The following is a 48,215-nucleotide window of genomic DNA, read 5'->3' as shown; positions in this document are numbered from 1 at the left end:
ATTTCTGGTTCAACAGACAACACCCTCAAAGTCTGGGATTTAACAACTCGAAAGGAAGAGTTTACTCTCACTGGTCAGAGCTATTCGGTAAATGCAGTCGCCGTCACCCCCCATGGCAAGCGGGCGATTTCTGGTTCATCGGACAACACCCTCAAAGTCTGGGATTTAACAACTCGAAAGGAAGAGTTTACTCTCACTGGTCACAGCTATTCGGTAAATGCAGTTGCGGTCACGGAGGATGGCAAATGGGCGATTTCTGGTTCATCGGACAACACCCTCAAAGTCTGGGATTTAACAACTCGAAAGGAACTGTTTTTTCTCTATGGTCACAGAAACTCGGTAAAAGCAGTCGCCGTCACGGAGGATGGCAAGCGGGCGATTTCTGGTTCAAGAGACAACACTATCAAAGTCTGGGATTTGTGGAGTGGAAATGTCATTGCCAATTTCACGGCTGAAAGCCCGATCGCCTGTTGCGCCATTGCACCCGATGGAGTCACAATTGTCGCAGGCGACGAATCCGGCCGCGTATATTTCCTGCGACTAGAAGGGATGGAGGCACTAACATGAATTCCTCACCTCTCTCCCCTCCCATCTCTACCGCCACTTACCCACCAGAATTTCAGCAACTCCTGCGAGAAAAAACCGAGAATTTTGCAGGGCGCAAATTTGTTTTTTCTGCCATTTCCGACTTTCTGAACTCCCACAGCCGCGGTTATTTCACAATTGTCGGCACTCCCGGCTGCGGCAAAAGTTCCATCCTAGCCCAATATGTCACCGCCCATCCTCGCAGTATCTATTACAACGCTGGAGTTGAGGGCAAAAATCGAGCTGAAGATTTTCTCGCTTCTGTCTGCACTCAACTGATTGACAAATACCTTGCCGCCAATGGGGAAACATCCGAAATCCTCAATCTCAAATCTCAACTTCAAAATCTCGAATCCCATGATGGGAGTTGGTTTCTGTCTTTGTTGCTTCAGCAAATTAGCGATAAATTAAACGATCGCCAAAAGTTGATAATAGTCATTGATTCTGTAGACGCGATCGCCCGCACCAGCCAGCCTCCGAGCTCAAATCTGTTTTATCTGCCGAGATATTTGGGCGATCGTACTTATTTTATCCTCGCCCGCCGCCCGTTTTTGAGAGAGAAATCCGGTTTGTTAATTGAAACCCCCTCTCAAACTCTCGATTTAAGAGATTATCCCGCCCAAAATCGCGAAGATGCCCTTAACTACATTCAGCAATACCTATCAACCGCACCCGATTTAACTCAACCCGAATTCTGCCAACAACTCGCCACAGTCAGCGAAAACAATTTCATGTATCTGAGTCAGACGTTACCTGCCATTAACGAGAACTCACACCCTGATGCTAATCTGGGGGAGTCCTCACTTGTCTCTGAACTTCCTCCCGGTTTAGCAGCGTATTATCAAAACCACTGGCTGCGGATGAGAGGTGAGGGTTTATCGGAAGTTGACTTGTCTGTGCTGAATGTTTTGGTAAAATCCGCAACAGGTTTGTCTGTAAGTGCGATATCCAATATAATTGATCAGGATGAATACGATGTTGAAAAAGCGTTAGACAATTGGATCGAGTTCTTAAATAAACAAGAAATTGCAGGAGAAATTTGCTATAGTTTGTATCATAATAGTTTCCGTGAATGGTTAGGCAAACAATCTATTTTAGAATCATAATGAGGACACGGCAGTGTCCAGTGGAGTCAACTTAACGTTACACCGATAGTCCGACAGGGGTTGAAACCCCTGCCTCAAAGCTGAAGTCCTCTTAAAGAGGACTAATGAATTATTCAGTCCTCTTTGAGAGGACTTTCGCTATTAGACAGGGAATTCATTCCCTGGCGGGCTGGCGGGTAGGCGGGAGGACTAGCGGACGAAAAGCTTAAGTTGACACGCCTTGGGCATTGCCGTGTCCTGAATGTCGGTAATATCAATTCCGATGCCACCGAGTTTTATATTATATCAAAAACAATACAACAATGAAACGAGCAGTATTTCTTGACAGAGATGGCGTTCTCAATATCGAAGCCGGCTACATTCACAAAGTAGAAGATTTGCATTTAATCCCCGGAGTCGCCCAAGCTGTACGCCGTTTAAATGACAAAAAAATATTTTGCTGTTTGGTTTCCAATCAATCCGGCCCGGCGAGGGGTTATTATCCAGTTAGCCACGTAGAAGCTTTGCACAAACGCCTTTGTCAGCTATTAGAAAATGAAGCAGGAGCAAAGTTAGATTCTCTTTATTACTGTCCTTATTTAAGCGCAGCCGAAGGCGGAACCAACCCAGAATTCACGCGGTATACAACGTGGCGAAAACCAAATACAGGGATGTTGGTAGCGGCGGCTTGGGAACAGGATTTAGATTTGCGAAATAGTTTTATGGTGGGGGACAAAGCCACTGATGTTGATATGGCTCACAATGCCGGCTGTACTGGTATTTTGGTGCAGACTGGTTACGGAGAAAGCGTGTTGAGTGGGGAGTATCAGCACCATACTAAACCGGATTTTATTGCAGCCAATTTAGCGGCGGCGGTGGAGTGGATTTTGCAAGACTTTGATTAGTGTTTGTAGTGGCATTTAAGTTGTTTCTCGTTGAGTCTTACAGGAAAGGGCAACGTAAGGAAGCGCGACTGTGAAGGTTGTACCCACGCCCATTTTGCTTTCGCAGGCGATCGCCCCTCCTTGCAATTCCACAGCTTTTTTAACAATTGTTAATCCCAAACCGTTACCTTTAATCTTTGTAGTATTCTTGCATCGGTAAAACATTTCAAATATTTTCCCTACTTCCGTTTCTGGGATGCCGATACCTTCGTCTCGGATACGTATAATTAGTAAGGGAGAGTTAATATTTGTAAATTGGGAATTGGGAAACAAACACTGAGGAGACAAGCAGAAAATAGGTTCTTTGTCTCCTTCGCTTGCTGGACGGCATTCCAATTCCAAGGTGACTTGCCCGCCGTTGGGAGAATATTTGATGGCGTTGACGATTAAGTTAGAAATAATGCCGTGCAGCAATTGTTGATCTAATATTGCACTGGTAACATCTGAGGGGATTAATGTTAGTTTGTGCTTGGCTTCATTTCCTAACTGCAATTGAGCGAGCAAGTCTTGACAAAATTCGACTAAATTTATCGGTAATGGATTGCATTTGAGTTGGCCTGCTTCTGCCCTGCCCATGAACAGCATATCGTCGATTAGCTGGTTCATCTTTTGGGTAGCTGAGTGCACCAATCGCAGGGTTCTAACTTGGGATTCGTCCCTGCTGCGAGTGCGATCGAGATCCAGGAGTTCCGCAGAAATTAAAATCGCGTTGAGCGGGTTCCGCAATTCGTGAGCGGCCATTGAAATATACTGGTTTTGGCGGTGCGATTTTTCTTCCATCGACTCTCTGGCTGCTTCTGCGGCTTTGAGAGATTCTCGCATCTTGGTTTCGATTTCGTGTCTGTGCAGGGCAATCTCGATCGCCACTCGCAAATCATTTTGTTGAAATGGTTTGATAATATAACCGAATGGGTCTGTAAGTTTCGCTCTTTGGAGCGTTTGATCGTCGGCATAAGCTGTTAAAAATACTGTCGGCACATTCCTATTAGTTCTGATTTTCTCGGCTGCTGTTACCCCGTCCATGTCACCTTTAAGCACGATATCCATCAACACTAAATCGGGCGGGTTTTCTATCGCTTTTTGAATTGCTTCTTCTCCTGAAGAAACTGTAGCTGTTACTGCATATCCCAGTTTTTTTAATCGACCTGCTATGTCTTGGGCTACAATAACTTCGTCTTCTACAACCAAAATTTGTATAGGGTTCATTTTTCGTTAAATACGCTGCCGATAATTTAACTCTTGGAAAATTAGAGTGTAGCAGGTTCCACGCTGACTGTCAATGGCAATACTTGCCTCTAATTGGTAAGCCAACATTTTCACTAATCGCAATCCTAATGTTTCAGTATTTTCCACGTCAAAATCCGCTGGAAATCCGCAACCGTTATCTTGAATAGTTAAATGAAATTGGTGGTAATTTGTTTCATGTAAATTAATACCTATTTCACCACCTAAACTTGAAACAAAGGCATATTTTAAAGAGTTAGAAACCAGTTCGTTAATAATTAAGCCGCACGGAATTGCTGTTTCTATGTTTAAATAAATGGGATCAATTTTGAGATTAAATTGGATTGAAGTATTGCCGCAACCAAAAGATTGATACAAATTAGCAACCAAGTTTTCGACATAGGGGGACAGGGCGATCTGATCGAGATTTTCGGATTGATAAAGTTGCTCGTGAATCAGAGCCATCGAATGGATGCGGGTCTGGCTTTCTTCAAATAAAGTTAGCGTCGCTTCGTCTTCAATATATTGAGCTTGAAGTTGCAGCAGGCTGGAAATTACCTGCATATTATTTTTGACTCGGTGGTGAATTTCTTTGAGCAATACTTCTTTTTCGCGGAGTGTTGCTTGGATGCGGGCCTCGGTAAATTTGCGATCGCTGATATCTTCCGCAATACCCGCGATCCGGTAAATGTTGCCCGATTCGTCGTAAATGGGAAAAGCTCGATCGCACAGCCAGCGAATTGTGCCGTCTGGCAGAAAAATCCGATATTCGGTATTGGTGGACTCGCCCTGCAACACTCGCCCCATTGCCTCTTCCAACAGGTGTTTATCTTCTGGATGCACCCACTCCATCATTTTTAAGGGATCAGCATACAATTCTTCGCGACTGCGCCCCCAGATTTGTTCGTAAGCTGGACTCAGATACAATAAATCGGTGAATTCAGCAGACATTAGCCAGACAGAATCTTGGATATTTTCTGCTAACTGGCGGAAGCGTTCTTCATTTTCACGGATGGTTTGTTCTGCCTGTTTGCGTGCGGTAATATCTACTGCAATGCCCACGATGCGGTAAACTTTACCAGATTGATTTCTAATCGGAAAAGCCCGATCGCGAATCCAGCGCATTTTGCCGTCCGGCCTGACAATTCGATATTCTATCTCGTCTTCCGACTCAATTTTTCTAGTTAAATTAGCAATAACGCGCTCACGATCTTCTGGATGGAGGGAATCTGCAAAAAAGCGCCCGTAAGCATACAAATCAGCGCAGCTTCTGCCCCAAATCTTTTCGTAACCCGGACTGATATAAATAATTTCCTGGGGTTGAACGTTTACCATCCAAAACACGCTTTCAATGTTTTCGGCTAGCTGTCGGAACCTTTCTTCGCTTTCTTTCAGCGCTGCTTCTGTTTTTTTGCGATCGCTAATATCTTCGGTCACTACTACATTGTAAATTGCCCCGCTCAGCGGTTCTTTGATTAGCGATACTGTAATATTTACCCAAACTACAGTGCCGTCTTTGTGCAGCAAGCGTTTTTCCATTTTAAAACTGTCAATTTCCCCGGCAAATAATTTCTTGTTTTGTTCTAAATCTGCATCTATATCTTCTGGGTAAGTAACGTCCATCCAAGTTCGCGACAGCAGTTCGCTCGCACTATATCCCACTATCTCGCAGAATTTTTGATTGACTCGCAAATAGCGGCCTGTTTGGTCAGGGTGGGTAATGCCGACTGCCGCTTGTTCGACGGTTGCCCGAAAGCGTTCTTCGCTATCTCTGAGGGTTGCTTCTGCTTTTTTGCGATCGCTAATATCGCGCTGCACGCCAAAATACCCGATGATTCTGCCGTGGGAATCGTAAATGCAAATATAGTCGCCTTCTACCCAAAATGGAACCCCGTCAAACTTGCGATTTTCATTTTCGATGTGAATTCTGCCAGCATCAAAAAATTGCTTGATTATCTCTCTGATACCAGTCAAGTTGTGCGAAAATAAAGAGTAAAGCGTCCGACCAATAAACTCTTCCCTAGTACCTCCGTATTGAGCTATCAAAGCATCATTTGCCTTCGTTACCCGCCCGTTAGCAAATATGTAATCTAAGACTTTTTCTTTGTCAACTGTATCATCCCAGTGCACTGGTTCGTCCAGCATCATAAAGAAAAAACCATCTAAAGATTGAGAGAAAAACAATTCTAGCTGTTCCTGGCTTTCCCGCAGAGCTTTTTCGGCGCGCCAGCGAGAGAGAATTTCTTCCTGCAATTTATCGTTGGCTGTTTTTAAGTCTTCAGTGCGCTTTTGATATTTAATTTCTAGCTGATTTTTGATTTCTTCCAGCGCTATTTCTGCCTGTTTTTTTTCGGTAATATCTTGAGTAACGAGCATTCCTGCAAAAATTTCTTCCCGGTCATTTTCGACGGGAGCAACTGTTATTAAATAAACGCGATTTCCGTATTTATATTCAAAAGTATTCTCTTTTCCCGCCAAAGCCGCGCGATATTTAGTCTCAAAAAGTTGCCAATCTTCAGGTGGGGATACTTCCCACAAGGTTTTGCCTTCCAACAGTTCTTTAGACAAACCAACTGCTGCCAAACCTTGACCGTCAACCAGAGTATAGCGCAAATCGCGATCGAACAACAACACCGAGCCATTTGGATAATGTTTGAGGAGAATTCGGTACATTTCCTGGCTTTTTTCCAGAGATGCGATTAACCGAAGGCGATCGTCCTCAGTGACATCAAATTCAGTTACGGAACCCGAAAAGCCAGCATTCTCGACTGCTTTGAGTTGTGCTTCTAATTTCTGGCACAATTCTCTCTGCTGCTGCAAATCCTCTTCTAGTTGCCGAATTTTTGCTTTTTGCTCTGCTACTAATGCTTCGCAGGTTTCCAGAGGTCCATCGATCTTGGTAGGATCAATACACATAAGCGCTCTTTGTTTGGCAGTTGCGGACTTGAGCTTTTTCAAGCCAATACTAACAAAGCTCAAGCCTGCACTGCCAACTTAATTAGTCAATCTTTCTAGACTTGGGCCGAAAGCCTTCTACCTTTATTTAGGAACTCCCGCCGTCAAGACTTCATGGCTGTCAAATGTCACCAAAACATCATCTTCAATTCTCACGCCAATACCGCGCCATTTTTCAGGAACCTCCGGCTGTCCTTCAACGGGTTTAATATAAGGAGAAATATAAATCCCCGGTTCCACAGTCAGCACTTGTCCTGCTTGCAAAACTTGCGGATTTTCGCCGTACTGATAAACGCCGACATCGTGCACGTCTAATCCCAGCCAATGACCAGTCCGGTGCATATAAAATGGCTTGTATTTCTCTTCTTTAATTATCTCTTCAATGTCCCCCACCAAAAGTTTTAAATCCATTAAACCTTCCACCAAAACGCGCACCGCTGTTTCGTGAATTTTGCTGTAAGGATTTCCCGGATATACTTGACTAATTGCCTGCAATTGTGCTTGCAAAACTAAGTCATAAATTATCTGTTGTTCAGTTGTAAATTTACCGCTAACGGCAAAGGTGCGAGTAATATCGGCGTTGTAGTAGCCGCAAGCACAACCGGCATCAATTAGCAACAAATCGTTTTCCTGCATTTGGCGGTTGTTTTCGATGTAGTGGAGGACGCAGGAATTGTAACCGGATGCAACAATTGAAGGGTAAGCGGGAGTGCAGCCATTTAAGCCAAAAGTATGTTCTATTTCAGCTTGAATTTCATATTCGTATCTGCCCGGTTTGGCGAATTCTTGGGCGCGGTTGTGCGCTGCAACTGAGATATTAGCCGCTTTTCGCATTAATGCTAATTCTGTTTCACTTTTCACCAGCCGCATCGGGTGTAAAATGATGTTGGAATCTTCGATTGCTGTCGGGCCAGTGCCGCGTTTTGGGTAGGTTGCCATCAAGCGCTGCCAGTGATTGAGGACTGTTTGGTCGAAACTACGATCGCGCCCGAAGTGATAGTATATGCGATCGGCTTTTTCTAAATATTTAGGCAATTTTTCGGCAAGTTCATTAATCGGGAAAGCTTCATCCGCGCCGTACAATTCCTTAGCGCCTTCTACTCCGGCGCGATAACCGTGCCAAGTTTCTTTTTCCAAGTCTTTTGGCTGCACAAACAAAACAAATTTGTGTTCTTCATGGTGCGGCGCGAGCACTGCTACCGCCGCAGCTTCGTTGAAACCGGTTAAGTAGAAAAAATCGCTATCTTGTCGGTATGCGTATTCTACATCGTTGTGCATGACGGCTGCGGGCGCGCTGCGAAATATCGCCGTCCCGCTGCCAATTTTGGCCATTAACTGTTCGCGTCTTTGCCGGTATTCGGTGGGGTTGGTCATTCGATTTTAGATTTTAGATTTTAGATTTTAGATTGAGTGTAATATTAACACTCGGCGGTTTCAAGCGCTGCTGGTCAGACTTGCACCCGCAAGCCCAGGGTTGAAGATATAGGCGATCAGTTTTTTTTCTGGGTATACTTATTTATTCTATTGTTCTGCGATCGCCAATTTACAAGTATAGTCAACCAGCCGAGACAAAGATGAGTTGCGATCGACTAAAGTCCATCTCGGATCGAAATTCGACCAATTTTCCCCATCTTCGCTAACTCTGACAGTTCTAAACTGTCGCTGCTGGCAGTTAACTTCCATTTGCGCCAACAATTTCTGGTTACTAAACTGTTGAGTTCCTAAAATAGTTCTGACTGGATAAGAAGGAGCACCGGGAATATCGGATTTACTTAATTCAACGCTGCTGGGGTCGATGCAAATATCTACAAAACATCTTAATTTTTCGGCGCGGGCGCTCAAAGTATTGACACAAACAAAAATAAAAGCTGCTATAAAAAAAAATGACAAATTCTTAGTATGTAGGGCAAATGTAGTATTCATCTCCGTTAATTGGTGTTTAGGGGCGGTTTAATATTATTGACAGTTTAATAAAAAAGTAGGGACGTGGCAATAGTGCCACGTCCCTACTTTTTAAAGACACGGCAATGCCGTGTCCGTAATCTTTAAACAAGTCTTAAAGCTGAGGAACGTATTGTTCTTTTTCAGGAACAAAAGTGTATTCAGAAACGATTAGGCGCAACTCTTCGCCATCGATGGTTTCTTTTTCGATCAACAAATCGACTAAGCGATCGATTACGGTGCGATTTTCGCGAATAATTCGGCGGGCGTCGTCGTAGCAGTGATCGACAATCGATCGAACTTGTCCGTCAATCCGAGAGGCTATTTCTTCGGAATATTCCGATCGCGCTGTGTAGTCGCGGCCGAGGAAAATTTCGCTTTGCTGAGCTTCCAGGGCGATCGGGCCCAAGGTAGACATCCCGTAGCGAGTCACCATTTGCCGCGCCATACCGCTTACTTGCTGCAAGTCGTTGCCGGCACCGGTGGTTACTTCGGCATCGCCGAAAACTACTTCTTCGGCTGCGCGGCCACCCAAAGCACCGCTAATCCGGGCTAAAATTTGCGATCGAGAAATCAAACCTTGGTCTTCGCTGGGCATGAACCAAGTCAAGCCGCGGGCCTGTCCGCGAGGAACTAAGGTAACTTTTTGAACTGGATCGTGGGCTTGAATGATTGTACCGACGATCGCGTGGCCGATTTCGTGGTAAGCAATCAAGCGCTTGCTCTTGCTGTCCACCAAAGGAGTGCCTTCCATACCTGCTACCACGCGATCGACTGCATCGTCAACTTCGAGCATCGTAATCGCTTCTTTGCGGCGACGGGCAGTTAAAATAGCAGCTTCGTTGAGCAAGTTAGCCAAATCTGCGCCCGTAAAACCAGGAGTGCGGCGGGCGATGGCGTCCAAAGAAATCTCCGCAGACAGCTTTTTGTTGCGCGCGTGAACTTCCAAAATTTCCAAGCGGCCTTTGATATCCGGCGTATCTACACTAACTTGGCGGTCAAAACGCCCCGGACGCAGCAGCGCTGAGTCGAGCACGTCGGGGCGGTTCGTGGCAGCAATGATGATAATGCCAGTATTGCCCTCAAAACCGTCCATTTCCGTCAGCAACTGGTTCAGGGTTTGTTCCCGTTCGTCGTTACCGCCGCCGATACCGGCGCCACGCTGGCGGCCGACTGCATCGATTTCATCGATAAAGATGATGCAAGGAGCATTTTCTTTAGCTTTCTTGAACAAGTCCCGAACGCGGGAAGCGCCGACACCGACGAACATTTCCACAAATTCTGAACCGGAGATGCTGAAGAAAGGCACGCCGGCTTCGCCTGCGATCGCTTTTGCCAGCAAGGTTTTACCGGTTCCGGGAGGGCCCACTAGCAGCACGCCTTTAGGAATCTTCGCCCCGACTGCGGTGAAGCGTTCGGGTTTTTTGAGGAATGTTACTACTTCTTGTAGTTCTTCTTTGGCTTCCTCAACGCCTGCTACGTCGTCGAACAGTACGCCTGTTTTAGCTTCCATTTGAAAGCGAGCTTTGGATTTGCCAAAGTTCATCGCTTGGCCCGGACCCCCTGGCACGTTGCCACCGCGGCGGAAGAGGAAAAACAGCCCTCCTACTAACAAGAGGGGAAATACTAGATTGCCTAAAAGTCCCCAGACAGCGCCGTCGTTGCGTAGTGGGTGAGTGTCGAAGCTGATTTTGGAGTCTCTGAGTCTAGAAACCAGTTCCGGGGCATTTGAGGGCAAGTCTACCCGCCACCGCTGCTCGTGATTGTCCAGTTCCGGATCGACTGCTAGGACAATAGCCGTCCGACCTCCGTCGTAAAGGTCAACGCTGGTCACTCGACCGGCGTTTAAGTAATCTAAGAATCGACCGTAGCTCAGGCGGGTGCTGGCGGTGTTCTTGCTCATTTCAGCGGGGGATGGGGCAAAGGCCCCCTGCCACAAGAAAAAGCCGATGACTAAGGCGGGTAAAGTCCAAAGTAGTATAGTTCGCCAAGAAATTTTCATAAATGCGGATGCCTTGAATTGGGGACAGATCGGGTAAGATCGCGGTGTCGGAGAAGTGCGACAAAAGTTTACACTCAGAATCTTAACTAAATTTAACTTAACAATGCACTCTCAGGCAACAGAGCTTCCAGGACGATCGCTCCAGAAAAAGTTAGGTTAGTTAGGGTAAGGGCGATCGTCCCGAATATAATGTTTGGTGCTGATTTCGATACCGATCTAGGTAGAGTTAGAAGAATCGCCGCAAAACCCACTGTCTTTAAGCGTGGCAGTGTCAAGGGATAAGGCATGATAATGGTGAGGCTCAGTGAGGTAACACATTTCAATGACAACTAGACAGCTTGTTCCTAATTCGGCTATGCTGACCCAGCAGACTAAAGTCGCTTCTAACAAATCGATTATTAGCGCTGATTTGGGTCGGACGGCAACTAAAGCTTGCGTGAGTCGCAACCCGAGTAGCGTTGTTTTCATCCCTGCCAACGTGGCTACTATGCCCGTGGAAAAGGTGCGGGGTGGCAGCTTTGAGTCCAAAGCAACAGACCCTCTGTTGGATATGTGGCTGGAGTACCAGGGCAAGGGCTACGCGATCGGTCAATTGGCGGCAGATTTTGGCGCTAATCTCGGTGGCGCTGACCAGTCGAAAGTAGTAGATGCTTTGGTTAAGGTCTTTTCCTGTGCTGGATATTTCCAGATGAAGGGCGAAATAGCAGTTGTGCTGGGTTTGCCGTTTTATTCGCAGGATCAGTTTGAGAAGGAAAAGGAAGAGATTATCAGCCAACTGCGCTCTCCCCACGTTGTGGTGTACCGGGGCGAGCGTGTTGATATTAACATCAGTCACGTTTGGGTGATGCCGGAAGGGTTCGGCAGCCTGATTTGGTGTGAGGCTCAAGATAACAAGGAGTTTACGCCGGAGTTGCCGGAACTTTCGGTGGCTGTTGTTGATATCGGACACCAAACTACCGATTTGTTAATGGTCGATCGTTTCCGGTTCGCCCGGGCAGCTTCTAAGAGCGATTCCTTCGCAATGAACAAGTTCTACGAACAAGTTGCCTCAAAGATTCCGGGAGCAGACCCTCAATCTCTGTCTTTACTGGAAGCGGTGAATAAACCCGAGGGCCAGCGTTTTTACCGTCCCAGAGGAGCGACTAAGCCGACTAATTTAGATCCGATTATTAAGGATTTGCGAGAGGCTTTCGCTAACGAACTGTCCGAACGTTTGGTGCAGTGGCTGCCGGAACGTGTGACGGATGTGGTTCTGACTGGCGGGGGCGGCGAGTTTTTCTGGGAGGTGTTGCAACCTTTGCTTAAAGACGCCAATCTTAAGGCTCACTTGGCTCAGCCTTCCCGGAAAGCTAATGCTTTGGGACAGTTTATTTATGCTGAGGCTCAGCTAGCCACGATAAAGTAACGCATTAAGGCTTGAACCCTATGGCACTGTGGGCAAAAAATAAGGCGAATTTCTCGGTGGCGTTTACGGAAGATGCTGCGGATCAAACTTTGCTGGCCGCTATTGAAAAAGAGTTGGCTTTCACGAAGTATCAGACTTTCAGCAATCTCTGCAAGCAAGCTTTGTGGCAGTTTTTGTCTGTATCTGAGTCTGCTAGCTCTACACAGAACTTTCAGCGGTTGGAACAGCGTATTGCTGAACTTGTGGTAAAATTTGCTGAGTTTGAGCACAATGTTTCGGCAGAGGAATTAAGCCGTTTGGAGGGACTGGAACATCAACTGAGTCAACTCAGCGCGCAGTTGGATCAGTTGCAGGGGAGTGTTAACAGTAAGTTTGCTCAAGTTTCTTTTGCCCCAGTTTCAAAAGTAGTAGAGCCTGGCCCAATTGAGTCTGATTCTGTGGCGGATGATCATGTAGTGTCTGATGCTGAAGTTGCTCCTCCTCGGAATTCCGATCCTTTGTTGGAGCGTTTAAGTTCTTTGTTACCCCAAGATTTCTAAAATGAGGTAGACCCAGGCTAAAAAGCCTTGAGATGTGATATTAGTGGCCTGCTGTTGGCAGCCGGTACTGAATACAGAAACAAAGCGATCGCTCTTTTGAAAAAAAAGGGCGATCGCTTTGTTATTGCCGATTTTAGATTTTAGATTTACTCATTTTTGTCTATACCATTCCCATTATTCGATTAATCCTAATTTTTGTAATCGCGAACGAATGGCACTAGGCTGTCGCTGAAATCTCTGAGCTAATTCGTCAATTTGTTGACCGCTAGCATATTCTTTCTTCAAATTTTCGTCTTCATCCTGACTCCACTTGACATAAGCTCTGGGATATTTCTGGCGAATTTTCTCATTCTGGGTTTTAGGTCGATAGGCATTCTTTTGAGCGCCATTCAAAGCAGAACCAAACTGTGGGTTAATTTCCCCGCTGCGACTAGCTACCGCCTCCTGCACGCGGTTGGGAATCACAGCAATTTCTTCAGATAGCTGAGCCAAAGCATTGTCTACTTTTTGCTGAAGTTCTGTTAGCTGCCGCTGCTGCAAACTGCCCCACTGTGGCAGTTCGTTGATAAATTGCTGCAAGTCCAGAATTATTGTTGTCAAAGTTTCGACTTGTTGCAACTCCGGTCGCTGTTTGAATTGGCGGCTGGTGAGTTCGATCTCGCTTTGAATCATTTTAATAGTTTTTTCTAAAATTATTAGTCGCTGGCGTAGGTTCTCAATTGCTGAAATGAGAGAGTGTACGTTTTCTCCAGGCCCAACATTGAGATTTTCGCGAGATGTTTGAGCAACAGCTTCGTCTAAAGCATTTACAGCAAGTTGCAATTGCTCGATCGCGCGATCAGTAGTAGCTGCTTGTTGATTTACGCGATCGAACGTGGCCGCCGTACTTGCTTTAACTTGCCTGTGCAGCTTCTGCCGGTTCACAAAATTCAACACCAAGGAAATCACTACAGGCACTTGAGCATAAACGCTCTGCCCCCAAACCAAACTAGCAGCCAATCCCACAGCAGAGGCAGCAATAAAAATTACTTCAGCAGTTTCTAACCAATTGCTCGACTGGGGATTTTGGATTTTGGTGGGTGAATTGGATGATGACATAGGCTAATACCATTTTAGATTTTAGTTTTTAGATTTTAGATTTGGAATGACTGATGAAGCTCGGAGTTTGGAGCACGGGCCTATAGTTGCATTATTTTTTTCAACTGGTACAAGTATGCGGATAAAAATAAAGTAAGCGCGAGTGCAGATATCCGGTAGGGAATCGCACGTAGACCCCGAATTTAGCAGTGGTTAAAAACAGATTAAGTTTTATATTCACAGCCATCTAATTAAATATATTAAATCTGCAAAATTAGTCGAGCTAAAGTGAAATAAATCAAGACCCCAAGGACATCAACTGCGGTGGTAATAAAAGGAGCAGACATTAAAGCGGGGTCTAAACCCAAAGAACGAAATAGAAACGGCAGAGCTGAACCGGCAATAGAAGCTAAAATTGCGATCGCAAACAAACTCACTCCCACCGCGAGTGCCACTGCTAAACTCCCTTGCAGAGTGTAAGCCCAGCCCGTCGCTACAGTCCCCAATATACCTCCTAGCAGCGCTCCCGCCATCCCCTCGCGAACAATTACTTGCAACGGGCCCATTGCTGTAATTTCGTCAGTGTTCAAACCGCGAATTACAACAGTTGAGGACTGAGCTCCGACATTGCCTCCAGTGCCAGTCAGCAGGGGAATAAAGGCTGCTAGGGCGACTACTTGGTGCAAAATATCTTCTTGAGCTCTAATAATTGCGCCGGTGACAGTATTAGTTAAAAGCAGAACAAACAGCCACACGACCCTTTTCCGGGCAACGGTGATTAAATCGGTCTGAAAATAATTGTCGCCGCCGGACTGGACGCCGCCCAAGGTATAAATATCTTTGGCTGCTTCTTGTTCTAAAATGTCGATCGCGTCGTCAACTGTAATGATGCCAACCAGACGCTGTTCGCGGTCTACAACGGGCACAGCTAAAAAATCGTAACGCTGGATCAGCCTAGCTACTTCTTCTTGATCCGTACCAGTTTGAACAGAAACTACCTCGCGGGTCATAATTTCGCCGACAGTTTTGTCGAGGGGGGAAGTGACTAAATCCCGCAAAGATAAAATACCTGTCAAGCTGCGTCCGGCGTCGGTGACGTAAAGAGAATAAATTGTTTCGGTAGTTTTAGCCAAAGAGCGAATTCGGTCTAAAGCTTGGGCGACGGTAAAGCTTTCTTTGAGAGAAATATATTCGGGGGTCATGATCCGGCCGGCGGTACTGGCTTCGTAACCCAAAAGTTGGGCCGTTGCTTCTCGTTCCGTCGGGCTCAATTCACCCAACAGGCGACGGACTAATATTGCCGGCAGTTCGTCAAAGAGTTTAGCTCGATCGTCCGGCGACATTTTGTCTACAATGTCAATGACTTCTTGGCGTTTGAATTTTTCGCAGAGGGACTGCTGAACGCTGGAGTCGAGATATTCGTAAACTGCGATTGCTTCGTCTTTGGAAAGCAAGCGGAAAGCTATTACTTGCATAGTTTCTGGCAGGCCTTCGATAGCTTCAGCTATGTCTGCTTCCTGTACCGGGTGCAAAATCGCTTTTGCTCCTTTAAAGTCTCCTTCTTCCAACAAGGCCCTTAACTGCGATCGAACTAATTCCCGCAGTTCCTTTCGCGCGTAGGTGGGTAGAGAAGACGATTGATAATTTGTTTCTGTCACTGATGACTCTCCTAAACCTGGGCTGCGCGCCTTCCTGAATCCAGTTTAGAGCCTATTGACGCCACTGGTTGCAGTTATACGATTTATACGACCGGGGTTAGCAACCCAGTTTCTTCGTGGAGGCTTCACCCCCCAAACCCAGATATATCCTCGAAACCTGTTTTTTTGGTTTGGTATGATGTTTTTTATATTGATCGACTTAAACCAACAATTGATATTTCTCTTCTGCCAAACGGTAAAGTGGCCGCCACACTAAACGGTTAGTCACTACAACCAACAGCGACATCACAGAAGTAGCAGCCAAAAGCAAGGGAAAATTTCCAGATGCCGTCGCCTGAGAAATCGTCTCACCCAAACCGCTTGTGGTAATTATTTCACCTTTAAACTGCACGTATTCACTGACAATACTGGCATTCCAAGCTCCGCCAACCGCCGTAATAATTCCTGTGATTAAATAAGGAAAAATTCCGGGTAGGATTAAAGTTTTCCAGCGCTGAACCAGGGAAAGTTTGTAAACTTGCGCGGCTTCAAACAACTCGGAAGGTATCGATTGAGCCCCGGCAATAACATTAAACAGCAAATACCACATTGTACCCAACATCATCAGCGCTACTGAACCAATTTGCAAGCCTCCTCCAGCGTGAATTAAAGCTAGTAGCAACACTGGGAATAAAGCAGTTGCCGGTACAGAAGCTGCTATTTGTACTAATGGCTGCAAAATTTGAGCTAAACGGGGATTTCGACCGATCGCAACTCCGACCGGCACTGTCCACAACAGCGATAAAAATAGCGCGCAAATGACGCGCAAAGCTGTGAAAAATGCACCTGTCATGACTTTTTGCCAGTCAGACAAATTCAGCAACCGCAGCAGCAGCACCGCTTCCCAAGTTCCCCAAAGCACAATGACGGCAAACCCGCTGACAAATATCCAATTTATCCAATTTCCGATGCGGTTTCGTTGGCGAGGATTTGCTGGTAAATTAACAGGTGCAAAAGCTCTTGCCAAACCACGATCAAAACTGTCGCTGATCGGCGAAATACGCGACTTCAAAACCCGCAGCGTCGCCGATCGCCTGAAAAAATCTAACACATTTGACTGCGGTACATTGGTAGCTTCCACCGCTTGATATTTAAACTTTTCTACCCAAGCAATCAAAGGCTGCCAGATGAAAAAGTCTATGGCTATAATCACCCCAATTAAGACTGCTAACCCCCAGCCGATTGCCCCAAAATTGCCTTCATTGGCTGCCTTGCCCAAATAGGAACCGAGTCCGGGCAAATTAAAGTTTTTATCCCCCAAGGTAAAAGATTCGATCGCAATCAAAAAGAACCAGCCGCCCGCCACTGACATGACGCTATTCCACACCAGTCCGATCGCACCAGCAGGCAATTCTAACGTCCAGAACTGCTGCCAAGCATTCAGTCGATAAACTTGAGCAGCTTCCTTAAGTTCTCGCGGAATCCCGGACAGCGACTGATAGAAACTAAAGGTCATATTCCAAGTCATCCCCGTAAATATTAAGATAATCGATGCGATTTCTACACCGATTCTTTGACCTGGAAATAAGGTAACTAGCGCTAAAACAACTCCCGGCAAAAAAGATAAAACTGGAATCGACTGCAAAATGTCTAACAACGGAATTAAAATTTTTGCGACTAGGGGAAAGCGGTAAGCAGAATAAGCATAAACTAGGGTAAACAGCAGCGATAAAAAATAGGCTGCTACCATGCGTAAGAGACTCTGGGCTGTATATGCGGGCAAGACATTTAGGGTAGTCTCAATTTTGAAATTTGGGTTGTAGTCACTGCTGAATTGAGAAGCTGTTTGGACAATTACCAAAATTAGAGAGAAGATGGCTAGAATCAGCAAACCGTCTTGCCAAGTCCAAGCTGACCTTTCTAAAGTTTTATTGGCGGGTGTTAGAGGTCTTGTCATAATAATTAGTTATTGCGAATGGGGAATCGGGCATCGGGCATCGGTTATTGGTTATTAGTTATTGATGATTAGTTATTAGTTATTAGTTATTAGTTATTGATTATTGGTTATTAGAGGCAGAGCGTCCGGGTTGGTATGCCCCTGCAGAGCCTGGGAACAAGACTAAGATACCAACAAATAACAATAAAAACCAACAAATAACAAATAATAAATAACAAATAACTACTCATTTTTTGCTTCTGATTCTAAGAAGATTTCGCCCCCTGGCTCATCGTAACTGTATAACTCTGCATAGCGACCCCAGTCAATAGCAGTTTGCAATTGCCGCATTGCTTCTTGGGGGCTAAAGTGGGCTTCGAGAATATCCAAAATCAACTCTTCAGAAATGCGGTGATTGCGCTTGGCCTGAAGCATTCGAGAAATTTGCTTTACGAGCCGAATATTGCTGAGAATTTGGGTGCGAACAATTTGTTTGCGCTGGTCAATTCCGCCGGCAATGAACTGAATGCCAACTGGAGTTAAAATGAGGTCGCCTTCTTGGATTACCAAAAAATCCATTAATTTTGCTCCTTCCACGATCGGCAAAATGTCGTCAACCTCTAACATTAATTCTTGACCGAGGCGGTAGAGGTCTTTCTCCTTGCGGTCTTCCAAGAGTTCCAACAGGCCTGCGATCGCACCAATTCGCACCTGCGGCAGAGATTGGTATTTAGCGCTTTGAGCGGGTTGAGGTTGAGACACAGCAGCGGCACTTTCTGCAGGTGGAGTTACTGTTTCGTCGCTCAAGTCGGGATTGGTGAGAATTTTGTAAACTTGGTCTACAAGACCTTGGAATTCCCCAGTTTTGCGATCGCGGTAGTGGGGCAAAGTCACTGTCAATTCGGCGCGAATTCGCCCCGGATTGCGGCCCAAGACTACAACTCGATCGGCTAAAATTACCGCTTCCTCAATTCCGTGAGTTACGATTAACACCGCTTTAGTAGGAATCTTCTTTTCCAGCCACAAATCTAATAACTCAAACCGCAAGTTTTCTGCCGTCAGCACATCTAAAGCTGAAAACGGTTCATCCATGCAAAGCAATTCGGGTTCCACCGCCAAAGCTCTAGCAAATCCCACCCGCTGTCGCATCCCGCCGGAAAGTTCTTTCGGATAAGCATTTTCAAATCCGTCTAAACCTATAATGTCAATCATCCGCAAGGCTTTTTGTCGCCGCGGTTCGGGCAATTCTCCTTTAGCTTTTAAGCCTAATTCTACATTTTCTAGTACCGTCAGCCAGGGATAAAGGGCAAAGTTTTGAAATACAATTGCCACTCCAGGATTTAAGCCGACTAAAGGACGATTGTGGTAGAGAACTTGACCGTCTGTGGGCGGAATAAGTCCGGCAATCATCCGCATTAATGTTGATTTTCCCGAACCGGAAGGACCGAGCAAAGCTACTATTTCGCCCGATCGCAAATCTAAATTAATTGGCTCTAAAATAGAGATTTTTTGACCGTTGGGCTGCGAGTAAGCTTTGCTAACGCCTTCTAAGGTAATAAGGCACTCTGTTGGTGTTTTAACTACCACAACTAAACCTCCTCGCTTGTTGTTTAACTTTACTCTGTAGTCATTAGTCTGTAGTCATTAGTCTGTAGTCGTTAATGAAAAAGTCTGGGAAACTCACAACTGATAAAAGATAATTGATATCAGTTTTGTCAAATAATACAACTGTAGGCCCGTGCTCCAAACCAAGATGCAGTCACTCATTCCCAATCGAAAATCCAAAATGGTATGGCTGCCGAGTATTCGGTCAATTTTCTGTGACAGACGATCGCTTTTTCACCAGCAACAAGACTGGAAAAGCAGCGAGTTGGAGCGCAACTGAAAATATAACCAGCCAAGTAATTGAGCGATCGTAAAAAATTATCATCGCCCAACTGCCCAGAAATCACGATCAGCCATAGCCTGTGTTAAATATCCCATAGGCCGAACCTCTTTTGTCTGCAGACACGAGTCGAGCTACGGCTGCTTTCAAAATCGATTCCTGGACTCCCATACCTATACCCCATAAAGTCATTCCTAGCAATCCCCCCTGCCCATTTCTGAACAATACCAAGGGGGCAAACAGTGAAGAAAAAATCACTGCAAACATCATCGCCCAAATGCCGAGGCGATCGAACTTGCCTTTCAAAAATCAGGGCTGCGAGCGCCTCACTCCCCATCAGCCAAGGGTAAAATATAGAAATCTGGCTATCAAATGTGATCGCGCTTCTGTGGAAGTCAGTCGATTGGAGATTTGAGACTTCGGTGTGAGCGCGAGCGTCGAAGGATTTGAGATTTTAGATTTACTCCACAGATGAATCTGGGAGCTGGAAAAAGAGTCTAAAATTTTTATCTCTCCACCACAGGAGCCGGGGCTTATATCCGTTTTTGCGTCTCGTCAAAGGCAATTAAGGGAAAATCCCATAGCCAGCCCCAATCAACCCTAAAGTATCTAAAGAAACCCTAAACAGCCCCGGCAGCCCTTTTTTGATTTCTAAGGCTCCTGCTTCAAAATCGCGCGGATTAAGATAAATTTGCTGAAGAACCAACAGAACTATACCAATCCTCGCATCATTTGTCAATTTCTTACTCCCCCCCGCGGGTTCGGGGAGAGTTGGGGTGGGGTGGGGTAAAAAATTTACGACTCCTGCAAGGATTTCTATATCAGCCCCAAAAAAGCTGGCACAGCCAAAACCGCAAAGCCGACTCGATTACCAAATTGCTTTGCCCTGCGATCGGCTATCATGAATAACGACGCTGGCGATCGCTATTGGATACCGTGCAGTTGCTCGGCGTCCGACTCGATCAACCGCGAAATGTTAACTACGTAAATCCTTTCTTCTTCAGCGTCACGGGTTATACATATAAAGAAGTTTTGGGCAAGAATAGGTTTGAAAATTTATTACCTTGCTCTAGTCAAAAATTAATTAAAACTGTCAATATTACCGGGAGCATCTCAATGAAAGCAGCCCAGCTAGAAATAGGAGTTTTGAGGCAAGAGTCAGAAGGATGGAGCCAGAAGAAGGGTTTTTACAAATATGAACTCCTCCCATATCACCTACCAGCAGTGATAGTGAATCCCCTCGATCCAGCTAGGCTTCCTGTTCAAACTGCCAATGTGTAGGGCTGGGATTTAGACTCTCAGATCAAATCAAGGAACAGGGAACAGGAAAAGCATTTTATGTAGGAATGGGTTTCACAAGCTGCATCTGAATAGTGTAGAATTATAACACACCAGAGCGGACATTACAAGGTGTGTATTGTGGGATAAAAATTTTCTGCGATCTTAATTTTATTACGGAATGTTTAAACTTGTATCTTTTCCTTAACCCTTTTATATTCTTTACCAAATCTTTATTCTTTTTCTCTTGAGTGTTGCTATGGTTGCTTCAAGCGAGTTTACAGCACTTTGTAACAAGAGTGAAATACCCTTTAGTTAAAAAAGAGGTCTTTATGACACACTGTCCCTGCTGCTCGAATCAAATGCTGCGTCACGTTCACGAGCATCAACTCTACTGGTTTTGTCGCCAATGTTGGCAAACAATTCCTATTTACAATCGGAACAGATGTGGCTCATCGCCCTCTATAAATCTAGTTAAAGGGCCAGGGGTTAAGGAACAAAATTCTTTACCGATGGAATTTAACAGCTCAACTTAGGGGGTATAAAGTTTAGAGATTGCCTTATCGCTAACTGGTTTTCAGGCTCAAGACTTACTTTTATTGCATCATTAAATTACCCAAGCATAGCCCAACAAATTGCCGACTGCTCTATTCATCTATCGCTTAATTTATGGTGATACCTCGACGCAACGTAATTATAAGTTTACGCCAAACACCACTTAAACGATTGCTACCTCTTTTGTTTGGTGTGGTGGCGTCTCTTGCTGTTTTATTTACGTGGCAACAGCTAACCATTAACGGACAAATTCACATCGAGCAGTTAATTCAGCAGGAAGCCAATGCGATTCAGTCACAACTGACCGAAGGATTATCCATTCGGGTGCTGACACTTCGGCAAATGGCGAATCGCTGGGAAGCCAATGGCGGTACACCAAAGGCTCTTTGGGAAGCCGATGCTGAGGCTTATGTAAAGGATTTCTACGGTTATCAGGCGATCGCATTAGTCGATCCATCATTTAAAGTGCGATGGGTTGTGCCACTGGCCGGGAATGAGGCAGCGCCAAACCTCGATTTTACTCGGGAACTCCGTCGCAAAATTACTTTGCAAGTAGCTCGTGATTTGCGTCAACCTATCTTAAGTCGCAATATTTCACTTGTTCAAGGAGAGCAAGGATTTATAGCAAGTTTTCCTTTATTTGTAGGGGAACGATTTGATGGGTTTATTGTCGGATTTTTTCAGTTTAAAACTCTATTTGACAGTATTTTAAAAGTGCCACCCGGGTACCATGTGGCTATCTATGCTGGCACAGATTTGATATACGGTCAAGAGATTTTTTCTCAATACTCAGAGCTGAAAACATTTGTAGAGAAAGCGTATGGTGTAGACTGGCGCATAGATGTTTCTCCAACTTTAGATTTAGTAGAAAGTGTCAAGTTTTATTGGCAGAGAGTGGTATTAATTGGTGGTTTAGTTTTAGTTTTGCTGCTTATGTGGGTCGTGTATCTCGCACAAGTTAGTTATGGCAAAGTCGATAGATTCAAAAAAGCCAATCGCCAGTTGCAATGGGAAATTCACCAGCGACAACAGGCAGAAATTGCGATCGCCCGACTAGCTGCGATCGTTGAATCTTCGGAAGATGCCATTATCAGCAAAGATTTAGAGGGTGTAGTTACAAGTTGGAATATAGGAGCAGAAACAATTTTTGGCTATACAGCGGCCGAAATAGTAGGGCAATCAGGGAGAAAACTGATTCCCACAGACTATCGAGATGAGGAAAACGAAATCCTCACCAAAATCCAGCGAGGAGAACGCATCGAACAGTACGATACAAAGAGGCTGAGGAAAGATGGAACATTAATCGATGTCTCGATGAGTGTCTCCCCCATTAAAGACCAAGCAGGGAATATAATTGGAGCCTCAAAGATTTCCCGGAATATTGCTGACCGCAAACAAGCAGAAGCAGCACTACGTGAAAGTGAAGAACGCTGGGAACTGTCTGTACGCGGAAATAATGACGGCATTTGGGATTGGAATGTTCAAACCAATGAGGTCTTCTTTTCTAGTCGCTGGAAGGAAATGCTGGGCTATGAAGACCATGAAATCCAAAACATTCGAGACGAATGGGCTAATCTGGTACATCCCGATGATTTGGGATGGGTTATGCAAGCCATTCAAGACCATTTTGCCAAGAAAACTCCTTTTTATATCACAGAACATCGCGTTCGCTGCAAAGATGGTTCCTACAAATGGATTTTGGATCGCGGTCAGGCACTTTGGGATGATGCAGGTAACGTAATTCGGATGGCTGGCTCTCACACCGACATTACGGAGCGCAAGCAAGCTGAAGTTGCTTTACAGGTCAGCGAAGCCAGATATCGGCAATTGATCGATAACTTAAATGCGGGTTTTGTGATTCATGCGACAGATACCAGCATCCAATTATGTAATGAAACGGCCTGTGAATTACTAGGGCTTTCCATGGATCAAATGCTGGGAAAAACTGCGATATCTCCGGCTTGGCATTTTGTGCGCGAAGATGGCAGCGTTATGCCCCTAGAGGAATATCCGGTGAATCAGGTTTTATCCAGTGGAAGTTCCCTCAAAAATTATATTTTAGGAATTAAAAAAGAAATTGATAGTTGTGTTTGGGTATTAGTTAATGCCTACCCGGAGCTCGATCCAAACGGTAAAATCACACAAGTTGTAGTTACGTTTATTGATATTAGTAAACGCAAAAAAGTAGAGCAGGACATCCAAAACACTCGCAATTTCTTACAAGCACTGCTAGATAATTTACCTGTGGCGGTTTTTGTTAAGGATGCACAGCCTAAACAATTTGGCGTATTTCAGTTTTGGAATAAAACTAGCGAACGGTTATTTGGCATCTCAACCGAACAAGCGATCGGCAAAAGCTGTTATGATTTTTTCCCAATAGAACAGGCTATCTTTTTCGACAAAAAGGATAGAGAAGCCTTTGAGAAAGGTAAAACTGAGGATATTCTCGAAGAAGTTATTGACAGTCATAGTCTGGGTCAACGTTGGCTGCATACAATGAAGATTCCCATTTATGACGAGCAGCATCAGCCCCAGTACCTACTTTGTTTTTCAGAAGATATCACCGATCGCAAACACGCAGAAGCAGAGCTTAGAGAAATGAGTGAGGTGATGAAAAATGCGCTGTCCGGTATTTCCAAAATAGACACTCAAGGGCGTTACCTCTATGTCAATAAAGCATATTCTGACGTGACAGGCTATCAGCCAGAAGAAATGATCGGGATGTCCTGGGAAAAAACCGTAGATCCCGATGAGTTGAAAAAACTGGTTGCAGCCTATGGGCTGATGGTGCAAGAGGGCAGAGTTGAAGTTGAAACCAGAGGGGTTCGTAAAGATAGTTCGGTTTTTTATAAGCAATTGGTGATGATTTCAATTTACGACGAACAGCACCAATTTATGGGGCATTACTGCTTCATGAAAGATATTAGCGATCGCAAAAAAGCCGAACTTGCACTAGAACAGGAACTCCTGCGGAGTAAAACCTTCTTCAACACTTCACTGGACGGTGTTGTTGTCATGGATTGGGTCGGAAATGTTGTCGAAGCTAGTCCCAGTTTTGCTCAAATGCTTGGCTACACCCTAGAAGAAACCCTGAATCAGAGTGTGTTTGATTGGGATGCTGAATGGACGAGGGAAGAACTACAACTTATGCTCCAGAGAGAGGAGGTTATTCCGCTGTTTGAGACGCGACATCGCCGCCAGGATGGTTCTGTATATGACGTGGAAATTAGCTGGAACCGGGTGGAATTAGAAGATCAGATGATGAACTTCTGTATCTGCCGGGATATTAGCGATCGCAAACGGAGTGAAGCGGAACGCCAACAAGCAGAACAGGCACTCCGAGAGAGTGAAACTCGCTTCCAAGCCTTCATGAATCACAGCCCTGCCCCTGCCTGGATTACCGATGAAAATGGTGTAATGCTCTATGCCAGCCAGACTTATCTCAATACCTTCGATCTACCCACTGACAATGTGATTGGAAAATCCATTTTTGAACTTTACCCCGCCGCCTTCGCCCAACAATTTCTAGACAATATCCAAAGGGTTGCTCAAACCAACGAGCTAATTGAAACGATTGAGATTGCGTCCCGTCGAGATGGAACCCTGGCTGAATTTCTGGTTTACAAATTTCTCATCCCCGACTTATCTGGACAAATGCTAGTAGGTGGTGTGGCGATCGATGTGACACGACAACATCAAGCGGAAACCGCTTTACAACTGAGTGAAGAACGCTTAATGCTGGCACTAGAAGCCTCTGGAGATGGACTATGGGATTGGAAAATTGAAACTGGAGAAGTTTACATTAATTCCTACTACCAGGAGATGCTGGGCTACAAGCCCGGTGAGTTGGTGATGGATGTGAACGTCTGGGCACAGATGATTCACCCTGATGATAAATTCTGGGTTTTTGAGGATCTCAATAGCAACTTACAAGATAACTCTCTCAAATATGCCTTTGATTATCGTGTGCGTTGCAAGTCAGGTGAGTGGAAGTGGATCGCTAACTACGCGAAAGTCGTTGCCTACGATGAACATGGTAAGCCTTTACGGATGATTGGAACGCACAAAGACATCAGCGATCGCAAATGTAAAGAACTGGCACTGCAGCACGCAATGGAAGCCGCAGAAGCAGCGAACTTGGCAAAAAGTACCTTCCTCGCCAATATGAGCCACGAATTACGCACTCCTCTCAATGTAATTCTAGGATTTGCCCAAGTGATGACCCATGACCCCTCCCTGACTCCCAACCAAAAAGAAGACTTGCAAACAATTCGTCGCAGTGGCGATCACCTCTTGAGTTTGATTAACGATGTGCTGGATCTCTCGAAAATTGAATCGGGACACTGCACAGTTGAACAAAGCGGATTGGACTTAATTGCGCTGCTGCATTCCCTCCGAAATATGTTGGCGGAACGAGCAAGTTCTAAAGGACTTGGCCTTTGTTTCGACATTGCGCCAGAAGTTCCCCAATTTATGCTGGTCGATGCTCAAAAACTGCGCCAGGTTTTGCTCAATCTGCTGAGTAATGCCATCAAATTTACCAATCGGGGAAGCATTACTTTGCAAGTCAGCATTGAGGCTTCCGGTACAGGGGCATTAACCACAACTCGGCCGATTCTCCAGTTTGTAGTCGCTGACACAGGTGTAGGGATTGCATCGGTCGAACTCTGTACCATCTTCGATGCGTTTGTGCAAGCCCAAGCTGGGAAGCGATCGACGGGCGGTACGGGGCTAGGTCTAACCATTAGCCGCAAATTGTTGGAACTCATGGGCGGAAAAATTTCTGTCAGCAGCACTCTGGGACAGGGGAGTACCTTCACCTTTACCCTTCCCGTCAGCCCCATCAGTGGAGTTAATGTTACACCCGAAGAGAATAATCGCCTCGTGATTGGGCTGGCTCCCAGTCAAGGGGATCATCGCATTTTGGTGGTTGATGATCAACCAGAAAATCGCTTGCTAATGGTCAGATTACTGACACAATTAGGATTAGAGGTAAAAGAAGCTACCAACGGACAGGAAGCGGTGCAGATGTGGCAACAATGGCAACCCGACCTAACCTGGATGGACATTCGGATGCCCGTGTTAGATGGATACGAGGCTACGAAGCAAATTCGGGCAAGGGAAGACGGACAGAACAGTATCATTATTGCACTTACGGCCCAGGCTTCCCAGAGCGATCGCGCCCTCGCCTTGGCTGCTGGCTGCAACGACTACATCAGCAAGCCCTTCCGGGAACAGACCCTATTTCTTAAGATGGCGGAATACCTAGGTTTAGAGTATGTATATGAGGAAGAGGAAACAGAAAAGGGGGAACGGGGAACAGATTGTTTTCCTTCTTACCTGTGTTCTGTTGCCTCTTCCGTTTCAGATTCCCTCGATCCAACGCTTCTGGCGACGTTACCAAAAGAATGGGTGGTTGAGTTGGAAGATGCTGCTTTATGTGGGGATGATGTTGCGATCTTTGAACTGGTAGCTCAACTTTCCTCAGAACTCACTCAATTCGGTACTCATCTGACGGAACTCGCCAACCAGTATCAATTTGAGAAAATCATTAATCTAATTCGAGGTAATTTCTCAAGTGGAATTCCTCCGTTGGATTTATAAGCTGTTGTGCAGTTAAACGTTTGATTAGGACTAGAGAATTAGGAACAGCCAACAAGAATACACTCTAGTTAGTTGTAATCCTGGAACAAAACCTCCTTAAATTTTATTGAAAATTCCTGCTCTAAAATGCCTCATAAAATTACCAACTTCTCCCAAATCACTTCTTTCACTTTAACAAGTTTAGAGGAATGTAGTGAAGAATCAGTGTATGCTCCCGGTCATATTCAGCCCCACGGAATCGTTTTATTGCTGCAAGGAAACAGCCTCAATATTTTACAAGCTAGCGAAAATGTAGAACAGTTTTTTGGCATTTCTGCCGAAGAATTGCTAGGTCAGCCATTGCCAGGGTTATTGGGTCACGAGCAAGTACAAGAAATTGTCAGGTATCTAAATCAAGAACAACTCAACATTCATAATATTTTTGATATAAAAATACCTCTCAAAGACGGCAAAATTCAAACATTTAGAAGCACACTGCATCAGCTAGCAGATGAGTTAATTCTGGAACTAGAACCCCAATTGACTCTTGAAAATAATCATTCAATCGATTTTTATCAGCGTCTGCAAACAGTTATCCTCAACTTTCGCAGTGCGATCGGTATTTCTGATTTAGCTCAAACCATTGCTAGAGAAGTAAAAGCCATCACCGGGTTCGATCGCGTGATGATTTATCGCTTTGAAGCTGATGACCATGGGGTGGTGATTGCTGAAGAGAAAGAAAGCTATCTAGAAAGCTACCTGGGATTGCATTACCCGGCGATCGATATTCCCGTACCCGCCCGCAAATTGTTTTACAGCAATTGGGTGCGCCAAATTCCCAATATCAATTACACCCCGGCCCGCCTAATTCCCACCAACCATCCCCTAACCAATACACCCCAGGATTTAAGTGCTTGTGTGTTAAGGGGAGTATCTCCCTACCACATTGAATATTTGCAGAATATGGGAGTTGCTGGGACACTGACGATTTCGTTAATTGACGATCGGCGCCTTTGGGGATTAATTGCCTGTCACCATTACAGCCCGCGATTGGTAGATTACGAAACTCGCAAAACCTGTGAGTTTTTAGGACAATTTGCCTCGATCGAACTGGTGCATCAGCAAGAGCGAGAATTGAACGTTTACCGATCGCAGGCGAAAACTATTCAGGATCAACTTCAGCAGGCATTCCGGCGAGATTCTAATTTTATCCAACAGGTATTGACAGAAAATGCTTCTCAATTGCTAGATTTAGTTCATGCTCAGGGAGCCGCAATTCTGCTCGATGGTCGTCTGACATTGGTGGGTAAAACACCATCAGAAACTGAGGTTGACGAACTCGTGCAGTGGTTGCTGCAACAGAACAAAGAACGAGTGTTTGCAACAGCTTCTTTGTCTCAGTTGTATCCCCAAGCCAAGCAATTCAAAGAACGAGCTAGCGGTGTTTTAGCAATCTCAATCTTCCTATCCTACGCCAAACAAAAGTCATACCATATCCTTTGGTTCCGACCCGAACAAATTCAAACCATAAACTGGGCAGGTAATCCACACGATGCTGTGTCGATCGACGAAATTGGAAAAATGCACCTGTGTCCCCGCCAATCCTTTGAACTGTGGCAAGAGACAGTGCGGGAGATGTCTTATCCGTGGCAGATTGCAGAGTTAGAAGCTGCCGCCGAAATGAGACATATCCTCATGCTGGCGGTGTTAGAATTTTCGCAAACTGCCCTAGAACACGCTGCTGAAAGGGCAGCTATAGCCAACCGTGCCAAAAGCCAGTTCCTTGCCAACATGAGCCACGAACTCAGAACGCCACTCAACGCCATTCTGGGATTTACCCAGCTTATGAACCGCAGCCCCTATATCCCAGAAGAATTTCAAGAGCATTTAGGGATCATTACCCGTAGTGGAGAACACCTGCTGACATTGATTGACGATGTTTTGCAAATGTCTAGGATTGAAGCAGGGCAATTGGTATTGAGTAAAAGCTGTTTTAATCTGCATCGACTGCTAGGTTCTATTAATGAAATGTTCACCATCAAAGCGCCTGAGAAAGGGTTACATCTGAGCAGCGAGTGGGATGCTACTGTCCCCCGTTATGTCTGTGGTGATCAAGCAAAACTTCGCCAAATCTTGATTAATCTGCTGGGGAACGCGCTCAAATTTACAACAACAGGAAGCATAGCCCTGCGCGGACGAGCTTTTTCATCAGATGATATGGCATCCGGTACAATTGGCGATCGCGCCAATAATCGACCCGATATTAAACCAACTATTACCCTGTGTCTCGAAGTTGAGGATACCGGATCTGGTATTTCTCCCTCAGATTTAGAATCAATTTTTGAGGCTTTCAGGCAAACCAATCGCGGTCGTCACGATCGAGGAACAGGTTTAGGATTGTCTATCAGTCGTGAGTTTGCGCGTCTGATGGGAGGCGATATCACCGTGCGAAGCACCCTGAATCGAGGCTCGACTTTTACCTGCCAAGTCGTTTTGGAACTACCAGAGTCCGTTGATTTAGAGGAACCTGAAATTAGCGATCGGATTATCGGGATCGAACCTGGGCAAGCTATCTACCGAATTCTAGTAGTAGAAGACGTTCCAGAAAATCGGCAACTGCTGGTGACGCTGCTGGAGTCAGTTGGGTTTGATGTGTGTGCGGTGGAAAATGGGGTAGAGGCGATCGCTCGTTGGCAAACATGGCACCCTGACCTGATTTTGATGGACATTCAAATGCCTGTCATGGATGGTTATGAAGCGACGAGACAGATTCGAGCACAAGAGTCATTAGTCATTAGTCATGGGTCATCAGCAGATAACTCAGGGCAAATGTCAGAGGACAACAGGCAAATTACACGCATCATTGCCCTCACTGCCTATGCTTTTGAAGACGATCGTATCGCCAGCCTGCAAGTCGGTTGCGATGACTACATTGCCAAGCCGTTTACTGAAGACACACTTTTCAACAAAATAGCTCATCACTTGGGTGTGCGCTACTGCTACGCCGAAAAAGTTTCGCCAGACTCATCAGCTTCGCCACCACAGATACTTACTCCAGACTTGAAAACCATGCCCACCCAGTGGATTGCAGAAGTTCATGAAGCAGCACTTGATCTTAGTGATAATAAGCTTTATGAACTTATCGCTCAAATTCCCAAGGAGAAACAACATTTCATCGAGGCGATGACATCTCTGGTCGATAACTTTCAGCTTGAAGCGATCGCAACTCTCACCCAGATTTAGGAATAAGACGATGACAAATCTATTCAAACTTGCGGCCGAAACGAATATTCTCATCGTGGATGATACGCCAGACAATTTGCGCTTGTTAGCCAAAATTCTAGAGTCACAGGGCTATATTGTCCGTAAAGCCCTCAACGGCAGAATGGCACTCCAAGGTGTTCATCGCGACCCACCTGCTCTGATTTTACTTGACATCAATATGCCGGAGATGAATGGGTACGAAGTGTGCCAAAAGTTAAAAGCATCGGAAGCGAGTGCTCAGATCCCGATTATTTTTATCAGTGCGCTCGAACGACTGGAAAACAAGGTTCAAGCCTTTGAACTGGGTTGTGTAGACTATATTACCAAACCCTTTCAAGAGCAGGAAGTTCTGATGCGAGTAAAAAATCAATTACTCATCCAACAGCAACGCCAACAACTACTCGAACAAAATCAACGTTTAGAACACGAAATCCAAGAACGTCTGAGGGCAGAAGCAGAAGTAAGACAGCTATCCGTGACAGATGAATTAACTGGATTATATAACCGACGAGGCTTCTTTTTACTAGCAAATCAACAACTAAAAATTGCTCGACGCACCCAAACATCCTATTTTATTTTGTTTGCTGACTTAGATGGTTTGAAAAAGATTAACGACACTTTAGGACACGAAATGGGAGACAGAGTAATCGTTGATGCCGCTCAAATATTGAAGCAAACCTTTCGTGAGGCGGATATTGTGGCTCGACTGGGAGGAGATGAATTTGCTTTATTTATTCCTAACTTTTCGGGTGATTCATCTACTAATTTCCATTCTCGGCTCCAAGAAAATATAGATCGTTTTAATCAACAGTCCGAGCGAGCTTATATATCAATAAGTCTTGGTGTCGAGTTTGGGGATTTAAATAATGAAATTTTATTAGAACACTTGCTGGCAAAGGCTGACAAACTCATGTACGAGCATAAACGCACGAAACGCTGTTTAAATCCTCAACCGTTCTTTTGAGAACAGCGAGAGGAAGCACCATAAGCATTATTTATTAAACGTGAGTTCAACCGAGAAAGAGTAAACTGAAAACAAGATAGGGAAACAGCTTGAAGACTTTAGACCCTCAGCCGGAAAATACGATGCAGTACACATCATCACACCTAAACCTGACAGGGTAGCAACCTCGTTAAAAGCTCTCCCTGTATTAGGTTAAGGGTGTGATAAAAAGATGTGGTAGGTATTGTCCACAATCCTGAGCTAAAATCGACTGACTGATGCTGTATGGGTGGAGAGTTTGCCTACAGTTGCATTATTTTTTTTAACGGGTATTATTTGCACCAACCGATTTTTTTATTTATTTGCCCACTCGCGCTAAAATGATGCCTAACTGAACTGCAATTACTCCTAGTATTGCACTGCCTGCCCAGTAAAAAGTGGCGATGCTGTAAGATTGATCGCGCCACAAGACATTCGTCTCTAAACCGTAAGTTGAAAAAGTAGTATAAGCTCCCAAAAAGCCCGTTGCTACCATTAACCGTACTTCCGACGGAATAGTCGCCACCTTTTCAAAAGCGATAGTCATAAAAAATCCCATAGCCAAGCAACCCGTAATGTTAATAAAAAAAGTTCCGTAGGGAAAAGCCGTCCCGAAACGATTGGCAAACCACAAGGTGATATAATACCGGCTCAAAGCGCCGGCAACGGCACCTAAACTAATTGCGATCGGGTGGCGGAGATTCGGGTCTTGCAGCATACAGCGATTTTAGATTAGCCTGGCATTGAGAGGAATTTTAGATTTACTGCGCTCCTGTAAAGTATTGTATGATTAAATTGGCGATCGCTCTGGCTGTTCGTAATTAAAGTATATAGAGAGTATTTATGCAAATTGTGCTAGTCGCCGTAGACGATGATTTAGTTAGAGCGTGGGAAAGCACTTGCGGCAATATGGAAAATGTAAAGATACACCGTGGCTCAATATTTGATGTGAAATGCGATGCTATTGTTAGTTCGGGGAATAGTTTTGGTTTCATGGATGAGGGCTTAGATTTAGAAATTTTGGAATATTTTGGAGGTCACGTTCAAGAACGCCTGCACAAACTAATTCAAACTCGCCATCACGGGGAACTCTTAGTAGGACTAGCAGAAGTTGTAGACACCGATCATGATGAAATTCCCTATTTAATAGCTGCCCCAATAAGGCGAGTTCCCACAGTTTTAAGAGAGACAGTAAATGTCTATCTAGCAACCCGCGCTATTTTAACTCTCGTAAAATTTGGCACAGTCCCAGACGGAACGCCAGTCAAACATATCATTGAAACTATCGCTATTCCCGGCATGGGTACGGGAATGGGCAAAGTCCCACCACATATCTGCGCCAATCAAATGAAAGTTGCGCTCGAAGATATCCTCTTATCTCAGTACGAATTTCCTCAATCTTTACTGCAGGCTCAAAGATGTCACCACTTGTTATATAAGGACGAGAGCGAAGATTTGCAGTTGGAAAATTGAAACTCTTAAATTTACCAGTTTTATTGGGGTGAGAAACCAAGTTTATTTGTGTGTGTTTTTTTAGGTATAGAGACTTATCACAAATTTAAGTGCGCTAAACCGTACCTAAAAGTTGGCGGTATCCTACACATGAGAGCAACTTTGGTAGATATAATGTAAGAGAACTGAGATCATTCCAACTAGGTAAGCGCGGATGCAAAAGTTGATATAGCTGGAAGAAGAATTGCCTAGTTCTTATTAAATGCCAGAATTCCTTCTGGCGCTATACGTACAAAGTCTGTATAAAAGACCACAATTCGTTCTGGCGCTACACCTACAAAGTCTGCATCCAGGGACTGTGAGATTTTTTGAAAATGTTTACTACCAGAGGAGAAGATTGATATGACAGATCCAAAAGTAACCGAGGAACCAATTTTAGAGGCAACTCTCGAAACGACGGCGATCGTCAAAAAAGAGATGCCCGACGCGACTGATGAGGCGATCGCAGAAACTGCGGCGCTGTTTGAAGCAATTAAAAAACGCGCGGCCGCCGAAGTGCAAGCAGCGGGCGAACTCACCCGCGAAGCTTATTTAAAAGCTGTGAATAAGGCCTCCGGGGCGATCGAAGAAAATAAGGATCTCGCCCACGAGAGAGTCACAGAAGCAGTCAGGCTGATTAAAAAAGAAGCTGACAAAAATTGGCTGGTGGTAGATGCGATTAAAACGCGGGCGCAAGCGCAGGTGCAAGAGGCCGGCGAAGTCAGTCGCGAAGCTTATTTGAAAGCAGTGCGACAAGCGCGAGAAGCGGTGGAACAAAATAAATTGATCGAACGCGATCGCATCGAACAAGCTGTTGACCACATTCACACGGAAGCTGAAAAGAATTGGCACGTTATTGTGAAGCAAATTGAGTCGATCGGCACTCGCTTGACGGATGCTGCTAAGTCTGCATGGACCGCGCTGACGGCGTTTTTTGACAAGTCTCACAGCGATCACGGGGATTCGTAGAAGGGCCAGCCGGGGGTTGTGAACTCCCAGCGGGTTGTTAGGGTAGTTAGCTTTGGAATTAATTCCAAAGCTAATGGCGATCGTGCGTGCATTTGCATTCAGCAGAAGTTTCAGGCATACTGCATAATTAAAAAGCTTTATTTTTAGTCCACAACCCCCAATTATGAGAAGTTACTACTGCGGCGAACTGCGAAGCAAACACATCGGAGAGACTGTCACCCTTTACGGCTGGGTGGATCGCCGCCGCGATCATGGCGGGGTGATTTTTCTGGATGTGCGCGATCGATCGGGTATCGTGCAAATTGTCAGCGATCCTGAACGCACCCCCGATTCCTATCACGGGGCTGAGGCTTTACGCAGCGAATACGTGGTTAAAATTACTGGGCGAGTCACCAGCCGCCCCGAAGAGTCCCTCAACCCGAAATTGCCTACGGGTGAGGTGGAAATTTATGCTGACGAAATTGAGTTGTTAAATGCGGTTCGCAAACAGTTACCGTTTCAGGTGGCGACGGCGGAAAATGAAAGCGTGCGGGAAGATTTGCGCCTGAAATATCGCTATTTGGACTTGCGGCGCGATCGTATGAGTCGCAATTTGCAGCTTCGCCACCAAGTTGTCAAAGCTATGCGCCGCCACCTGGAAGATGTGGGAGGTTTTATTGAAGTTGAAACACCGATTTTAACTCGATCGACTCCTGAAGGTGCGAGAGATTATTTAGTGCCCAGCCGCGTCAATTTGGGCGAATGGTACGCTTTGCCGCAGTCGCCACAATTGTTCAAACAATTGTTAATGGTTTCTGGTTTGGACAGATATTATCAAATTGCCCGCTGTTTCCGCGATGAAGATTTGCGCGCGGACAGACAGCCGGAATTCACACAATTAGACATGGAAATGAGTTTCATGTCTTTAGAAGAAATTCTCGAATTAAACGAAGGTTTAGTCTCCCAGATTTTCCAAAGTGTCAAAGGCGTAGAATTGCCTCGTCCTTTTCCGCGCTTGACTTACGCGGAAGCAATGGATCGCTACGGTAGCGACAAACCGGATACTCGCTTCGGTATGGAATTAGTCGATGTTTCCGATTTGATGAAAGATTCGGGATTTAAGGTATTTTCCGGGGCGGTTGCTGCAGGCGGAATTGTGAAAGTTTTGCCGATTCCGGGCGGGAATGATGCGATTTCTAATGTGCGGATTAAACCGGGCGGCGATTTGTTTAAGGAAGCCAGCGAAGCCGGTGCGAAGGGATTGGCTTACATTCGGGTGCGGGATAACGGCGAAATTGATACGATCGGCGCTATTAAGGATAATTTGACGGAAGCACAAAAACAGGAATTGCTCGATCGCACCGGCGCGCAACCAGGTCATTTGTTGTTATTCGCTGCGGCTGACGCGACAACAGTCAATAAGACTTTGGATAGATTGCGTTTGTTCGTGGGTAACGAATTGGGATTGATTGATAAAAACAAGATGAATCTGCTGTGGGTGACAGATTTCCCGATGTTTGAATGGAACGCTGACGAGAAGCGTTTGGAAGCATTGCATCACCCGTTTACTGCGCCGCATCCTGACGATATTAATGATTTGAAAACTGCGAGAGCTCAAGCTTACGACTTGGTGTTAAACGGCACAGAAGTGGGCGGTGGTTCTCTGCGGATTTATCAACGGGAAGTTCAGGAAAAGGTGTTTGAGGCGATCGGCTTATCGACTGAGGAAGCTTACAATAAGTTTGGCTTTTTGTTGGATGCGTTTGAGTATGGAACTCCGCCCCACGGAGGTATTGCTTACGGTTTGGATCGGTTGGTGATGCTGTTGGCTGGTGAGGAATCGATTCGCGATGTGATTGCGTTTCCGAAGACGCAGCAGGCGGGTTGTTTGCTGACGAATGCGCCGGCTGGGGTGGATGAGAAGCAGTTGAAGGAGTTGCAAGTGCGATCAACTTATACGCCCAAGTCATAAGTATGTAAAATACCTTGACAATTTAACTATTTGTAAATTCCTGACTTCTTAAAGAAGTCGGGAATCTGGGTAGTTCGAGTTTGGTGTCGTTGATGCAGAGGAGTTGGAGAGTTTGGTTGAGGTTGGTTTCGGTGAGTTGGGGAAACCAGGATTTGGGGAAGTTGGGCTAGGTTAAGGATTGGGTGTGGCTATGCCATAATGAATGAGAGAATGAAATCCACCATTAACCATGACAACCACCGTTGAACTTAACGAAGAATTGGTTAAAGAAGCCTTTCGCTTAACCAATTTCAAAACAGAAAAAGAATTGATTGACTTTGCTTTGCAAGAATTAATTCGCACCCGTAAAAAGCGGAACTTACTCGATTTAAGCGGACAAATTCAATTTTCGACTGACTACGACTACAAAGCTTTGCGGGAAAACCGAAATGTTTCTGATTGATACCTCAGTCTGGATCAGCGTTTTCCGCGACACGACAGGTGTAGTACGCCAATCCCTGGAAGCAATAATTAATGATGAAAGTATTTTTTTGAACCGATTTACTCAGATGGAACTTTTGCAAGGTTGCCGAGATGAACGGGAGTGGACACTATTAGAAACTTATCTCCAAGAACAAGACTACATCGAGTCTACGCCTAATACTTGGGTAGCGGCTGCTCGGATTTACTACGATTTGCAACGACAGGGGTTAACGGTTAGAAGTAGTATTGACTGCTGCATTGCCCAACTCGCGATCGAACACCAACTTATTCTAGTTCATAACGATCGCGATTTTGAAACTATTCAGAGGGTGCGATCGCTCAATTGCTTGCGCTTCCGGCCTGACAATTAATGAATATTGTTTGGAATCATAGTTAATTACTTTAATGGCTGGTTTTTCTGGCATGAATTTCGCTTCGGACTGCTTCTACTTCTTGGGTGATAGTTTCTAAAGAAAGCTTATCGGTTATAAATGACTCCAAAAGAGCTGTTAATTTACTGTTTAATACTTCTTTTTCAAGCTCTTGGCTTAACTGCAATTTTTCGGGATAGGGCAGTTGTTTGACTAGGGCTAAAATTTGCTCAAAGTTTAGGGAAAGTTGATAGTTGGCTAGAGTCATTGTTCGTTATGTTTAGGGCTTGTCGATATTTTATCTCAAATTTTTGGATTGAGGATGGCTTTAATAGTGCTCGACGCATGGGTGGCTAGAAACCGGGTTTTTTTCGAGAATACTGCGTTACAGCGACAGAACCGACTAAAAACCCGGTTTCTTTGGTTTGCGGGTAGTCAGAAACCGGGTTTTTTTTCGAGAATACTGCATCCCGACCTTTAACTAAAGTGAAAAACCCGGTTTCTTTGGTTTTGATGCGTAACTCCCGACTGTCATAACTTAGGACTCTAGATGAAGTCGTTTGAGCCAGTTTACGACAGTTTGAAGTAAATCGGGGTCATGGGGGAGAAGGTTTGCAGGGGTGGATGAGGTGTGTCGGTGATGAGACAGATAGTACCGTCGAAGCGGCTGAGGGCATTGAGGAATGTTGGGCTAAAACCTTGGGCGGCGGCGGATGTGGGGTCTTCGTAGAAAATGAGGATGGGGTGGAAAGTCCCAGTCTAGGAGTTGCCAGTAAATTTTGAGTTCCGTGAGGGTGCGGGGTGTGCCTTCTGTGGATTTGGGGCAGTGGTGTTTTTTGATTAGTTGCAGGTAGATGTCGGCGGATTGGGGTCACGAAGTTTGCGTGTGAATTGCACAGGAATCACTTGAAACCGGTTTTTTAGGAAACTACTTGGTTCTAGTCCTTTATTCTAGTTGAAAAACACGGTTTCTGAGCGTATGGGTGCGATCGCAGATCCGAACACGTGCGTTAAGTGCTACATTATTTACAAATCTTTTTTGTAAAAGCAAAAGGCTGATCCAATGGACCAATCCAACCTTACCCGGCGACTGAAAGACTTGGAAGACAATATTAAACTAGATTCCGCTTTACTCAAAAACTACGAAGATGAGTTACGTTATGAAGATGATCCGCGTCGCAAGAGTAAATATAATCGAGCAATTGAGGAATTAAGGGAATCAGCGAATTGCCATCAGCAGGAATACGATCGACTGCATCAGCAGATAACTGGTGAACCAACTGTAAAAATGCAGAGCGTAGCTATCCAGTTACAACAGATGAACAACGGATTAGACCGATTATATGCTGGGCAGAAAGCTATTTATGGAAACATTAACCACCTGCGACAGGGATTACTAGCCCATTATGAGGCGGGTGAAAAAAATATTATTTCTGCAATCACAAATCAGTTGAATGAATCTCAAGTGACTACCATTTCTGCTTTGTTAGATGCAATAGAAGCTAACCAAGTGTCAGATGCAGAAATGCAGAAAATTTTACCGATTATCCAGGAGGGTTTAATTATATTACAACAACGCGGCGTTACTCTACCTGTTAGTCAGGAAGAGATCGCCGAAGTGATTAATGCACCTCAAATGGATTTTAAGCATAGATTAAAGGTTGCGGTGCCTATTATTCCTTTTATCTTGGACTATGAAGGTGAATTAGAACTAGGTACAGGGATAAATCTCAAAGAAGCTTTGAAACAATTTAGGGCGCGGCTTATAGGAGGGTAAATAGTGGAACCGCACCATCAACGTAAGCAGGATTTAGAAGAAAATATAAAAGCGGAATTAACACTACTGAAGGAATTAGAAGAGGATTTGCGTTTGGCTGAAGACCCCAAGCAAAAAAGAAAATTCAAAAAGGAAATCAAGGAAGTAAAAAGTAGGATTACTGATCATGAAAACGAATCATCTTCCCTAGAGCCAAGTCCACAAGAGCAAGCTTCTCTTGTTAGCGCAATGACAAATATTACTTTCAAAGAATTGGATCTAGTAACACTGGGAATTATTTGTATGCCTATACCTTCTGAGCCTAACTTCTTCGTTCTTCCCCCAGTAGAAAAAATGTTGAAGAATCAACTTAATAGAGATGCTCAATCAAGACTCATGACAGGAGTAATCCAAGCCAGGATGGTTAGCAGTTTTGTCGAGTACATGGTTAATCTAATACCTGACTTTCCAGAAAAGCTAAAAGCAGGATTTGTAAGGGAGTATCAAAGACTCCGAGCAACAGGATTAGAGGGAAATGAGCTATTTAATGCCTTACATACATTTTCTTGCAATGGTAGCTCAGACTACGATCTAAAAGCAGCAGGCTTAGCAGTTCTTTACTATCTTTTTGAAAAGTGCGAGGTGTTTGAAAGATGACTCTATCTACAGAGACAGCTTCTAGCTATAACTACTCAAGGATTTTACCGACAAAACACATCTCTACCGGTAAATCGCTGTTGGGGGTAGGTGCTAAAATAATAGAACACTTGCACGATCCACGTACAGTCTCGTCACTTTGGAGTGCTGTTTCGACAATACCGGAAGTCGCAACCTTTGAACGGTTTGTTTTGACTCTGGATATCCTATACGCTATTGGAGCAATTGAAATGGATGCAGGAATACTTCGTAGGAGTCGTCGATGATTCGTGCTATTCGTTGTAATCATACTTCATTTAAAACTGTCGAGTTTAGGCCCGGCTTTAATGTAGTATTGGCCGATCGTACAGAAGAGTCTGGGAGCAAAGACTCTCGTAATGGTTTAGGTAAATCAACTCTAATTGAAATAATTCACTTTTGCTTAGGCTCTACATTACAAAAAGCTAAAGGACTGGATTCTAGAAATTTACGAGGTTGGGCATTTAGCCTAGAGTTGACACTTTCTGATCAAGTTATTACAGTAACTAGAAATACTGCTGACAAGTCAAAGGTAGTAATTGAAGGAGATACTACTTCCTGGCCAATTCAGCCAAAAGAAAAAGAAGGGCAAAGAGTTCTGAGCCTGATACAATGGAAGGCAATACTAGGAAACCTTTGGTTTGGTTTGCCAAGTGATAATAATGAAGATAAAAAATTCCAACCTACGTTTAGAGGTCTAATTTCTTATTTTATCCGCCGTGGACGAGACGCCTTTTCTACTCCCTTTGAACATCACAGAAAGCAGTTTGATTGGGAGAAGCAAGTTAATAATGCTTTTTTACTAGGTTTGGCTTGGGAAGATGCGAGAGATTTACAACTTTTAAAAGATCAAAAAAAATTACTAGATGATATAAAAAAACTCAAAAAAGACACAGATACAGGAGTTGCAATTGGCATATTTGGTTCTCTAGGTGAACTCGAAGCTTTAAAAGTTCAAGTCGAGTCACAGTTACGCGAGAGAAAACAAACCTTAAGTAATTTTCGCGTAGCTTCTCAATACCACGAACTAGAGGCTAATGCTAATCGGTTGACTGCGGAAATTCATGAAGCCACTAATAATAATATTGCCAATAAAAAAATATTAGAATTTTATCAATCTAGCCTGGAAGCAGAAAATGAACCCTCCCCAGATGATGTAACTCATATATACGAAAGTGTCGGTATTGAACTCCCGGGTTTGGTAGTTAGAAGATTGGAAGAAGTAGAAATCTTTCATCGTAGACTTATCGAAAATCGTCGCGATTTTCTATCGACTGAAATTGAGCGTCTCAGGAGAGATGTATCATCTAGAGAACTTCTCATACGTGAAAAAACCGAACAACGTGCTTCTTTATTGGAAGTGCTACAAACACATGGTGCTTTAGAAGAGTACACAAGACTCCAAGAACTTTATCTAGAAATTGTATCTAATCTAAATGAAATTAATAAACGCATAGAAGAATTAAATAAGTTTGAAGAAGGAAAAAGTGCTTTAAAGATTGAAAAAGAACGCTTACTACAACGCGCACGTCGTGACTATCAAGAACGACGTGTTCAAGCAGAAAAAGCTAGAGATCTATTCAATACAAACTCTCGGTTTCTTTACGATGCCCCAGGAAGGTTAATTATTAATGTAGGCGACAATGGTTTTCAGTTCAATGTAGAGATTAGCCGTGATGGCAGCGAAGGTATCGATAACATGAAAATATTTTGTTATGACTTAATGCTGGCACAGCTTTGGTCTGAACGCGATCCTTCACCACGTATATTAATTCATGACAGTACCATTTTTGATGGTGTTGATGAGAGACAAGTGAGATTTGCTCTTGAATTGGCCGATAGAGAATCTAGAAAATGTGGCTTTCAATATATCTGTACTTTAAATTCAGATAGGGTTCCATACTCCGAGTTTGCAAAAGATTTTAATTTTGATTCTTTTGTAAGACTTAGACTGACAGACGAAAGTGATGAGAGTGGACTACTAGGCATTCCCTTTTAGAGATATTCTTTGGCTCTTCTACAAATATTTTGATCCGGTTTTGTTTTTCCTCTAACCCGAAACCCGATCCAAAGGGTCAAATTCAGCAACCTGTTTTTGACTAAGAGAGGTAATTGCTAAGACTAAAACACTTAACGTAAGGCCTAAAATCGCATAATTCGGTAGTGAAAAAATAGTTACTTTAAACAAATAAGGCAATTCCCCCCCCTTCCAGTTCCACCGCTTTCCTAGAAACACCAACAGCCCGCCATGAATCACAGCGGTTTGCACCATGACACAGCCCGCCGCCAATAACCAAACCGACATTCTTTGCCTAGAGAAGGCACAATTTTTAATCTGAAAACATAAATCATTCAGCAAAAAAACCACCGCCGGTGCTAACATCACAGAACTGGTGGGCTGAGAATAGTTGATAGCAATACTCAAAGTGGAAATTAGCACCATTTCAGATAAGTCAACTTTTTTTGACCAAGCATTGCGAGATTGTTTTTTGTAAAAATACCAACTCACTAAACCAACTAGCACCAGAATAATCAAGTCAGAAAATAGCTTCGCCACGAAGGGACTATCGGGGAAAAATCTCGGTCCCATAACCCTTAAATCAAGGCGACTCATAGAAATATAAGCATTATTCGATGGATCATTGAGCCAGAGTGGAAATCCACGAGTCGCATCCTGTATAAATCCTGTTAAGGAATTGCCGGTTACAGCTAGACCTATAACTGCCAAAAAAGTTACCGTCACTAGAGACATAAAAACTAGCTGAAACCGTCTTTTGATTAAAAAATAAGGAATAAACAATATAACTAAAGTTGGTTTAAAAAGGGCAATTCCTAATAAAACTCCTGCAATTACCTCCTGATTCTTTCTAGCATATATAAACATCCATAACAGCAGAACGGCAATAAAACTTGCCACATTGCCCACTTGAAGATCGAAGACAAAACCGTAGAGGAATGCAACTGATATACTACAAATAGCCCTAAAAGCTCGTGAGTGCGACACCAACAAGATATTCGCTCCCCATAAAACACAACCTGTGGCAATAAGATGCAGCCAAGTCCAGATTGTGAATGCAGTCTTCATGGGGAAATAGCCCAAAAACCACAGCGGAGGAATGATATTAGGTGGATAAACAAAAGATGGAATAAACCCACACACTTTTGTGATGCTACAGAAACCGAGGTTAAACACCCCGACATTAAAGGGACTCAAATGCTGATGGGTTAATCTACTCGCTACATAAAACCACTTAAAATCCCAGTAAGGCGGATCGGGCCGATTAGTCAGATTGTAAACCAACCAACCGGTATAACAGAGAAATCGGGTGAGAACTAATACAATAACTGCTTGCAAAATAAAGTTAACGATAGGTTGACGAAAAAACTGAGTCAACCTTTCGATAGAAGGATCTTTTAAAAATAAAGAATCTTGCCATGCTGCTTTTTCGCTATCTAATCGCCAATTAAGTTTGAGAAACGAAGCGACTGTAATTATAATAATCACATTCCACCATCCAAAAGTAATCATAGGAAATAATTTTAATAAGTTTCCTGTTTGATGATATCACAACCAGAGATTATCAAATAAAAATCAGGTTTGAACCTAGGATATTGAATTTTGTTCCCGGTTTATGCCTCTATTCTCTCTCTTTTCTCTGCGCCCTCTGCGGTTAGAAAAAAAATCTTATTTACAAACAAAATAGGATTGCTATCTAAAAGCCCGATCGCACTTTTGTCCCTTATAACCCTGTTCACCCCCAAACATATGCGTTAACCTAGTTGACTACAGCTTGTACCGCACTCCCCAACTAAATTCATGCTTCCCCGCATCAAAGAATTAGCCGCCACCCTAGCACCCCGCTTAATCGAAATTCGCCGCCACATCCACTCCCACCCCGAACTCAGCGGTCAAGAATATCAAACCGCCGCCTACGTAGCCGGAGTTCTGGCTTCCAGCGGAGTCCGCGCGATCGAAGGAATCGGCAAAACAGGAGTGCTCGGCGAACTCAAAGGCCACAGCAGCGAGTCCCGCTGGCTGGCAATTCGCACCGATATGGACGCTTTGCCGATTCAAGAACGCACTAACTTAGAATTTGCCTCCCGCAACGAGGGAGTCATGCACGCCTGCGGCCACGACATCCACACCACGGTCGGTTTGGGCGCAGCAATGATATTGTCTCAGCTAGGGGAAAAATTGCCCGGTCACGTCCGCTTCTTGTTTCAGCCTGCAGAAGAGATTGCCCAAGGTGCTCAATGGATGATTAAAGACGGGGCGATGCAAGATGTTGACGGCATCCTCGGAGTGCACGTTTTCCCGACGATTCCCGGCGGTTGCATCGGTATCCGCCACGGGGCCCTGACGGCGGCGGCAGATGACATAGAATTGATTGTGATGGGCGAATCCGGCCACGGTGCGCGTCCCCACGAGGCGATCGACGCAATTTGGATTGCTTCTCAGATAATTACCACTTTGCAGCAGGCAATTAGCCGCACGCAAAATCCTTTGAGGCCGCTGGTTTTGACGATCGGGCAAATTAACGGCGGACGAGCGCCGAACGTGATTGCCGATCGAGTAAAATTATTGGGAACCGTGCGATCGCTCCATCCGGAAACCCACGAAAACCTGCCGGCTTGGATCGAACAAATTGTTTCTAGCGTTTGCGGGACTTACGGCGCTAAGTACGAACTCACCTACAAGCGCGGCGTGCCCGGAGTCCAAAACGACCCAAAACTCACCCAATTAGTCGAAACTGCGGCTTTAGAAGCTTTAGGTCGATCGCGCGTCCAGATTTTACCAGAACCATCCCTCGGGGCGGAAGATTTTTCGATGTACTTAGAACACGCACCGGGAACCATGTTTCGCTTAGGAGTGGGACTGACTGACAAACCGAACTATCCCCTCCATCACCCGCAATTTGAGGTCGATGAATCTGCGATCGTCACCGGCGCTGTCACCTTGGCCTATGCCGCCTACCAATATTGGAAACAGCATCCCGGTTCACACTAATAGTCTTCGACGTATGGGTGGTCAGCTAACTAACCGTAGGCTGCTTAGCGGGAAAATTGTTTTGTCTCTGGTAATAACATTCAGCCCTGACCCACCCTACAATAACTACAAAAACTAATTTAGAAAATTTTATGAACCTAGATTTCGATCGATTCTGCGACGCCTGCAACCCCAGTCACTCCCTGATGTTGGGCAATGCCGAAGATCAGCGCTACTACATTGATTTTGCTGAGGTGCGCGGCGGAAAAGTTATTAACATACTCAAACGGACAATTACCCGTCTGGCACGAGATAAACCGACTTGCCAATTGTTTACCGGACATATTGGTTGTGGCAAGTCTACTGAATTGTCGCGGCTGGAAAAAGAGTTGACAGATGAGGGGTTTCATGTAGTTTACTTCGAGTCAACACAAGACCTCGATGAAATGGATCTCGATTTGACAGATATCATGTTAGCGATCGCCCGGCGAGTCACCCAAAGTTTGGAAGAGGGCAAAATTTCCTTGCAGCCCCAGCGTTTTAAAGAATTCTTAAAAAATAGTTGGGATTTTTTACAAACCCCTGTGACCTTAGAAGCTGAAGGAGAACTTTTTGGTAGCAAATATAAGGGCAATACAGACGGAAATCTGGAAGTCTCTCTGCCTTTAGGCATCGCCAAAATAACTGCCAAAACCAAAAGCAATCCCGACTTGCGATCTAAACTGAGACAGTACATGGAACCGCAAGCTAATAAAATGTTAGAACTGATTAATCAAGAAATTATTGATGTAGCAATTAATCAGCTAAAGCAGCGGGGTAAAAAAGGATTGGTGGTGATAGTTGACAACTTAGACAGGATAGTTTCTCGACCCAATGCAGCGGGGCGACTGTTGCCAGAATATATCTTTATTGACCGGGGCGATCAGTTGCGGCAACTGAATTGCCATTTAGTTTATACCCTGCCGCTGGGATTGATTTTTGGCAATGAAAGTGAAATTTTGAAAAATCGATTGGGAGGGGGAGTTGACCCGAAAGTTTTGCCGATGGTACCAGTAAAGAATAGAGACGGCAGCGAATGTGTTGAGGGGATGAATTTGCTGCGGCGCATGGTGATGTCGCGGGCTTTCCCTGATGTGTCGCCAGAGAAATATATTACATTAATTACCGAAGTTTTTGACAGTCCTGAAACTTTAGATGAATTGTGCCGAGTCAGCGGAGGTCATCTGCGAAACTTGATGGGGATGCTGTTTGGTTGCTTGCAGCAAGATGACCCTCCTATTTCGCAAAATGTGTTGAAATCAGTGATTCGCAGTTCCCGCGACACTCTGATTCGCGGCATTGATAATGATGAGTGGGAGTTACTGTTTAAGGTGGTGAAAGAACAAAGCATTAACGGAGATAAAGAATACCAAGATTTGCTGCGAAACCTGTGGGTTTTTGAATATGCAGACCCTCAAGGAAATTGGTTTGCTTTGAATCCGCTGTTGATGGAAACTGACAAATTTAAGCTGTGGCAGCAGCAAAATTCGTGAGATTATGATAAACTCAAATCTAGCAGAAGATATTGCCTCAGAAAATGAGCGATCGCTCTCTACTTTGGTACGGACGATCGCCCGATTTCAAAGAAAGTTTTCTTTAACTATAGTGCGCTGCAATTATGCTAGCTTGCGTTCTGCTATGCTGGAAAAGCTGCGCGATCGCTCGACTGTTGAATATCAAGAATTAGCCCTCGAACCTGCGACTAAAACACTTTATCAAACCATTCTCAATGCCGTCCAAGAGCAACCGCCGAAAGCTTTGATAGTTGTTGGTATAGAATCGGTGGTGGCGATTGATGACCTGTTAGCGGGGGCTAATAGAGCGCGAGACCAATTCAAACAAGATTTTGCTTTTCCGTTAATATTATGGGTGACGGATACTGTACTGTCTAAATTCAGTCGATCGGCTAACGATCTGAAGTCTTGGGCTCCTCCTCCCATTCAGTTTACCATGCCGCCCGATGATTTGATGAATTTGTTGCAACACCAAGCAAGTCAAGCTTTTGCTGATGTTGAGAATTTCAAATTAGATGACTGTGAAGTTGAGTCGCTGAAGCATGACCTGCTAAATGCAGCATTAGACCAGGAATTACAAGCTAGTTGGCAATTTATTCGCGGTTTAGTTGAATTTAAGACAAATCAAATAGATTCATCACTCGAACATTATCAGCAAAGTTTGACATTTTGGCAGCAAAATCACCAGTTAGAAAGACATGGAATTGTCTGCCAGAAAATTGGTCAAGCTTACAACCGCAAAGCTGAATTACAGCGGGCAGGAAATCACAATTATTGGCAAGAAGCTAGAAAGTATTTACAGCAATCTCTGGAGAGTTTTGAGCAAGCACAGCGACATGATTTAGCTGCGAAATGTATTAGCCAACTCTGCGAAGTGCTGCGACTTTTACAAGCTTGGGAAGAGTTAGAAAATTTAGCTAAAAAAGCCTTAGAAATTCACGAAAATTACGGCACTCCGAGTCAAGTAGCTGAAGATTACGGCTTTTTGGCTGAGGTGGCGCTGCAACAATCTCAGTGGGAAAAAGCTTGCGAATCGGCTAAATTAGCATTGTCGGTTTTGGAACAAGCAGGAATAAATAAAAAAGAGACTGGTTTGTATCTGCTACTTTTGGCAAAAGGGCAGCGAAATCTTATCCCCTGTTCGACAGTTAACCCCCCGCAGCCCGCCCTTGCTAAGGGGGGGAGTCAGTCAGTTTTTTCCCCTCTTGAGATTATAGAAACTTTAACACAAGGGAAACTAATTACCCAGCCTCAAGATGATGTGCAGCTTTATGTGAGGATTTTAGAAGAGTTGAGAACTCTGTATTTTGAGCAAGGCGAATATTTAAAAGCCTTTGATATCAAACTCGAACAACAAGCAGTTAAAAGCAAATATGGGTTGCAAGCTTTTATTGGTGCCAGCCGCTTGCAGTCGCCGCAACAAATAATTGACATCGGTTTAGAATCCGGTAAGTCAAAAGCTAAAATTGTTGAGGAAATTGAAGCAGCTTCCGGGCGATCGCGCGATATTAAAGAGATAAGTAAACGGATACGTACACCTGCTTGCAAGCTGACGATCGTTCACGGACAATCTGGGGTAGGAAAAAGTTCGATAATTCAGGCATGGTTAGTTCCGGCACTGCAACTGACAACTTTTGAAGCGCGGGACGTATTGCCTATTTTATTGCAATCATATCATGATTGGGTGAGGGATTGCGGTGAGTGTTTGAAAGCAGGAATTGAACAATTAAAAGCTGTGAATTTGTCAGAGGCTATCGACACCCCAACAGCTATTTTAAAACAGTTGCAACTGAATCAAGACCGTAATTTATTAACTGTATTAATCTTTGACCAGTTTGAGGAATTTTTCTTTGCTTATCGAGATCCCAATGGTAGGCGAGAGTTATATGATTTTCTGGCTGAATGTTTAAATCGGATTAGCGACCTCAAAATTATCCTGTCGCTGCGGGAAGATTATCTTTTCTACTTGTTAGAGTTCAATCGCGCCACCAATTTATCAATAATTGATAACGACATTCTCACGAAAAAACTCTGCTATTACTTGGGAAATTTCTCCATTTCAGATGCGAAAGCTATTGTTCAAACATTAACAAAAGGCTCTCAATTTTACTTGGACGATGATTTGGCAAACGCACTGATAGCAGATTTAGCAGGTGAAGTGGGAGAAGTACGGCCGATCGAACTTCAAGTCGTGGGAATGCAACTGGAAAAAAAGCAGATTACTCGACTGAGTGAATATCAGCAACTTGGCAGTCAGGCTAAGGTCAAACTGGTTGAGGAATTTTTAGCAGAAGTTATCGACGACTGTGGCAAGGAGAATAAAGACATTGCCGAACTTGTCTTGTATTTGCTGACGGATGAAAACAACACTCGTCCTCAGAAAACTTTGGTTGAATTAGCAGCAGATTTAGGAAGCGAGGCAGAAAAATTCAAGTTAGTTTTAGAGATTGTCGTTAAATCGGGATTGGTGTTAGAAGTGCCAGCAACTCCGATTGAACGTTACCAAATTGTCCACGATTATTTAGTGCCTTTTATCCGCAAACAGCGCGGTGCGGAATTACTAGAATTACGCCAAAAGCTCAAGCAGACTGAAACTGAAAAGCAGATATTAGCAGAGGCGCGGCAGAAAGCAGAACAGTTGTTAGCAACAGCACAAAAATTGACTGAATTAGAGCGATTGGCAAGTGATGCTTTGAGACAGTTTGAGTCTAGCAATAATAAAATAGAGGCTTTAATCTCAGCCGTAAATACTGGAAAAGAACTTAAAGCTACAGTCAAAGACGTTCGTTCTCTCACAGATTACCCGATATCTACTCCCCAAATTGCTCTAAGTCAGATTCTCGACAACATCCGAGAAAAAAATCGGTTTAAAGGACATCAAAGTGCGGTATGGAGTGTCAGTTTTAGTCCCGACGGCAAATACATCGCTACGGCATCATCGGACAATACAGCCCGGTTGTGGGATTTAACAGGCAAGTTGATACAAGAATTTAAAGGACATCAAGATAGAGTAGGGAGTGTCAGTTTTAGTCCCGACGGCAAATACATCGCTACGGCATCATCGGACAATACAGCCCGGTTGTGGGATTTAACAGGCAAGTTGATACAAGAATTTAAAGGACA

34 protein-coding genes and 2 pseudogenes are annotated in these 48,215 nt (G+C 44.5%); 22 read left to right on the top strand and 14 right to left on the bottom strand.

The features are described from left to right. The 3 genes and pseudogenes from QUA04_RS03180 to QUA04_RS03170 form a co-directional block, all read left to right on the top strand. A pseudogene (locus QUA04_RS03180) lies at positions 1 to 567 on the top strand (WD40 repeat domain-containing protein); the annotation flags it as partial. Beyond that, positions 564 to 1,691: an AAA family ATPase gene (locus QUA04_RS03175; RefSeq protein WP_333253689.1), complete on the top strand. Its 1,128-nt coding sequence runs from the start codon at positions 564 to 566 to the stop codon at positions 1,689 to 1,691. The pseudogene QUA04_RS03180 and the gene QUA04_RS03175, both read left to right, overlap by 4 nt. 302 nt (positions 1,692 to 1,993) lie before the next feature. Then, complete coding sequence (locus tag QUA04_RS03170) at positions 1,994 to 2,575, top strand: HAD family hydrolase (RefSeq protein ID WP_333253687.1); 582 nt, start codon at positions 1,994 to 1,996, stop codon at positions 2,573 to 2,575. A gap of 15 nt (positions 2,576 to 2,590) precedes the next feature. Here the strand turns inward: QUA04_RS03170 and QUA04_RS03165 are convergent, their stop codons facing one another. The 5 genes from QUA04_RS03165 to ftsH2 form a co-directional block, all read right to left on the bottom strand. Then, positions 2,591 to 3,820, bottom strand: a complete 1,230-nt coding sequence (locus QUA04_RS03165) for an ATP-binding protein (protein ID WP_333253685.1) — start codon at positions 3,818 to 3,820, stop codon at positions 2,591 to 2,593. Positions 3,821 to 3,826: 6 nt separating this feature from the next. Beyond that, positions 3,827 to 6,754: a PAS domain S-box protein gene (locus QUA04_RS03160; protein WP_333253683.1), complete on the bottom strand. Its 2,928-nt coding sequence runs from the start codon at positions 6,752 to 6,754 to the stop codon at positions 3,827 to 3,829. Between the two features lie 123 nt (positions 6,755 to 6,877). Next, positions 6,878 to 8,167 (bottom strand): aminopeptidase P N-terminal domain-containing protein, encoded by a 1,290-nt coding sequence (locus QUA04_RS03155; protein ID WP_333253681.1) that lies wholly within the window; start codon positions 8,165 to 8,167, stop codon positions 6,878 to 6,880. 147 nt (positions 8,168 to 8,314) lie between these two features. Further along, positions 8,315 to 8,716: a hypothetical protein gene (locus QUA04_RS03150; protein WP_333253679.1), complete on the bottom strand. Its 402-nt coding sequence runs from the start codon at positions 8,714 to 8,716 to the stop codon at positions 8,315 to 8,317. 133 nt (positions 8,717 to 8,849) lie between these two features. Continuing rightward, positions 8,850 to 10,736 (bottom strand): ATP-dependent zinc metalloprotease FtsH2, encoded by a 1,887-nt coding sequence (gene ftsH2 / locus QUA04_RS03145; RefSeq protein WP_006633417.1) that lies wholly within the window; start codon positions 10,734 to 10,736, stop codon positions 8,850 to 8,852. A gap of 322 nt (positions 10,737 to 11,058) precedes the next feature. On the opposite strand from ftsH2, the gene QUA04_RS03140 reads away from it, so the two are divergent. Then, positions 11,059 to 12,141, top strand: a complete 1,083-nt coding sequence (locus QUA04_RS03140; RefSeq protein WP_333041971.1) for a ParM/StbA family protein — start codon at positions 11,059 to 11,061, stop codon at positions 12,139 to 12,141. Positions 12,142 to 12,161: 20 nt separating this feature from the next. Beyond that, positions 12,162 to 12,680: a hypothetical protein gene (locus tag QUA04_RS03135; protein WP_333253677.1), complete on the top strand. Its 519-nt coding sequence runs from the start codon at positions 12,162 to 12,164 to the stop codon at positions 12,678 to 12,680. A gap of 174 nt (positions 12,681 to 12,854) precedes the next feature. On the opposite strand, the gene QUA04_RS03130 is transcribed toward QUA04_RS03135, so the two are convergent. The 4 genes from QUA04_RS03130 to QUA04_RS03115 all read right to left on the bottom strand — a co-directional run bounded on the left by QUA04_RS03130 (position 12,855) and on the right by QUA04_RS03115 (position 18,917). After that, on the bottom strand, positions 12,855 to 13,778 hold the full coding sequence (locus QUA04_RS03130) for a hypothetical protein (protein WP_333253675.1): 924 nt from the start codon (positions 13,776 to 13,778) through the stop codon (positions 12,855 to 12,857). 239 nt (positions 13,779 to 14,017) lie between these two features. Continuing rightward, complete coding sequence (gene mgtE, locus QUA04_RS03125) at positions 14,018 to 15,415, bottom strand: magnesium transporter (RefSeq protein WP_333253673.1); 1,398 nt, start codon at positions 15,413 to 15,415, stop codon at positions 14,018 to 14,020. A gap of 199 nt (positions 15,416 to 15,614) precedes the next feature. After that, positions 15,615 to 17,351 carry an ABC transporter permease subunit gene (locus QUA04_RS03120; RefSeq protein WP_333253671.1) on the bottom strand — a complete coding sequence of 579 codons (1,737 nt, stop codon included), beginning with the start codon at positions 17,349 to 17,351 and terminating at the stop codon, positions 15,615 to 15,617. 222 nt (positions 17,352 to 17,573) lie between these two features. Beyond that, positions 17,574 to 18,917, bottom strand: coding sequence for a nitrate/sulfonate/bicarbonate ABC transporter ATP-binding protein (locus QUA04_RS03115; RefSeq protein WP_333253668.1), 1,344 nt, complete (start codon positions 18,915 to 18,917; stop codon positions 17,574 to 17,576). 410 nt (positions 18,918 to 19,327) lie between these two features. On the opposite strand from QUA04_RS03115, the gene QUA04_RS03110 reads away from it, so the two are divergent. The 5 genes and pseudogenes from QUA04_RS03110 to QUA04_RS03090 all read left to right on the top strand — a co-directional run bounded on the left by QUA04_RS03110 (position 19,328) and on the right by QUA04_RS03090 (position 30,859). Continuing rightward, a complete protein-coding gene (locus tag QUA04_RS03110) occupies positions 19,328 to 19,630 on the top strand; it encodes a hypothetical protein (protein WP_333253666.1) in 303 nt (100 codons plus the stop codon). A gap of 506 nt (positions 19,631 to 20,136) precedes the next feature. After that, positions 20,137 to 20,496: pseudogene (locus tag QUA04_RS03105) on the top strand (hypothetical protein); the annotation flags it as partial. 666 nt (positions 20,497 to 21,162) lie between these two features. Next, the gene (locus tag QUA04_RS03100; RefSeq protein ID WP_333253664.1) at positions 21,163 to 26,652 is read left to right on the top strand and encodes a PAS domain S-box protein; all 5,490 of its coding nucleotides are present in this window, start codon (positions 21,163 to 21,165) and stop codon (positions 26,650 to 26,652) included. A 126-nt stretch (positions 26,653 to 26,778) separates the two neighbouring features. Next, complete coding sequence (locus QUA04_RS03095; RefSeq protein ID WP_333253662.1) at positions 26,779 to 29,874, top strand: response regulator; 3,096 nt, start codon at positions 26,779 to 26,781, stop codon at positions 29,872 to 29,874. A gap of 10 nt (positions 29,875 to 29,884) precedes the next feature. Beyond that, positions 29,885 to 30,859 (top strand): diguanylate cyclase, encoded by a 975-nt coding sequence (locus QUA04_RS03090; RefSeq protein WP_333253660.1) that lies wholly within the window; start codon positions 29,885 to 29,887, stop codon positions 30,857 to 30,859. A 337-nt stretch (positions 30,860 to 31,196) separates the two neighbouring features. On the opposite strand, the gene crcB is transcribed toward QUA04_RS03090, so the two are convergent. Beyond that, a complete protein-coding gene (crcB, locus tag QUA04_RS03085; RefSeq protein WP_333253657.1) occupies positions 31,197 to 31,595 on the bottom strand; it encodes a fluoride efflux transporter CrcB in 399 nt (132 codons plus the stop codon). Between the two features lie 125 nt (positions 31,596 to 31,720). Between crcB and QUA04_RS03080 the strand changes: the two genes are divergently transcribed. From QUA04_RS03080 to vapC, 5 genes are all read left to right on the top strand, one after another. Further along, a complete protein-coding gene (locus tag QUA04_RS03080) occupies positions 31,721 to 32,350 on the top strand; it encodes a macro domain-containing protein (protein ID WP_333253655.1) in 630 nt (209 codons plus the stop codon). Positions 32,351 to 32,731: 381 nt separating this feature from the next. Continuing rightward, positions 32,732 to 33,337 (top strand): hypothetical protein, encoded by a 606-nt coding sequence (locus QUA04_RS03075; protein ID WP_333253653.1) that lies wholly within the window; start codon positions 32,732 to 32,734, stop codon positions 33,335 to 33,337. A gap of 163 nt (positions 33,338 to 33,500) precedes the next feature. After that, on the top strand, positions 33,501 to 35,288 hold the full coding sequence (aspS, locus tag QUA04_RS03070) for an aspartate--tRNA ligase (RefSeq protein ID WP_333253650.1): 1,788 nt from the start codon (positions 33,501 to 33,503) through the stop codon (positions 35,286 to 35,288). Positions 35,289 to 35,517: 229 nt separating this feature from the next. Beyond that, complete coding sequence (locus QUA04_RS03065) at positions 35,518 to 35,730, top strand: type II toxin-antitoxin system VapB family antitoxin (protein ID WP_006633402.1); 213 nt, start codon at positions 35,518 to 35,520, stop codon at positions 35,728 to 35,730. Then, entirely contained in the window at positions 35,717 to 36,121 is a 405-nt protein-coding gene (gene vapC / locus QUA04_RS03060; RefSeq protein WP_333253648.1) for a type II toxin-antitoxin system VapC family toxin, read from the top strand. The genes QUA04_RS03065 and vapC overlap by 14 nt, the downstream gene beginning before the upstream one ends. A gap of 31 nt (positions 36,122 to 36,152) precedes the next feature. Here vapC and vap15 read toward each other — a convergent pair whose 3' ends face one another. From vap15 to QUA04_RS29855, 3 genes are all read right to left on the bottom strand, one after another. Next, the gene (gene vap15, locus QUA04_RS03055; RefSeq protein WP_333253644.1) at positions 36,153 to 36,389 is read right to left on the bottom strand and encodes a type II toxin-antitoxin system VapB15 family antitoxin; all 237 of its coding nucleotides are present in this window, start codon (positions 36,387 to 36,389) and stop codon (positions 36,153 to 36,155) included. A 302-nt stretch (positions 36,390 to 36,691) separates the two neighbouring features. Then, positions 36,692 to 36,856: an NACHT C-terminal alpha/beta 1 domain-containing protein gene (locus QUA04_RS29860; RefSeq protein ID WP_445242280.1), complete on the bottom strand. Its 165-nt coding sequence runs from the start codon at positions 36,854 to 36,856 to the stop codon at positions 36,692 to 36,694. Next, on the bottom strand, positions 36,813 to 36,962 hold the full coding sequence (locus tag QUA04_RS29855; protein WP_445242279.1) for a hypothetical protein: 150 nt from the start codon (positions 36,960 to 36,962) through the stop codon (positions 36,813 to 36,815). The genes QUA04_RS29860 and QUA04_RS29855 overlap by 44 nt, the downstream gene beginning before the upstream one ends. 222 nt (positions 36,963 to 37,184) lie before the next feature. On the opposite strand from QUA04_RS29855, the gene QUA04_RS03045 reads away from it, so the two are divergent. The 4 genes from QUA04_RS03045 to QUA04_RS03030 are packed head-to-tail and all read left to right on the top strand — an operon-like array spanning position 37,185 to position 40,551. Continuing rightward, positions 37,185 to 37,898: a hypothetical protein gene (locus QUA04_RS03045; protein ID WP_333253639.1), complete on the top strand. Its 714-nt coding sequence runs from the start codon at positions 37,185 to 37,187 to the stop codon at positions 37,896 to 37,898. 3 nt (positions 37,899 to 37,901) lie between these two features. Continuing rightward, entirely contained in the window at positions 37,902 to 38,534 is a 633-nt protein-coding gene (locus QUA04_RS03040) for a hypothetical protein (protein ID WP_333253637.1), read from the top strand. Beyond that, complete coding sequence (locus tag QUA04_RS03035) at positions 38,531 to 38,800, top strand: ABC-three component system middle component 6 (RefSeq protein WP_333162435.1); 270 nt, start codon at positions 38,531 to 38,533, stop codon at positions 38,798 to 38,800. The genes QUA04_RS03040 and QUA04_RS03035 overlap by 4 nt, the downstream gene beginning before the upstream one ends. Then, the gene (locus QUA04_RS03030) at positions 38,797 to 40,551 is read left to right on the top strand and encodes an ABC-three component system protein (RefSeq protein ID WP_333253633.1); all 1,755 of its coding nucleotides are present in this window, start codon (positions 38,797 to 38,799) and stop codon (positions 40,549 to 40,551) included. Before QUA04_RS03035 ends, QUA04_RS03030 begins: the two co-directional genes overlap by 4 nt. 51 nt (positions 40,552 to 40,602) lie before the next feature. Here QUA04_RS03030 and QUA04_RS03025 read toward each other — a convergent pair whose 3' ends face one another. Further along, the gene (locus QUA04_RS03025; RefSeq protein WP_333253630.1) at positions 40,603 to 41,745 is read right to left on the bottom strand and encodes a glycosyltransferase family 87 protein; all 1,143 of its coding nucleotides are present in this window, start codon (positions 41,743 to 41,745) and stop codon (positions 40,603 to 40,605) included. Between the two features lie 624 nt (positions 41,746 to 42,369). Between QUA04_RS03025 and QUA04_RS03020 the strand changes: the two genes are divergently transcribed. From QUA04_RS03020 to QUA04_RS03010, 3 genes are all read left to right on the top strand, one after another. Continuing rightward, entirely contained in the window at positions 42,370 to 43,560 is a 1,191-nt protein-coding gene (locus tag QUA04_RS03020; RefSeq protein WP_333253629.1) for a M20 family metallopeptidase, read from the top strand. A 131-nt stretch (positions 43,561 to 43,691) separates the two neighbouring features. Beyond that, on the top strand, positions 43,692 to 45,071 hold the full coding sequence (locus QUA04_RS03015; protein WP_333253628.1) for an ATP-binding protein: 1,380 nt from the start codon (positions 43,692 to 43,694) through the stop codon (positions 45,069 to 45,071). Positions 45,072 to 45,075: 4 nt separating this feature from the next. Continuing rightward, on the top strand, positions 45,076 to 48,215 hold a 3,140-nt coding region (locus tag QUA04_RS03010; RefSeq protein ID WP_445242277.1), incomplete at its 3' end, for an nSTAND1 domain-containing NTPase.

This window comes from Microcoleus sp. S13_C5, assembly GCF_036700845.1.
Classification (GTDB): domain Bacteria; phylum Cyanobacteriota; class Cyanobacteriia; order Cyanobacteriales; family Microcoleaceae; genus Microcoleus.
This window is presented reverse-complemented; position numbering and strand designations above follow the sequence as displayed.

Coding starts and splice junctions, on each gene's coding strand:
- vapC (WP_333253648.1), top strand. CDS start 35,717: ATGTTTCTGATTGATACCTCAGTCTGGATCAGCGTTTTCCGCGACACG.
- QUA04_RS03175 (WP_333253689.1), top strand. CDS start 564: ATGAATTCCTCACCTCTCTCCCCTCCCATCTCTACCGCCACTTACCCA.
- QUA04_RS03015 (WP_333253628.1), top strand. CDS start 43,692: ATGAACCTAGATTTCGATCGATTCTGCGACGCCTGCAACCCCAGTCAC.
- QUA04_RS03095 (WP_333253662.1), top strand. CDS start 26,779: ATGCCTCATAAAATTACCAACTTCTCCCAAATCACTTCTTTCACTTTA.
- QUA04_RS03020 (WP_333253629.1), top strand. CDS start 42,370: ATGCTTCCCCGCATCAAAGAATTAGCCGCCACCCTAGCACCCCGCTTA.
- ftsH2 (WP_006633417.1), bottom strand. CDS start 10,736: ATGAAAATTTCTTGGCGAACTATACTACTTTGGACTTTACCCGCCTTA.
- QUA04_RS03045 (WP_333253639.1), top strand. CDS start 37,185: ATGGACCAATCCAACCTTACCCGGCGACTGAAAGACTTGGAAGACAAT.
- QUA04_RS03135 (WP_333253677.1), top strand. CDS start 12,162: ATGGCACTGTGGGCAAAAAATAAGGCGAATTTCTCGGTGGCGTTTACG.
- QUA04_RS03165 (WP_333253685.1), bottom strand. CDS start 3,820: ATGAACCCTATACAAATTTTGGTTGTAGAAGACGAAGTTATTGTAGCC.
- QUA04_RS03075 (WP_333253653.1), top strand. CDS start 32,732: ATGACAGATCCAAAAGTAACCGAGGAACCAATTTTAGAGGCAACTCTC.
- QUA04_RS03065 (WP_006633402.1), top strand. CDS start 35,518: ATGACAACCACCGTTGAACTTAACGAAGAATTGGTTAAAGAAGCCTTT.
- QUA04_RS03130 (WP_333253675.1), bottom strand. CDS start 13,778: ATGTCATCATCCAATTCACCCACCAAAATCCAAAATCCCCAGTCGAGC.
- QUA04_RS03160 (WP_333253683.1), bottom strand. CDS start 6,754: ATGTGTATTGATCCTACCAAGATCGATGGACCTCTGGAAACCTGCGAA.
- crcB (WP_333253657.1), bottom strand. CDS start 31,595: ATGCTGCAAGACCCGAATCTCCGCCACCCGATCGCAATTAGTTTAGGT.
- QUA04_RS03150 (WP_333253679.1), bottom strand. CDS start 8,716: ATGAATACTACATTTGCCCTACATACTAAGAATTTGTCATTTTTTTTT.
- QUA04_RS03080 (WP_333253655.1), top strand. CDS start 31,721: ATGCAAATTGTGCTAGTCGCCGTAGACGATGATTTAGTTAGAGCGTGG.
- QUA04_RS03120 (WP_333253671.1), bottom strand. CDS start 17,351: ATGACAAGACCTCTAACACCCGCCAATAAAACTTTAGAAAGGTCAGCT.
- QUA04_RS03100 (WP_333253664.1), top strand. CDS start 21,163: ATGGTGATACCTCGACGCAACGTAATTATAAGTTTACGCCAAACACCA.
- QUA04_RS03035 (WP_333162435.1), top strand. CDS start 38,531: ATGACTCTATCTACAGAGACAGCTTCTAGCTATAACTACTCAAGGATT.
- vap15 (WP_333253644.1), bottom strand. CDS start 36,389: ATGACTCTAGCCAACTATCAACTTTCCCTAAACTTTGAGCAAATTTTA.
- QUA04_RS03140 (WP_333041971.1), top strand. CDS start 11,059: ATGACAACTAGACAGCTTGTTCCTAATTCGGCTATGCTGACCCAGCAG.
- QUA04_RS03090 (WP_333253660.1), top strand. CDS start 29,885: ATGACAAATCTATTCAAACTTGCGGCCGAAACGAATATTCTCATCGTG.
- QUA04_RS03155 (WP_333253681.1), bottom strand. CDS start 8,167: ATGACCAACCCCACCGAATACCGGCAAAGACGCGAACAGTTAATGGCC.
- QUA04_RS03170 (WP_333253687.1), top strand. CDS start 1,994: ATGAAACGAGCAGTATTTCTTGACAGAGATGGCGTTCTCAATATCGAA.
- aspS (WP_333253650.1), top strand. CDS start 33,501: ATGAGAAGTTACTACTGCGGCGAACTGCGAAGCAAACACATCGGAGAG.
- QUA04_RS03030 (WP_333253633.1), top strand. CDS start 38,797: ATGATTCGTGCTATTCGTTGTAATCATACTTCATTTAAAACTGTCGAG.